Consider the following 57,671-nt stretch of genomic DNA (forward strand, 5'->3'; position numbering starts at 1 on the left):
TTACCGATATACATGTCATCACGAATACCGATTACATCAGCCATGAATGAAATCATGTTAGCTGTTTCTTTAACTGTTTCTCCGTGAGCTACTTGTGATTTACCTTCATCAAGATCTTGAATTTCAAGTCCTAATAAGTTAGCTGCAGATGAGAATGAGAATCTAGTTCTTGTAGAGTTGTCTCTGAAAAGTGAAATTGCTAATCCTGAATCGAAGATTCTAGTAGAAATATTTTCTTCTCTTAATCTTCTTAGAGCATCAGCTACTGCAAAAATAGCTTGTACCTCGTCTTGTGATTTGTCCCAAGTGTGGTGGAAGTCGTCATGGTATAAGTTTGAAAATTCATAACCTTTCAGTTCTTCCAATAATTCGTTAAAATTTTTCATTTGTAAAACCCCTCTCTTTTTTTGATCGTTTGTAATTACTTCTTGTTCCAGCTTAGTTCTTCTTCGTTGGGATACAAACCGTCCCAAACTAGTTCTCTATATCGAAGTGCATCAGTATTTCCTTCAGTACTGATACATAGAACTACAGAATCAGAATTCAAACCAATTCTTTCTTTTATATATTGTAAATCAGGTCTTTCCATAACCTGAGAAACAACCCCAATTGTTACAGCTCCACTTTCTCCGGAAATAATTCTTTCGTCTCCCTTAAGAGGGTTTCCTAAAATACGCATTCCATGTGCCGCTGTGGAATCTGGTACGGATAGAAAATGTCTTGCATAAGAATGTAATACATTCCAGCCGATTGTACATGGCTCGCCGCAGGCAAGTCCTGCCATAATCGTGTCCATTTCTCCAGTAACGAATACTAAATCTTCACCTTTTCCATATTTAGCAGTTTGGTAAAGACAGTTTGCTTTTGCAGGCTCAACTACAGTTACCACTGGCAAATTCTGCATGTAAACACTTGCAAAGAATCCAGTTACTGCTGATGCCATAGAACCAACACCTGCTTGCAAGAAGATATGAGTCGGCACTGACTGATGAAGACTTAATTGTAGATAAGCTTCATAGGCCATTGTAAGGTATCCCTGCATAATCCATGTAGGAATAGCTTCGTATCCTTCCCATGCTGTATCTTGAATCATAATCCAGCCGTTTTCTTCTGCCATTTTATTTGCATAACGAACGCATTCATCATAGTTCATAGGAAGAATGTCCGCTTTTGCGTTTTCCTTGCGGATGTTTTCTAATCTTTCTTGCGTACTGTTTTCTGGCATATATACTACAGAATTTTGACCAATTTGATTCGCTGCCCAAGCAACTCCTCTACCGTGGTTTCCATCTGTAGCTGTTACAAATGTGATCTCGCCTAGTTTTTCTTTAATTTCTTTTGAAACCAAAACTTCAAACGGCAGATCTTCTACTTCCATATCTAGTCTTTGTGCAATGATTTTCACAACTGCATAACTGCCGCCTAGTACTTTAAAAGCATTTAGTCCAAATCTAAAAGACTCGTCTTTTAGGTATAAATCTTTCACCCCTAAGTATTTTGCTAGTCCTTTTAATCTATGAAGCGGAGTCGGCTCATACGCAGGAAAACTTCCATGGTATTTTGCAGTCTTCTTCGCTACATGTTCGTCAAGAAATCTTAACGATGCTTTGTTCTCTGAATTCTCCAGAGAGGTAATTTCATATTTTTCTTTCATATTCTCATCCTTTCCAAATACTTTTAAAAATCACTTTCCAACTAAATACTATATTCAATTATCGCAACGATTTCAAGGGGTGCCAGATAAATTTCATTGACAAGAATATGAATAAGAAATTTATCAAACAGGATTGTTTTCCTGAGAAGCCGCAGCTGAAATCCGTACATCTCGTAATATATATAAGTTTAATTCATTTTATGCATTTATCTGAATAAGCTTTTCTAATTTTAAAAGTACAATTAGAAACAAAAACCCTTTCTAGGCAGAATGAAAAATCGAATCGGGAATGCTTTTATATTTGCAGTGTATAGCAGGCAAATATAAATACTAGACAGAAACACAAACTTAAAGAATCTTAGTGCACTGCAGCCCTATTTCTTAACAAAGTGTATCTTACTTATAATTATACACTGATTTTCGATTTGGTGAAAGGTTTTCATTGAAAATAATTACACGACCTCTGCCTTCGTTTAATTAAGGAAGACTTTTTTGTCTTTTTTCATCTATGCAATTGGTTCATCCTCTATAATTTAAGGATAGTTAACTTATTTGGATTTTTTAGAATAAGAAATTATGAATAGGATTTTATACTCCAATATTCATAATAATGGTCGGAAATGTTTTCCAGGATGGATATGAGAATTTATCCATATACAATAACATTATACCACACAAATCAAATAAGTACTGCCCTAAAAATTCAAGACAGCTTCTGCTCTCCGCAGCAGCCGCACCTGTCGAGAAAGTGAATGCTAAAGAGGCAGATCTACTATTTCTCTGCCTTAATTATTAAAACTTTTCTTGTTGAGTTCCTGTGTGATTTCTTCCATTTTTGCACTCGTTTCTTGACAAACTTTTTCATAAAGGTTTATAAATTCAACTCCGCCTTCTGTCAGTGTTGAGCCGCCGCCTTTGACACCGCCGATCTCCCTGTCCAAGAATTTTATTCCTAAATGTGTTTCACAGTTTTTAATCACTTGGAAGGCTTTGCTGTAGGACATCCCCAATTCCGATGCAGCCTTGTTTAAGGAACCGCACTCCTCTATCTTCTTCAGCAATTCATAAGGGCCTCTCCCGAAAACTTTCTCCCCTTTGTCATTTTCAATCCAAAGACGGTATACCGGCTTTATTTTCATATTTTTATTCTCCTTTTCATTTATTGCATAAGATTTTTTCTGCAGCTAAGATACCATTTTGGTTTTATTTCGCTAAAATCATCGTAATAAACTTTCAGCTCTTCCATCGTTTTCTTAAACGCTTCTTCCGGAAGGCTTTTTTTATCAGCTATAATCTCATAGAAGGCATCTGTTAGAGTATACATCACCAAGTATTTGAAAAACAGATTTGGTGTATCGCCTTTAAAATATCCGTCTATTAAGCCTGCTGCATAGGCACCGTTCTTTACTCCTGTTTTATTTATATTATGAAAAACATAAAACGGATCTGAATTGGAAAAGGATGCATGTTTAATCAAATTATATTGTCCGTTTTCTCCTACTTCAATATCATCCAAGTTCTCATAAATAAGATGTTTGATGTTGTCTCGATCTTTCAACAAGTTTTTTGTTTGAGTTAAAAGATCTAAAATAATGTAATCATTTGCTCCGTGATAATCCTGTATCCCGTATTCGTGAAAAATTTGATTGATTTTTGTTTCGTAGTCCTTCGTCCAGCTGCTCGTGTCCGCAAGAGACGTCGCATCATGATACTTTCTAAGATCGCTTCCGATAGTAAAACCTATTTCGTATTCTTCAAAATCTTCCGATACGGCTATTGGATCTCCTACCTTCCTGCAGAATAAATAATAATAGCTGCCGTCTTCTGTCAAGCCAGCTTTCTCAATATCGGCAGATTTTATATTTTTGATTGTTTCTTGAAACTCATCAAGCCTAAACCCTTCCGCCATCGATGAGATAAAAACGATATCATATTTTTTTTCTGCAATAGGGTCTATATCGTGAAAATACTTCTTTTTTAAATTGTAATCATAAATAAAATTCGAATAGTTGTTAGACATATTAAGAGTACTCTCCTCCAGGTTTTATCTATATATTTATGATAACATAAACCGAATCTAAGTGAAAAGCACTTTACTAATGTAATATGTTAATCATTTAATGATTGACACCAAAATTAAAAAACGGTAGAATTGAGACAGCTGTATGGTTATTCTTAAGCGAATCTGCTCCATTTAGGAAAATGTTTGCTAGATACGCTTTTTAAATAATATACATAGCTCAATTAAATTATTGAAAGGATGATACTATGAGTCAATTTTCATTTATCGAGCAGAAGAAAGATAAGAACTTTGATCAGACAGGTTCCATAGAATATTTTTCTGAAAGGGAAATCCAAAAAGCGTTGGATTTTCACAAAAGTATTCCTGATTATGCAGAAACAAATCTTTCTGAACTCAAGGACTACTCTAAAAGCGTTGGATTGAAAAACGTTTACGTAAAAGATGAATCCTCTCGTTTCGGCATTAATTCCTTCAAAGGTTTAGGAGCAAGTTATGCTATGGGAAATATCATAGCTGAAAAACTAGGTGTTCCTATTGAAGAATTATCTTTTGAAGAAATGATTTCCGATGAAGTTAGAGAAAAATTAGGGGAAGTAACTTTTATCAGCTGTACAGACGGAAACCACGGACGCGGTGTAGCCTGGGTCGGTGAAAAGCTAAAACAAAAAGTTTATATCTATATGAATAAAGGCGCTGCAGAAGATCGTGTTAAAAACATAGAAGCATTAGGTGCTGAAGTCACTGTAACAGACGTAAACTATGATGATACAATCCGACTTGTAAAAGAACTCGGCGAAGAAAAAGGCTGGGTTGTAGTCCAAGATACTTCATGGGAAGGTTACGAAGATATTCCTAAATGGATTATGCAAGGATATGCTTCTTTAGTCCTTGAAGCTTATCAACAAATGGAAAGAGAACAATTGGAGAAGCCGACACATGTATTCTTACAAGCAGGAGTTGGTGCAATGGCCGGCGGAGCTTGCGGTGTCATTACAAACCTTACTAAAGAAGATATGCCATATACGCTAATTGTTGAGCCTAATGAATCAGCTTGTTATTATAAATCAGCAGAAATCGCTGACGGCGAAAGACACTTTGTAACAGGTGATTTAGACACTATTATGGCAGGACTTGCCTGCGGAGAACCAGGGACTATCGCTTGGGATGTTATCGGCGAATATGCTGATGCTTATATCAAGGGACCAGACTGGGCTACTGCAAACGGCATGAGAATGTATGCAAATCCTGTTGAAAATGATCCATCTATCGTATCTGGAGAAAGCGGTGCTGTATCTCTTGGATATTTAAATGAACTTATGACAAACGATGATTTAAAAGATGCTCGAGAAAAAATGGGCTTAGATGAAAACTCAGTAGTTCTTTTAATCAGTACCGAAGGCGACACCGATAAAGCAAACTATAAAGATGTTGTTTGGTACGGAAAATATTCGAAATTCGAATAAAATTAGTTAATTATATTATTTAATTATAATTAAAAATAAATCTAGGAGGATTTTACCAATGGCAAATCATGATCTAATTAATCTTGAAGTAAATGAAGAGCAACGTAAAAAAGTTGCTAAAATTATGAAAGAAAAGGGAGTTAGAATCCCTACTCTAAAACAAATGAAGGACCCTTCTCTTATTCCTGACGAAATCAAAGAAGGACTTAAGAAAATCGGAAACTGGGATATCGATCCACTTAACTTATACAGAATTTCTTGGTATAACGAGCCAAAATTAGAAGGCGGTCTTTTCAACGACCTTCCAACTTATATCGAAATTCCATCTGAAGTATCTGGCGTTCCTGCTAAAATTGTAGCTATGAGCGGTAAGTACTTCCCAACTGGATGTCATAAAGTAGGAGCTTCTTATGCTTGTCTAGTACCAAGATTAGTAACTGGTCAATTCGACCCTGAATATCATTCAGCAGTTTGGCCATCAACTGGTAACTACTGCCGTGGTGGAGCTTTCAACTCAAAATTATTAGGATGTAAATCAATTGCGATCCTTCCTGAAAACATGAGTGCTGAAAGATTCAACTGGTTAAAAGAAGTAGCAAACGAAACAATCGCTACTTACGGATCTGAGTCAAACGTAAAAGAAATTTACGACGAAACTTGGAGATTAAGAAGAGAAAGACCAGATGCTGTTATCTTCAACCAATTCGCTGAATTAGGAAACCACTTATGGCATTACAATATTACTGCAGGTGCTATGGAGTCTATCATTGAGCATTATATCTCTGAAGATTCTAATGTAAACTTCGCAGGTGTTTGTGTTACTTCTGGTTCTGGCGGATCTACTGCTACAGGGGACTATTTAAAGAAAAAATACCCTCTTTCTAAATTAGCTGTTGGTGAAGCACTTCAATGTCCTACATTACTATATAACGGATACGGAGATCACAGAATCGAAGGAATCGGCGACAAGCATATTCCATGGGTACACAACTGTAAAAATACAGATATGGTTATGGCTATCGACGATAATGATGCTGTTGCACAATTCGAATTATTCAACGAAGAAGCTGGTCATGAATTCTATAAAGGCCTAGGCGTTTCTCAAGAAACAATCGATAAAATGAACTTAATCGGTATTTCTGGAGCTGCTAACATCTTAATGTGTGTTAAATTTGCTAAATACTTTGAATTAACAGAAAACGATCTATTAATCACAGTATTAACTGACTCTGCTGATATGTACGGATCTAGACTTGAAGAGTACGAAGAAGCAAGAGGACACAAATTCAACGAACAAGATGCTATGCTAAACTACAAACAAATCCAAGATCTTAAGATCGATCATATGGAAGAATTATCTTACTACGGTAAAAAGAGAATCCATAATCTTAAATACTATACTTGGGTTGAGCAGCAAGGTATGGAAGTTTCTGAGCTTAATGCACAATGGTATGATTACGACAACTATTGGGAAAGAGTGCATGAAATGGCTGACGAATTTGATGCAGCTATTGAAGAATTCAACGCTCTTATCGACGAAATGTAATTTAAACAAAAAAAGAAAGAGGCAATGCCTCTTTCTTTTTTTGTTCATAATTCAACATTACATCTCTTCTTTAATTCTTCCCTCTATCTCCCCTGTTGTCTCCATATTCATGATTTCTTCTGCAAATATTTTTGCTTCTTCAAGGGTAATATTTTTTATCGTTTCTTTTATTTTAGGAATACTGGAAGCCGGAGCGCTGAATTCATCTAAACCCATTCCTAATAAAAGTTTTGTAGCCTTTGTATCTCCGGCAAAACCACCGCACATACCCGTCCACTTTCCTGCTTTATGGGAGGCGTCTATAACCATTTTTATTGCTTTCAGCACTGCAGGATTGTATGTGTTGTAAAGATTAGAAACTTTTTCGTTTCCTCTGTCTGCCGCTAACACATATTGAGTTAAGTCGTTGGTTCCTATGCTGAAATAGTCAACATATTTTATTAAATCGCCAGCTATGAGTGCAGAGGCAGGAGTTTCGACCATGATTCCAACTTCAATATTTTCGTTATACTCTACCCCTTCTTTCTCGAGCTCGCTTTTAAGTTCTTCTAGATAACTATTTACTTTCTTAACTTCTTCAACCGATATTACCATAGGAAGGAGTATTTTTACGTTTCCATAGAAAGAAGCTCTTAAAATAGCTCTTAGCTGCGCTCTGAATATTTCCGGTTTGTCAAAACAGATTCTTAGCGCTCTCCACCCTAGAAATGGATTTTCCTCTTCTGGAAAATCAAAATAACTTAGGGATTTATCTCCGCCGATATCTAATGTTCGAATAATAAGCGGCTTGTCTTTTAAAGCTTCTGCAGCTTCTTTATAGACGTTGAATTGTTCTTCTTCTGTAGGAAAATGATCATTTTCCATATAGAGAAATTCTGTTCTGAAAAGTCCAACTCCCTCTGCCCCTTGAGAAAGACCTAGAGAAAGATCTTCCATATTTCCGATATTTGTAACAACTTCTACTGTATGTCCGTCTAATGTAACAGCTTCATCAAATTTGCCTTTATCTAGACGATCCTTTTCTTCTTGAATTCTTTTAGAACGCTCTAAATATTCATTTTTCTCACTTTCATCGGGATCTAATATCATTTTATCTTCAAATGCATCTATGATAGCATCTTGACCCGTTTGAACGTTTTTTGAAATATCCTTCATCCCTACAAGGGCAGGTATTCCTAGCGTTTGAGCAATAATAGAAACATGGGCTGTTTTACCCCCAAGATCCATCGCAAAACCTATTACTGAATCTTTGTCCATATTGGAAGTATCTGAAGGTGTCAGTTCCTTTGCTACAAGTATAGTGTTTTTTGGAAGATTAGAAAGATCGGCTTTTTCTTTTCCTGCCAGTTTATATAGAAGCCCCTCTCCAATATCTTTATAATCAGCTGCTCGTTCTTTCAAATAAGGGTCATCTAAGCTTTCCATCATCGCTGCCATTTCATCAACAGATGTTTTTAACGCATATTCTGCATTTTGATTCTCGCCGGTAATTTTGTTTTCTACCGACTCGGTGAGAAACGGATCTTCCAGCATACTTAGATGGGCTGTAATAACTTCCTTTTGAATTTCACTATCGACATTCGAATTCTCTAAGTCTCTCGTATAGCTTTCAAAAGCCTCGCTCACCCGTTTCAATTCCTTCTCTTTAGCTTCTTCCGTTATTTTTTCAGAAGTAACTTCTACCTCTTCTTTTTCCAGAAGATAGATTTTTCCAACAGCTATTCCATCAGAGGATCCGATTCCTTTTTTGCTTTTTGTCATTTTATCACTCCTAACCTGGTTAAAATACTTTAAAATGAAAAAAGGAAATTAATTACAATTTCCTTATCTAAAAGAAAATAAAGGATGACTGACATCCTTTATTTATATTAGTCATTTAAATTTTCAATGAATTCGATTAATTTATCTAAATTTTCTTGTTCATTATTTCCATCTACTCGAACGGTAATTTCTGTACCCTTTGAGATTCCTAATGCCATTACATTAAAGATGCTTTTTGCGTTTGCAGTTTTGCCATCTTTTACTAATTCGACATTTCCATCGAAGTTTTTAACAAATTGTACTAATGATGCAGCAGGTCTAGCGTGCAAACCTGTTTCATTTTGAACTACTACATTTTTCTCAACCATTTTTGAGAACCTCCTAAATTTGTATTCTTATTAATATTTTAACACTAATAATACAATAAATCAAATATCGTTTTCCTGTTTATCCATTCTTTCGTTTCTCCACTCTTGTATTTAATTTTTCGGAGAGCTGGAGATTGGAATCTTGAAGTTTTTGGATATATTCATTATAATCCCCGTCATAATCAAAGCTCTTATCGAAAAGGATTCTTTCAAAAACTCTTCGTACTTCTTTATTCAGGGAATTTTCATTTTTCCAAAAATCATAGCGGACATAATTATAGATAATCAAGGATAACGCGTCTAAAACCATATCCTCTCCATATCCTTTATTAATCAATGTCGCAAAATCTCTTTGATTAAAGTTTTCAAAGTTCATTTTTTCTTGTTCTTTCAGCAGCACCTTAATATATCCGATCATGCAAGCTTCTCCCTGGCAAACACCGCAGGAAGCTTTGCCCTTGCACATGGTTTCAGTCATATTTGAAAGCAGTTTGTTCTGCTGGTATAAAAGCTCCGCTGTATTTTGTATCGCTTCGTTGTCTTTCTGCATTTTCTGAAAACGAATCAATAATAAAATCTCTACCGCAAGTGCTGTCAGCAATGCTATCACAAAGACAGTACTCATTCCCGTTAAAGAATATAATTTTGTCAATCCGAAGAAAACAAATATAAAAGAAGATACCATTTTTATCATTTTTTCCGGCACTTTTTTACCAATCTTCATTCCTACAAAAATTCCTAAAATACTTGTCATCATCATAGCAGAAACAGTCCCGAATAAGATTATAAATGGATTTGCTGCCTCAGAAGCTAGTGTCATCGCTGTTATCTGAGTTTTATCTCCGAATTCTCCTAAGAAAAATGTTATGGCTATCGTAAGAATCGGCCCTCTGTTTTTGAGAGACTGATCTTCCCCGCTTTCCTCCTCTTCGATTCTTAAACTCATCCATCCAAATAGGATAAATACAAATGCAGCTAAGAAACTCAGATAATTTATCGGAATAAAACGGCTGATATAATTTCCTACCAGTACAGCTATACCATGATTCAAGAGTATCCCTAAGAACACTCCCGGTATTACTATTTTAAGCTTATACTTCGTTGCAAAGGTCATTGCCAATAGCTGAGATTTATCCCCCATCTCAGCTAAAAAAACTAGTATAAATGCTTCTATGATCTGTCCTATTTAGATCATCCCCCTATACTATATTAAATCTTTAACACCGATTCTCTTTCAATCAATTCGCTTGGAAGAATCGTATTATCAATGATTTTTTGATTTTCTTTTAATTCTTTTACAAGTTTTCGCATAGATACCGCACCTATATCATAATAAGGTTCTCGAACAGTTGTAAGAGAAGGTCTATAAATGGATGCAAGCGGTACATCGCCGAACCCTGCTATAGAAATATTTTCCGGAACTTTTACATTATGATCATAACAGTAATTTAATAAACCGATTGCCAGTTCGTCTTCGGCGCAGAAAACTGCGGATACGTCTTCTTTTACAGCTTTTTCTAAAATTTTCTCGCTGATATCGTAACCGTCTTTGATATTAATTCCTGCAGCATTCATAATGATAGCTTCCAGACCATTTTCTTCCATAACATCTATATACCCTTTTTGCTTTGCTTTACCTATTTTTGTACCTGTAGATTCTTCCAAGAATATAATTCTTTTATGATTTTGTTTTATAAGATAGTTCGTCATTTCTTTAGATGCATTCACATAATCTATACTTACCGTATGGGTGTCTTCATAATCATAGAACTTATCTAGGTGTATAAAAGGTGCTGATTGATTTTTCAGTTTATAAGTAACTTCAGGATTCGTATCTTCAGAAATCATAACAATTCCTTCTACTTGTTTTGTCAGCATAAAATCCATGATCTTCGATTCCTGCTCGATATCGCCGTAGGTACTGGACAAAAGGATATCATATTTATACATTCTGCCGATTTCTTCGATTCCTCTGACAATCTGCGCCATATAGGATATGCCGATATCTTTTACAACAACGCCTATTAAATTTGACCGTTTCATGACTAAAGATCTAGCCAGTTCGTTCGGTTTAAAATCGAGTTTATTTATAGCATCGATTACTTTTCTTCGCGCCTCAGGACTTACCGGCTTAGAATCGTTCATAACTCTTGAAACTGTAGAAATTGAGACTCCTGCTAATTTTGCTACATCTTTTATTGTCGGTGATGACATTTCTACTCACTCCTTTATGGACTTGTGATTATATTAATACCGCCTTTTTTAGCGGAAAATATTTTTGGCAGATAACCATTAAATTCGCCGTCTATATCTACCGGTGTTTTTCCCTCTGAATATACTTTTACTTCTGATGTCTGCAGATATAAGACAGACTCTTTGCTGATATGCTCTCCTGCTAATGTTTTAATAAACATTTGTGCCAGATCTTGCAAATTTGCTGTCTTTCTAAATAGAATCAGATCAAGCTTTCCATCATATAAAGAAGCATTGGGAGCAATTTTTTCAAACCCGCCTACTGTTGTGGTATTGGAAAGAATAATAAGATAGGCTTCTTCTTTCAATACTTGTCCATCCATTTCCAAAGTCAGTTTCATCGGTTCGGATAATGTACTCGGGATTTCTTTGAAACCTTCTACTAAATATGCAAAACGTCCAAATACCGCTTTTAAATGTTTATCTGTTTGATGGCCTACATTTGCAAAGTTGCCGCAAGCTGCTACGTTTACAAAGTGCTTATCATCGCTTTTCCCTAAATCAATCGTTTTTATAACAGGATTTTCTATCATATGGACGAAATCATCTACTTCTGTGGGGATGTTCATAAAGCTTGCGAAATCGTTTACTGTACCTCTAGAGTGGATCGCTACTGGGATCCTAGAGTCTACAGATGAAAGACCATTTATAACTTCGTTAACCGTTCCATCTCCGCCGCTTACAATAATCATATCCCAGTTTGATTTATGGCTGTGGATGGCTTCATAATAACCGTCTTCCTTTTGCCGAGTACGAAATTTTCCCAGTTCAAAGCCTGCATTTAACAGCTTTTCGCATATTAAGGAAAGGTTTTTTCCGCTCTGCTGAAGCCCGGAAGAAGGATTTTCAATAATTTTAATTCTCTTCATAGCATAAGTACTCCTATACTTAAATACTACCAAAGTTTTTCTATTTTATCAACATAAGAATTCAAATAATTAAATTTATTAGATAAATATTTAATTAAGTCATAGTAATAATTTTTGAAATCGTTTCTTGATAGTCTATCTTATACGAACAAAAAAAGAAGATAGAAAAATCTATCTTCTTAAAATCTATTAACCTACAATTGCAGTTGCTTCAATTTCAACGACTGCGCCTTTTGGCAATGCCGCTACTTCTACTAAAGCTCTTGCTGGTTTATGATCCCCAAAGAATTCAGTATAAACGTCGTTGATTGCTCCAAAATCATTGATATCATCAACAAATACTCCAACTCTTGCGATATCTTCTAACTTTCCGCCAGCTGCTTCTACTACTGCTAGCACGTTTTCTAAACTCGCTTGTGTTGCTTTTTTTACGTCTTCTTGCAATTCACCGTCTTTGATTGGTAATTGACCAGAAACGAATACTACGCTTCCGCCTTTTGTTCCTTGAGAATAAGGGCCTACTGCTGCAGGTGCCTTATCGCTGTGTAAAAATTCTAATGACATAATATCACTCCTTATTAAATTTTATTTATTAGACCAGAGTCTTTCCAGGTCGTAATAATCTCTTTCTTCTGGCGTAAATACATGTACTATTATATCATTTAGGTCCAACAATATCCAGTGTCCGTCTTGATATCCTTCTTTTCCTATAATTTCATAACCTTCTTTTGCACAGACATCTTCTACTTCGTCTATAATAGATTGGGTTTGGTTCGGAGTGTTTCCTGTAGCTATAACAAAATAATCGGCTAAGGCTCTTTGACTATCCAATTCCACAGCTACGACATCTTTTGCAATTTTTTCTTCGCAAGCTTCAATAATTTTCTGTAATTTTTCTTTCAAACTTTCACCTTCTTAATATATTATTTCTAGTTTTTACTGTTATTACCGCAATCAGTTCTTGATTCTCAATCAAATACGTCATCGTATTGTCAATAGTTAAAAGCATGGCTTTCTCTAAATCGATTTGCGCTGCTTCCCGGATTGTATCAACACCTGGATAATCTCTTTTCGGTTCCAGTTTATCCGCTAAAAAAACAATCTTCTCCAGCTTCGTCATATTTTCCCTTCCCGTAGTATGATAGATTACGGCGTTAAGAATATCTTTCTCTTCAATACCGAAAACATCTCTCGCGATAATACCTGCCAGAGGACCGTGGATCAAAGACTTCTCTTTTAGTTCTTCTTCTAAAGATACCCATTCATTGACTATGATGTTCTTATAATCTTTTAGAAGCGATTCTTCGTTTCCTTTTGCACAATCATGGAGAAGGGCTGCTGTATAAACTTTATCTACAGGAATATCATGTACTATTGCTAGTTTTTCAGCAGTATCGGCTACTCTTAGAATATGATGATATCTTTTTTCTTTGATATTCTTCTTTAAATACTCCAAAATTTCTTCATTCTTCATTATATATTTTCTCCTCAAGAATATCTTTATAAATGCTTTGCAGTAAATAATATCGAGGGTTTTGTCCTGCTTTAAACTTCCCTCGAATCTCGGTAGAAGATATCTCCAGAAATCTAAAAGGAATTTCTCTTACATCGAAACCTCTAGATATCAGTTCTTGTATCTTTTTATTTAAAGCATCTTCCCAAGAAGGCGATCTTCTCGCTGCAAGAAATACACATTTGGAAAGGAGTTCTTCATAACGGTACCAGGTTTCAATTTCCAAGAGAGAATCCTCCCCCAGAATATAATAAAACTTCACTTCCGGATAAATATTCTGAAGATATTCTATGGTCTCCAATGTATAACTCGGCGTTTTTTTTCTGCTTTCATAATCCGAATATTCAAATAAAGGGTTGTCTTTTACAACTGTTTTTACCCACTCCAACCGTTTTTCAGGCGACGTCATCTTGCGATCTTTATGAGGAGATTTTCCTGTAGGGATAAAGAGTATTTTGTCCAATCCAAAATATTCGCAGGCTTCTTGAGCCATAGCTAAATGTCCGATATGAATAGGATCAAAACTTCCTCCCATTATACCGATATTACGGCAATTTGATATGTCCATCTTTAGATGCTCTGTATATTGTAAATTTTGAACCGATAAACTGTACAAACTCTGCTTTTAACACTTCTAATATCCTTTCCTGCACATGTTTCGGATCTTCCATATTATTGTTGAGAATCTTGATTTTTATCAGCTCGTGTTTCTCTAGAGCATCGTTTAATTGTTTTATCGTATTATCCGTCACTCCCCCTTTTCCTATTATAAGAATCGGGTCTAGGTTGTGAGCTAAAGATTTTAGATAGGATCTTTGTTTTCCTGTTAGCATAATTTCTCCTGTTTATTCAAAATATTCAAATTCCATGTCGTCTATGTGAACAATGTCGCCTTCTTCGATACCAGCCTCTTTTAAAGCATCATAGACTCCTTTATCTCTTAGTACTCTTTCAAAATAGCGGACTTGTTCATTATCTTGAAAATTCGTTCTATAATACATATTTTCTATAAGAGGTCCTTCTACTACATAATCTTCGTTCTCTCTTCGTATCGTAAAATCTGGCACCTCTTCTTCTATATACTCTACATATTCTTCATCATAAGTAGAATAGTCCGTTTCTAATGTCGACAATAATTCCCAGATACGATACTTTAACTCCTGCATTCCTTCTGTGGTCGCCGCAGATACGGCAATGACATCTTCCACCTCTGAGATTTCTTTTTTTAGCAATTCCAAATTATCCATAGAATTCGGAAGATCCATCTTGTTTGCAACAAGTATCACTTTTTTGTCTTTTAACTTTTCATTGTATTTTTCCAGTTCTTCATGAATCAACTTATAGTCTTCTATCGGATCTCTTCCTTCGCTGCCGGAGACATCTACTACATGGACTAAAACACGAGTTCTTTCAACATGCTTTAAAAAGTCATGTCCCAGGCCCACTCCTTCGCTTGCTCCCTCGATAAGCCCTGGAATATCTGCTAAAACAAAGGATTCTTCCGGACCTACTTTCACCACACCTAAGTTCGGTTCCAGTGTCGTGAAATGATAATTTGCAATCTTAGGTTTCGCATCGCTTAATATTGACAGAATGGAAGATTTTCCCACATTTGGAAGGCCAACAAGACCTGCATCTGCTAAAAGCTTCAGCTCCAGTGAAACAACTCGCTCTTCCCCTTTTGTCCCTGGCTGTGCAAAACGAGGCGCCTGACGGATAGAGGATGCATACTTTGCATTTCCATTGCCGCCTTTTCCGCCCTTGCAGATTACAAATTCTTCTCCAGGTTCCTTCATATCGTGTATCACGCCGCCTGTTTCAAAATCTTTGATCAATGTGCCTACAGGTACTTTAACGCGAAGGTCTTCCCCTTTTTTTCCATACTGTTTTTTCTTTCTGCCGTCTTGCCCGTTTTCAGCTTTATAATGTCTCAAATAGCGGAAATCTGTTAATGTTCGTATGCCGTAATCGGCAACAAATATAATACTTCCGCCGTCTCCGCCATCTCCGCCTGCAGGACCGCCTGAGGGTTCGAATTTTTCTCTGCGAAAAGCAACAGCTCCATCTCCGCCTTTTCCAGCTTTTAATTCTATTTTCGCAATATCTATAAACATATTTTTACTTCCTTTTCTTTGATAATTCCATGATAACATATTCTACTTCTTCCATAAAGAAAGTATAAAAAAATGGCGACACTAGGTGTCGCCATTGATATTATGCAAGATCTTCGCTTGGATAAACTGAAACTTGGCTTTTTCTCTTGCCAACTCTTTCAAATTTTACATTTCCGTCTACTTTAGCAAAAAGAGTATCGTCTCCACCTTTTCCAACATTTTTTCCAGGATGGATTTTAGTACCTCTTTGACGAACTAGGATATTTCCAGCTAATACAAACTGTCCATCGCCTTTTTTCGTACCTAATCTTTTTGATTCAGAATCACGGCCGTTACGAGAACTACCTACCCCTTTTTTACTGGCAAATAATTGTAAGTCTAATTTTAACATCATTACACCTCCTTATAACAAATCTTTAAGTATTTATTATATTCGTTTTCTAAGCTCTTAAACGCTAACTCCATACTTCGCAATAATAATTCAGCTTGTTCTTTCTGAGGATCCGTCATCAATTCATAGCGGATTTTAAGATAAAGATCTCCTTTATCCGCTTTAATATCTAAAGCGTCCTCTACACCTACGATTTCCGTTAAAGAATTTATCGTATTAATACTGTAGATCGACACCGCAGCGCAAAGAATATCTTTCCCATCCTCTGCCAAATCTGCATGCCCCTTTATACTGAAATCTACTATAGATCCATCAAAAAGTGTGAATTCTACACGAATCATTCTTAGCCTTCGATCGCTTCAATTTTTACTTTAGTGAAAGGTTGTCTATGACCTTTTTTCTTACGGTAATTTTTCTTTGCTTTGAATTTGAAGATAATAACTTTTTTGCCTTTTCCTTGAGCTTCTACTGTAGCTTTTACTTTAGCATCTTTAACGATTGGATCTCCAACCTTAAGATCGTCATCACCTTTGATTAATAAAACTCTGTCAAATTCAACGGAATCGCCTACTTCGCCTTCTAATTTTTCTACAAAAATTGTTTGGCCTACTTCAACATTATATTGTTTTCCACCTGTTTCGATTACTGCGTACATTTAACGTGCACCTCCTTTATTTTTAAGACTCGCCAGGGGTAGGTGACTATGCTTTAAAAACCATTCCTGAGCGGTTACACAATTACATATTATATCTTAATTTATTCTAGCTGTCAATTAGTTTTACTCCTGTGCGAATAAACTGCGCGAGATTTAAAGATGTAATTCCATGGAAGCTGAGCTTAGGAAATTCTTTTATAATTTCGTTGGTCTTTCTTATAAATTGTTTTTTCATCTCTTGATTCATATTAATACAATCAACTACTGCAATACCTGTAAGAGATCTAAGCTCCATTTGGATTGCCATTTCATAAACCGCTTTGATATTTGTCTCGAGAATTTTATCTCCCAACTTTTCTGTACTCGAGCGGTAATTTACATCGACTGCTACGAGAGCTTCTGTTTTTTCAAAAACAATTTCGCTTTTATCGTCTATTTTAATTCTTTTGTTTTCGATATTATACAAATCTCTTTGCAATGCACTGTCATAATACGGATCGTAGTGCTCGTCAATAATAAGATCTTTGCCAGATTTTTCTTCTATAATGTTTTTAAATATTTTGTCATTTGTTTTTATATAGTCGATCTGCGTTGAATATTGATTGATAAACTGGACTATCTGTTTATTCTGTTTAAGAATCAATCTCGGTATCGGCAGAAAATGTTTCTCTTTTTCGATTCGTTTCTCGATATTGGAAAGATCATTATACTCTCGTTCTATTTCTTCTAAGGACTTCGTTATTCCTTCCCTTCGAAGTATCATGCCATACTCTTTCTCTTCGAAATCAAAGATTTTTTTATGTTTTGCTTTACGGCTTACTCTTATTTCTTTCGTCCAAGGAGTCAGGTGAATATTATCTCCCAGTATCATATATTTCTGCGTGAATCGGGGGAATTTATTGTCTTTTCCCTTTTTTATATACTGCACGAGAATTTCATCCCCCGGCTTTATAGAAGAATAGGTTTGATTATAAGGCAGGAACCCCTTTTCATGTTTTTCGTATTCAATAATATAGGCCCTTTGACCTTTCAATTCCTGTACAACCCGTGCTATATAGAGATTGTCTTCTTTGGATTCCAGACTAGCCGTCTCTTTTCGTATCCATCTGCCTTTCTTTACGAGACCCAGCAGATAGCTTTCCTTTTCTTTACTGATAAATATAAAGTTCAATCTTATCTCCCAAATAGCCGTTTAAAAAATGACTGCTTTGCTTTTTCTTTATTTTTAAATCTTTCAACTAAAAGCGCTAACTCTTCTTCTTTCTCTAAAGAAAGCTTCTTAATGTTCTTAAAGATTTTATCTTTGCCTTTCATCTCTCCTAAATAGAGACCTTTCCCCCTGTCTTTTTTCCCGATTTCAAACAGTTCACCGCTGTAAACTGAAGTTTCTTCTTCTGAATCTATAAGAATCCATTGATCTAAAGAATCTTTGATTCTGATTCCAGATTCTTCTATGAAAATTATAGTTTCGTATTCTTCTTCTAATTCTTCTTTAAAGGCTTGGATATCCTCTTTTGAAACTTCATATTTATCTGCTAAAAAAGAAGAAGGGATCAAGTCGATCCCCTCATCAATTTCTAAAGTTGATTGATATAAACTGCAATCTCCCTTTAAATAATCTAGAACATCGTACACAACTTCATTTTCAACTTCAAATGCGATTTCTAAATGACGGTTTTTATGATTAAAATCCACCAGACAAAGGGGTCTGTTTAGTGACTGAGCCAATGCTTTCGCAAAAATAATTCTTCCGTTTTCTTCTCCTGTTATTCCGATTAACATTTTTTTTCTCCTATTCTTGCGGTTCTTGAGATACCGGCTGAGCTTCTTGGTCTATATTGTTTTTCGGATAGAGCTGCAATGCCTGGGCGATAATATCACGAGTCATAGGACCTGCATTTGAGCTGGTCCCTCCTTGAGTGATCATAGTAGCGACTGCAATTTGAGGATCATCATAAGGTGCGAAGGCTACCATCCACGCATATTCATCATAATCTTCTCCAGTGGAAGGATTCTTCCCTTCCCGCTGGGCTGTTCCTGTTTTGATCCCAATATCTACAGGAAGATCTTCGAAAACCAGACGGTCTACACCATCTTTAGCTGCCATTCTCATCCCTTCCCGTATAACCTTTAGATTATCATAATTATCTAAAGGAACTCTTTCGCCTTGAGGCTGATTTTCGAAAAGAAGATTTCCATTTCCAGAATCTTTTATTTCGTTAATCAATGTAGTCTTATATTTGTATCCGTCATTTGCAAAGATGCTGACATAAGACGCCATCTGAATCGGAGTATATGCCTGCTGTCCTTGACCGATTACAACATTCATCATATCCGCCATAGTCCAGCCTACCTGATTGAGATAATCAAATTTGATAATATCCGCAAGTCCTTGGCGTTTTCCCTCTAAAGGCTCTTCCGGTTTAAATCCAAGCTCATCCAGTCTTGTAATAACTTCTGTACGGGATAATGGTGCATCTTCATCCATCCAGCTTACAATCGTATCAATATGCTTTTCTACATCTTCTTTTGTCATAGCACTGTCTTCTTTTAAATATTTAGTAAGATCCTTTTCTAAATATCTTTTGAAGAGCACTTTGGTGTTTTGCTCTTTGATTACAGGATCCGGCAGTATTCCGCTGCTTTCTCTCGGTATTTGTATTTCCACGCCTGTTGGTGAACCCAGTCCTAATTTTGAGGACACTTGATTTAGTTCTTCTATATTAAGCTGAGTGTCCAGCTTTTCGCCGTTACCCTGATTTTCTCCTAAAGCAAGAGAATAGTAATAATAGTTGCAGGAGTCTCTTAATGCTTCTCTTACCCCTTCATAGCCGTGTTTTCCTCTTACTCTATTCCAAATCCAGCATCCGAAATCCCGATTGCCCACTGTTACATAGCCGTCGCATTTTATCTTCTTGTCCGGATCCATTCCATTTTCTAAAGCTGTTAAAGAACTGGCCAATTTAAATATCGAGCCGGGCTGAATTGCAGACTGAATCGCCGTATTGTATAAAGGTCTTGGAGCTAGGGTGTCTTCTTCATTTTCCGGCATAAGGGACTGCCAGTCGCTTTGCGAAATCCCGGTGGAAAACAAATTCGGATCATAGTTCGGCGCATTGGCCATGGCGAGTACTTCTCCGCTTTTTACATCGAGAACTACAGCACTGGCAGATGTTGCGTCTTTATAGTTGCGCCCTTCCGAGTCTTTCGACATATATTTGCTTCCCCATATCGATTCATAAGGATTTCCAGTTTGGAGAGCATTTAACGTTTTTTGAAGAGATTCTTCCGCAGTTTTCTGCAGCTCCATGTCTATTGTCAGATAAATATTGTTTCCAGGAGTAGGTTCAGATTCTCCTAAGACTTCTGTTGTATTTCCTTTGTTGTCAACATAGACGCGTCTTACTCCGTCCTTTCCGCGTAGAATCCCTTCTTGGCTTTCTTCTATCCCTGTTTTTCCGATTAATGTTGTTGGATCGTAACTGCTTTTATTTACATATTTTTCTATTTCCGCTGCTGTAGATATTTTACCCATATACCCTAAAGCATGGGCTGCAAGATTGCCGTTGGGATAATATCTAACAGGTTTTGCTTTTACCGAGATCCCTTCCTCTTCAGAAAAATGTTCTTTAATCTGCGCTACTAAAGACTCGCTTAAGTCGTAAGCGATATGTAACGGTTCATATCCTCCTGAGGTATGATTGGAAATTCTATAATAAACCATTAAGGTATTAAAGGCATCATATTTATATTCATTTTCTATCTCGTAATAGTTTAACATCGCTTGATATAAATCTTCCGCACCAGCACCTTCCTGTACTTTGAATCGTTCAAAGTTCTCTCGGATTGCTTTCTGACTCATATATTCCCATTCTACAATTGAAATTCTAGGGTTAATATTGTTTTGTGTATTAATTTCCTGAGCAATGTTTTTAATTGAATCATGGGTTGCCAGATCCTTTACCAAACCATTTTCTCTTAATAGCAAAAGGAGATATTCTATCGCAGATGATGTTTCTTTTTTCTCTCCTTCTTCAAAATCAAGCTCTACCTTGGGATTATTTTCATCTTCTTCATTTATATTAATTTTAAGACCCGGATTAATTCCCTTTTCTTTCAGCAGATCGATCGCCTTTTGAGCCGGAACAATAATTCTGTTTTCCCGATCGAAAGATACATTTAAAAGCAGCTTGTCCAAAGTACTTTCATCTACAATTGCGGCAAAATCTGATTTCGCATCGGATTCTAGAGTTATTTGTGGGAAAGAACGATGAAGCCTTGCTTTATTTGTATAAAAATTTTCTTTTTCTTCGATTCCTACAGGCGTGATTAGTACATTATCCTGAAGATTTCTGCTTTTAAGCTGATCATAGACCAACGCTCTTCCAACAGGATGGCTTAGTATTTTCCGCAATATTCCCTCATCCTGCTTTACTAATTCATAAATGATCTTTGTTGGACTTGTCTCGCCGACTACATTATGATCTCTTAAAAAACTTTCTGCTGCTTCTCCTTCCTGCAAACGAAGTTCTCCCTGATCTGCTGCAATCGGAAGTTTTACTCCTTTCACTCTAAGAGAGGCGATAATTTGATTTAATACATTGTATTCATAGACTCCGTGACTTGTTTCTTCCTTGAAACTTTGAGCCATTAGTTCATCCATCAAATCATTTTTTAAAAAGATGTCGATAATTTTTTCTGTAGGACTCATATCTTCTTCGAAATATGTTTCAGGATTTCGATAATGAAACATATTCAATGAAAGAATATATTCTTCGTAATAATTTGCCCCTTCTTTATCAAACATACGAGCTAGTTGCCTAAAATCTGCGTTTTTCTCCGATGCTGTAATATTCTGCATTGTGTTCGTTGCAATAGCTGCTGTAAATACCGTTCTTGTTCCGGATAAAACATTTCCTTTTCTATCGTAAATCACCCCTCTTGCTGCAGGGATGTTAATCTCTTTGATTCTGTTATTTTGTGCCACATCGTTATAATAAGATCCTCGTATTAACGTCAGATATCCTAATCGTAAAGCCAAGGCGATAAGCATTAGGATTAAAACAACTGCAATGATACGAAACCGATCCATCTGATTGAGTATTTCCAACCGCTTTAAAATCTTGTCTTTTTTCTTTGTTTTCATCTACACTCCGTCCTTATAACCGAAAACGAGGATAATCAAAAATCCTATTGAATAATTTAAAACAAATAATATACAACATTAAATTAATCAATATTTCTATAAACAATGGCCCCATCAAATACTGGGTCATATTAAAGGCTTCGCCGATCGCTCTCATTAATAGGAAATGAACAAAATAATAGAAAGCTGTAGCCGCCATCGTAAAGATAATCCCGCTTCGTACATCTTCTTTATTGATTCCTGCTTCTGTATTCCCTATCAGAAAGCCTATAATAAAATAGATCAAAGCCCTTGTGCCGATAACAGGAGAAAAAAGAATATCTTCGATCAAACCGATAAAAAGTCCAGAATAACCCCCTGTATAAGAACCAAAACCAATCGACAATGCTACGATGACTGCTATGGAGAGATTTCCCCGAACTCCAAAAACAGGCAGTCTTGAAATTAGGGTTGATTGTATAATAATATTAGCTACTAATATTATTATGATCACTGCTTTATTCTTCATTTCGATTCACTCCATTGTCGATTATTAACACTCTATACAATTTATTGAAATCTATTGGACTTTCAATTTTGACATTTTTTAATAGATTATTTTCATCTTCGAGAACTTCTGCTACCTTGCCTATATAGATATCTCTAGGATAGATTCCTCCAAGACCTGAAGAATAGATACTGTCGCCAGTCCTGATATCTCCTTCTTTATTGTACATAAATCCATACAGTTTGCCATCGCGCATCCCTTGTATGACTCCTGTTTCTTGATTTCTATTTACGATAAAAGAAACATTATTATTCTCATCGAGTATGGATGCTACTTTAGACCAGTTTAATCCAACTTCGATTACCGTTCCTACCAGTCCTTCTGCCACAGCATTCTCTTCGTTCAACGTACCTTGTACTACAGTATCTCCTACATTGACGCTATCTTTGCTTCCTTTATCCAAGGTAAAATGCACAAATAAATTCCCCGGTTCTTTTGCTGAAATATTTGCAGCTGTATATTTTCTTTTTCGCTCCTGCATGAGCTTATATTCATCTTTTAAAAAGTCTTCTCTAGAAATAACATTTTCCATAATATTCACTCTTTCCTGCAGCTGTCTGTTTTCTGCTACAAGCTGAGCATGTTCTTCCCTTAATTGTCTTGTTCCAAAAACAGATTGAAAGACTTCGCCTACTTTTGATGTTGTAACATAGACCGCCCTTGTCACAGGACTTGTTATCGTCCCGATAGCATTGCCGCCGATATTCATAACATATCGGTTTTGATTCGTTACAAAAATCAGTACCAGCAGAAGAAGCACTGTAGTGGAAAATATAATCCATTTTCGAAGTCCATGATTATAATTAAACTTATTCATTTATTTAATCACCGGTTTCTTTTTCTTATACACGAAGGGTATGCTTCTGCCAATCCCAGCACCCGTACAACTCTCAGGATGATCCACTTTTAATAAATCAATATTAATTTCACTGGTGATATACTCGGCAAAACCATTTATCTGAGAGACTCCGCCTAAAAAATAAATCCCTTCTTTTACAATATCTGCGGAGATATCTGGCGGTATTTTTTCTAGAACATCCCTTGTACTCTTTACTGTTTCAAGTATGATCGGATTGATTCCTTCGATAATATCTGATGCAGTAATTTGAATCGTTTTTGGCATTCCTGTAACAAGATCCCTTCCCGTTACTTCCATTGTATTTTTTTGATCGTACTCTTCTATAGAACCTAGTTTTATTTTGATCTCTTCTGCAGTTTGAATTCCAATTAATAAATTAAAATTCTTTTTAAGAAGATACTGAATATTTGAATCAATATCTTCCCCTCCCATCATCTCCCAATGAGAAGCAACCACTCCTCCCAAGGATACAACGGAAGCTTCTATTGTACCGGCGCCTACATTGATCAGCAAATGCCCGTCCGGTCTTTCAACATCGATATCAAGACCGACTGCCGAGGCAATATTCTCTTCCACAAGCCGAACATCCCTGGCCCCGGCATGTAGACCTACATCTTCAACCGATCTTCTCTCCACATCTGTCAATCCCATAGGTATCGTGATCGCTAAACGAGGCTGAAATAAAGAATACCCTTTGACTGCTTTTCTCAAAAAATAAGTCAGCATTGCCTGGGCAGTCTCGAAATCTGCTATAACACCATGCTCTAAAGGTCTTACTGCAAGGATATTATCTGGAGTTTTTCCCAGCATTTCCTTCGCTTCGTTTCCTACAGCCCGCACTTCATAATTGCTCATATCTATAGCGACAACTGAGGGTTCATCTATAAGTATGGTACCGTCTTTTTTAGAAATAATCGTTCTAGATGTTCCTAGATCTACCCCTAAATCGGCGGGAAATATTTTCAATAAAATCGACATCTTTTCTCCTTAAAAATAACTCTGTTCTTTCATGCTAAGATAGTTCTTATCCCCCACGATAATATGATCTAATACGCTTATCCCTATAATTTCTCCCGCTTTTACAAGCCTCTTCGTAATTTCAATATCCTCCCGGCTGGGTTGTACATCACCGCTGGGGTGATTATGAATAAGTACGATGGAATTTGCGCTTTTTCTTATAGCCGGTTTAAACACTTCTCTCGGGTGAACGATCGAAGCGTTAAGGCTTCCTTCTGATACCATTTCCTCTGAAAGAATTCTATTTTTCGTGTCGAGAAGTAGAATACAGAAATGCTCTTTCATTTTATGACAGAGTTTTCGATAATAATAATCTGCTATACTAGAAGGATTTTTTATTTGAATACTGCGTCTTTTCTCTTCCATAAAAAGTCTTCGCCCAAGTTCAACCCCCGCCAGTATCGTTGCAGCCTTTGCTCTTCCGATTCCTTTTATATTTTCAAGTTCTTCTACCGTTATATCGTTAAAATTAGGCTCCTGCTTAATTCTTTCCAGGACATTGCCCGCAACCTTAATAACATTCTCGCCTCTTGTGCCGCTTCCGATTAAGATTGCCATAAGCTCATCTTCTCTTAAGGCTTCCAATCCCAACTGCACCAACCGTTCCCTTGGTTTTAAATGGGATGGAAGATTTTTAAATTGTCTATTTGAATTTTCGTCCATTTCGATAACTCCTATTGCTTTCATTCCAAACCCGCTTTAGCTGTTTCGTGGTGTATTTAGATGCGAGACCGACAAAATAACCTGTAACAACACTTAATAATAAAAGCAGGGGCAGATAGATAAAGATTCGCAAATTATTTAAAATAAAAGAGGCTACTAAAACTTGAGCCAGATTATGAAAAAATGCTCCAATGAAACTGACACCGATTAAGGATAAAGATCTTATATATTTATAGGCTAAAAACATCGCAATTGTGCTCGCTATCGCACCAAAAAAGCTATAAAAAAAGGACATCACCGATCCTGTCAGTAAAATCATCAACATCGATTTTAGAGTTCCTATGACAAGTCCTTCTTTAAATCCAAAAACTACAACAGCAGACAAGATTATTACATTCGACAATCCAAGTCGTGCCCCGGGAATGGCGATAGGGATCGGCAAAGATGTTTCTATAAGGGTCAGCACAAGGGCTGCCGATGTTAATAAAGATAAAAACAACCACTTTCTCATACTATTACCTTAATAATTAATCGCATCAAATTCATTTCCTTTATCATTCTTGATTTCAACAACAAAACGATTCGGCAGACATACGATCATCTCGCCGGAATTTTCAATATATCCTTGTCTTACGCAGATCTGATCGTCGCAGTCTGCTTCGTGCATATGGACTTTTTCATTATCCACTTCAATAATATTCAAACCATATTCTGTCTCATATGTATACTGTTTCTTGCTGCTTTGACCTAGTGTAATCTTTTCCACTTCTTTGCCATCTATTTGTATACTGGCATAATTTTTGCCGCTGTTTATTTGTGTTGCATTTATTCCAATAAAAAGGGTTAATGAAATAAGGATAATAATTACTGCTGTTATTTTATCGCCTTTTGTCATCGCTTCCCCCTTTTTAGTCCTTTTATAAGTTTAACACTTAAAGAGGACCCTTTCAAGAAAGTACTGTAGTCTTTGCACTAAAAAAAGGAAGTTTCCTTCCTTCTTTTAGCTGGCTTTTTCTTCAGTTGTGTTTTCTTTATTGACAAGTCCTGGGTGTATACATTTTGTAGGACATTTATCAATGGCAGCTTGTACCTGAACGGGGTCCAGGTCATCTGACGGGGTGAATACAGATAAATTATTCTCCAGTTTGAATCCATCTGGACATTGTTTTACACAAATTCCGCAGGCGATACAGCCTACAGAACAAGCTTGTCTCACAAATTTACCTTTATCCTTATTCATGCATTTTACAATAACTTCTTGATCATAGGGCTTCAATACAATTAACTCCCTTGGACATTCAGAAATACATTTTTTACAAGCTGTACATTTATCTTCGTCTACAATTGCAACTCCGTCTATAACATGTATCGCATCGAATGCGCATACATCAACACAAGACCCGCATCCTAAACAACCGTAGGAACAAACTTTGCTTCCGCCTTGCAGTGCATGATTCGCTCTGCAATCGCGAATCCCTGTATATTTAAATTTATCTTTTGAATAAGCTTCTTTCCCTTGGCATCTCACCACAGCCACTTCGCGAACAGAATCTCCTGCATCTGCTCCAAGCATTTGGGCAAGTTTTGCATGAAGAGGCGGTCCGCCAACGGGACAAGCTGTAATCGGTGCACCGTCGTTAATTATCGCGGCTGCTAAACCGTCGCAACCCGGGAATCCGCAGGCTCCGCAGTTTGCTCCTGGAAGGGCTTCTCTGACTTCACTGATTCTGCGGTCAACTTTTACATGAAACACTCTTGATGCAAATGATAATATCACCGCAAAGACAATTCCAAGTACCCCTAATAATATAACTGCTAATAATATTGGATTCATATTTCCTCCTTACACCAATCCGGCAAATCCGAAGAAAGCCATAGCCATAAGTCCTATTGCTACAAGGGCGATGGGAACTCCTTTAAAAGATTGGGGAACATCGGCTAATTCAAGTTTTTCTCTAATAGACGCAAGCAGTACTATAGCAATTACGAAACCAATAGAAGATCCGATTGCAGATGCTACTGTTTCAATAAGATTATAACCTTCTGAAATATTGGCAATCGCCACACCCAGTACCACGCAGTTTGTAGTAATCAAAGGAAGAAAGACTCCCAGCGCGCTATAGAGATTCGGGCTCATCTTTTTAAGAACCATTTCCACAAACTGAACTAAGGTTGCGATAACCAGTATAAATACAATTGTCTGAAGATATTGCAAGCCCAATGTGTTTAATAGATAGAGCTGAATAAAGTATGTAACAACAGAGGCAATTGTAATTACAAAGGTAACAGCAGCGCCCATCCCGACAGCTGTTTCAACTTTAGTCGAAACCCCGATCAAAGGACATATCCCTAAGAATTGAGCAAGGACATAGTTGTTTACAAATGTATACAGTACTAAGATCTGAAATAAACTAGTCAACATTATGCTCTTCCTCCTTTTCTTTCGGAACGCGCCTTCGCAAAATTAAACAATGCGTACAGCATTCCTAGTATAATAAATGCTCCCGGCGCCTGACCTACAAGCCCTATGGCAATTCCGTCTGGCAAAATAGGATTTCCTAATATTTCTCCTGCGCCTAGTAATTCTCTTATAAAAGATAATACGCAAATTACGACTGTGTAGCCTATTCCATTTGCTAGTCCGTCTACAAAAGATTTAACAACTCCATTTTTAGAAGCAAACCCTTCTGCTCTGGCAAGGATAATACAGTTTACTACGATCAGCGGAATAAATAGACCTAACGAGCTGTAAAGGGCTGGTATATAAGCTTGAAGCAGCATCTGCACTAGTGTTACGAATGTCGCTATAACAACAATATAAGATGGAATACGAACTTTATCCGGAATGAAATTTCTTAACAAGGAGATTACTATATTCGATAAAGTAAGTACCACGATAACAGCAATTCCCATTCCTATACCGTTCGCAAGAGATGTACTAACTCCCAGTATTGAACACAGTCCTACCATTTGGACGATAACAGGATTGTTGTTCACAACTCCATCTACAAATATTTTCCCGTAACCGCCGCGGGCTTTTTTCTTTTTCGGTAAATCTTTTGCATCTTCAGTAGGGATGGTTTGTTCTATCCTATCGATATTATTTTCCATAAAACCCTCCTTTATTCGCTAACTTTCGGTAATGCGTTTACTGCGGAGTTTAAACCGTCTAGTATTGCATTAACTGAAATAGTCGTTCCAGAAATTGCCTGGATATCATTATCAGCTGAAGGATCCTGAGCTGCAACTAAAGGCTCTTCCATCGTATTTCCTATAACGGTTCCTACGAAAGGCTCTTCTCCAACTTGTGACCCAAGTCCAGGTGTTTCTGCTGATTTCAGGATATCATACCCTACAATTTCTTTTGATTCTCCATTAACTCCAACTACAAATTGAATATCTCCGCCATAACCGCCGCGGCCAAGTACATCAAAAACATAGCCTTCTGTATTGCCGCCTATTACAGCTTGGTATACTTGCTGAATATTTGGATTTTCTCCTTGTATTTCAGTAAGCTTATCTTTTTCTACCGGATTAAATTCTTCTGCTCCCGGATATGTTTTTCCTAAGGCAGCTTGAAGTTTTTCCTGCTCCTGCTTTGCGATGACCGGTGCTGTTGTACTGTTTACAAAAGCAAGCAATAAACCGGCTACCGCTGTAATAATAAACAGTCTTAAGGCTAGATTAATGGTTTCTTTCATTTTTTTGCACCTCCACGCCAAACACTTTAGGTTTTGTAAGTTTTTCTATAAATGGTGTAGCTACGTTCATTAACAGTATAGAATAAGAAACTCCTTCCGGCATTGGACCAAATACACGTATTAAAACGGTTAAGATTCCGCATCCGACCCCAAAAACAATTTCACCAAGAGGAGAAACCGGTGTAGAAGAATAGTCTGTCGCCATAAAGAAAGCTCCAAGCATAATTCCTCCTATAAGAAGCTGTATTGTTACTTGATCTATTGCAGTGCCAGTAACTACAAACAACACTGCTGCTGTTAACAAATACGCTAAAGGAATTCTTAAGTTAATCACGCCTTTAAATACAAGATAAGCTGCTCCAATAAGTATAGCCAAAGCTGAAACTTCGCCGATAGATCCGCCTAAATTTCCTAAAAATGCATTGGTAAGTGTCGGCATCGTTCCGCCTTGCAAAGGTGTAGCGGAGGCAACCATATCTGCCGAAAAAGGTGCTGGAAAACTTCCCATTGCTTGAGGCCATGAAGCCATAATAAAAGCTCGTGCCGCAAGGGCAGGGTTCATAAAGTTATAGCCAATTCCTCCAAATAATTGTTTTACTACAATAATAGCAAATACACTTCCTATAATTACCATTGGAAACGATAAGGAAACAGGTACATTATATGCCACAAGAATCCCTGTGACAACAGCCGATAAATCGCTGATGGTAACAGGTTTTTTTACAACTTTTTGAAATGCCAGTTCTGCTAGTACAGCTGCTATTACAGATATAATTACCAGCCATAATGCTCTTAATCCGAAAAAATATACTGCGGCTACTAGTGCCGGCATTAATGCAATGATAACATCCAGCATAATTTTTTGAGTTGTTTTATCTGTTTTAACATGAGGAGCGGCAGACACCGTTAACATTTCATTTAGTTTTTGCTGATCAATATTCGAAATTTTATTTTCCATTGTCGCCCTCCCTATCTAGCTTTCTGAGTTGCTCTTATTAATCTTTTGCCGTTTTTAATCGATTCCACTAAAGGACGATTTGCAGGACAAACATAAGAACAAGTTCCGCATTCGATACATTCCATAATATGGTTTTTCTCTGCTTCTTCCAATAAACCATTCAAGGAATAAGACTGCAGAAACAAAGGCTCTAGACCAACAGGGCATATATGTACGCATTTGCCGCATTTAATACAAGGACTAACCGGCTTTTCTTGCGCCTGCTCTTTATTTAATACAATAACCCCGCCCATCGTCTTCACACTTGGACTGACAACGCTAAATTGAGATTCTCCCATCATCGGTCCGCCGACAATGATCTTACCAGGTTCTTCTTTAAAACCATTGCAGAATTCAAGCATTTCTATTAAAGGTGTTCCTAATTTTACTCTGATATTTTTAGGAAGAGTAATAGCTGAACCTGTCATTGTTACTACCTTCTCATATAGAGGTTTTCCATATACTACTGCATCTGTAATAGCTATTGCTGTACTTGCATTAAATACCTGCACTCCAATTGCTGTACCATGGGCTCCACATGGAATAACCTTATTTGTTATCGCTTGAACGATTCTCTTTTGGTCTCCTTGAGGATATTTTGTTTTTAAAACAGCAACTTCTACATTAGGAACATTCGCACATGCATTTTTTACTGCATCGATAGCATTGGGCTTATTATCCTCAATACCAATATAGCCTTTCGCTGCTTCCATAGCTTGCATTGCAATCAGACAGCCTGTGACAACTTTTTCAGGATATGTCTCCATAGAGACTTGATCGCTTGTTAAAAAGGGTTCGCATTCTGCTCCATTGATAATAATCTCTTCGATTTTCTCTCCCGGATGTGTTTGAAGTTTAACACTTGTCGGGAAACCAGCCCCGCCAAGCCCTACAACACCTGCTTCTCTTACTCTGGAAATGATCTCTTCTGCTGACAAAAGCGTATAGTCGTCATTTTTCTCTTCATAGCCTAATTCATTTCGGCCATCATTTTCTATTACAACAGCCTTTGTTTTAAAACCTGCTACTGTTGTAATTTCCTTAATCTCCAATACGGTTCCGCTTACAGAAGCATGTACTGGTGCAGATATAGTCGCTTTCGCTTCTCCTATTTTCTGTCCAACTTTTACCACATCGCCTTTTTCTACCAAAGGAAGACATGGTGCTCCAATATGCTGATGCAGTGCTATTTCAACTATAGCGGGTACTGGACCTTCTTCAATGGGACAGTTATTAGCGATCTCTTTGAAATCGTGCATATGATAACCGCCTTTAAAGCTAAGGTTCTCTAAACTCATCAACAACCACCTCTCTTTTTCTCTAATCGTTATTTTGTTTTTATGTATACTGGTGCAGAGAAAGGGATTTGAACCCTCACGGACTTTCGTCCACTGCCCCCTCAAGACAGCGTGTCTACCATTCCACCACCTCTGCAAAACATTAGATAACGTGTAAACTATGCCACGTTATCTATTTAATTATATACTACCGCAAAGAAAATTCAATACTCAACCGTTACATAAACTAAAAATCATTTTTAATTCTTTTAAGAACAGATAAGTAATTTTTGAAAAGGGTTGAGGGTTTTAAATGCTCTTTATCTTCAAGATTTTTTTCATCTCCATAAAATAAATCGTATATCCTATAATTGTCATTGACTCGAACAACATAATTTCTAGTTTCTACAAATGGAATTTCATCTAAAGATTCGCCGTCTTTGGACAAATTTTCATCTGCAAGCCATTTTTCAACATTTCCTAACCCGCCATTATAAGCAGCTATAGCCAAATCCCGGTCTTTAAAATGATGTACTAAATAGGAAAGATAATAAGTTCCCATTTGAATACTTGTTTCAGGGTCTTTCAGCATCTCTTCACTGTAATCAATCTTCAGCCGCTCTGCTATCCAGCTTCCTGTTTCAGGAAGTATCTGCATTAATCCATGGGCATTCATAGGCGAATGGGCATCTGGGTTGTAATTGCTCTCTACTTTGATTACCGAGTACACCAGCATAGGGTCTACATCATATTCTTCGCTGTATTTATTAATATATTCTGTGTATTCTACAGGTCTTGTAATCGTTCCATAGGAAACTATTCCAAAACTAATAATAAATATAATAATCAGAATAGCTAACAATCCTAATATTAGATTTTTTAAGAACTTCATTGTATCCCCTCTTCTCTTAATTGATTATCAACTTGTTTATATAGAAAGTCTACATTCTTATTATTATATAAAATCACATCAGATAATTCAATTTTTTTTCGCATATCCATCTGTGTTTGCATCTTTATCCGCGCCTCTTCTTTCGAAATACCATCTCTTTCCGAGAGTCTTTCCATCTGCAATTCTAAAGGGGCAAACACCAGCCATATTTTGTTCAGCTTTAAGCTTTTTCGATAATTTTCATCTACCTCGAACAGCAATGGAATATCGATGAAAATCAATTTTTCATTCTGCAGCCTTTCTATCTCTTTCATAATCTCAGCGAATATAAGAGGATGGGCAATGTTTTCCAAAACGTTCATTCGCTCTTGATCCCTAAATACTATAGCCCCTAGTTTCTTGCGGTCGATTTCTCCATTTCTAAGAATTTCCTCGCCAAATTCTTGAATGATACTCTTATGAAACCCGCTGGAATGATCATATAAATTATGTGTAATTTTATCTGCATCTATTACAGCCAGACCTTTCTCCCTTAAATATCTGCTCACAGTAGATTTACCAGTTGCAATTCCGCCTGTCAGTCCGATTCTTTTATTTTGCATCATACCAGGTTTTACCGCTATTTATATCCACTTTTAATGGGAGATCTAATTCTACTGCATGACTCATTACATTCGATAGAAGCTCTTTTACTTCATCAATATCTCCGTCTTCAACTTGTATTATCAATTCATCGTGGACTTGAAGAATGAGTTTCCCTCTAAGCTGTTTTTCTTGAAGTTCTTGATAGATTTCTACCATCGCTATTTTTATAATATCCGCTGCCGACCCCTGAATCGGAGTATTGAGTGCAACCCGTTCGCCAAAGCCGCGGATGTTTCGATTTTTTGATTCCAGCTCTGGGATATATCTTCTTCTATGCATGATGGTTTCTACATATCCTTGTTTTTTACCTATTTCTACAATATCTGCCATATAGGTTTTGATTTCTTTATAGGTATCTAAATAATTGTCGATATATTCTTTTGCTTCTTTTCGTGATATATCCAAATCTTGAGACAAACCATAATCGCTTATACCGTAAACAATACCGAAATTAACAGCTTTTGCGTTGGATCTTTGAAGGGGAGTAACATCCTCGAAATCTACATGGAAAACTTCGGATGCGGTTTTCGTATGAATATCCGCATCTTCTTTAAAAGCTTCAATCATAACTTCATCCCCAGAAAGATGAGCAAGCACCCTTAGTTCAACCTGAGAATAATCTCCTCCCACAAAACTGTAATTTTCAGGGGGGATAAAAGCTTTTCTGATTTTTCGGCCTTCCTCTGTCTTGATCGGTATATTTTGAAGGTTCGGGTCTTGGGAACTGATTCTTCCGGTAGCGGTAATATTCTGATTGAATAAAGAGTGAATTTTACCCTCCTCGCTGATCAGCGTAATAAACCCGTCTATATACGTTGTAGTCAGCTTCTTCAAGGTTCGATAGCGGAGAATAGCTTCTATAATTTCATGGCTTCCTTTTAGTTTGTGTAGTACTTCCGCATTTGTCGAATAACCGGTTTTTGTTTTCTTTATCACAGGAAGATTCAATTTTTCAAAAAGAACTTCACCCAGCTGTTTTGTCGAATTGATATTAAATTCATATCCAGCATAGGAATATATCTCTTTTTCTAATTCATCCAGCTCTTTTTGAAATTCTTCTCCTAACTCAATAAGATAATCTTTATTGACATAGATCCCTTCCCGCTCCATAGAGGCCAAAACCTTTACTAAAGGAAGTTCTATATCGTAGTAAAGTTCTTTCATATCTCTTTCATCGATATAGGATAGTAGTTTTTCTCGTAGATCCTCTGTTAAGGATAAGTACATCGATATATATGAACCCAGCTTTTCTTTATCTACATCAGATAAGCTTAAAGTTTTCTTGCCTTTTCCCACTAAATCTTCTAATGAATGTAGATTGCGGTTTAAATATATTTTTGCCGACTTATCGATCTCATATTTGCTTCTTGATGGATCAATCAAATATTCGGCTATCGTTAAATCTTCATAGTTCTTGAAATTTACATCTTCAAAAAGATAGTATAAATCAGATTTTATATCATAGCTTATTTTTAAGATCTCTTCGCTTTCCAGCACATTTCGATATTCTTCTACAAACTGCTCTTTTTTGTCGAAAGGCAGAATGTTCACCACAGCTTCTTCTTCCTTTTTAAAAGCGATGTATTTCGGATCCCCGTAGATATAATTTTCTCCATCATAGAATATATGAAAGACCATATTTTCTTTATCCCAATGAGGAAATTCTTCCCCTTCTAAAAATACATAAGAAAAACTTTCTTCCCGCTTTACTTCCTGAGTTGGAAGTTTCGCTAGGAATGATGAAAATTCTAGTTTTTCGTATTTTTCTTCAAGCTCCTCATAATTGGGTTCCTGCAATAAAAAATCATTCACAGTATATTCTAAGGGTACTTTTGTAAAGATTGTTCCTAAACTTCTGCTTAAATAAGCTAAATCTTTATTATCCACAATTTTTTGTTTTGTTGCTTTTCCTGTAATTTCATCAATGTTTTCGTAAAGACCGTCTATAGAACCATAATTTCTAATATATTTTAGAGCTGTCTTTTCTCCTACTCCAGGAACTCCAGGTATATTATCCGAGGCATCCCCCATCAGCCCTTTCACTTCTATGAGCTGTATTGGTGTAATCCCATAATCTTCAAGAATTCTTTTTTCATCATATTCTTCTAATTGGGAAATTCCTTTTTTCGTTAATAAAACTTTTATATTATCATCTATAAGCTGAAGATAATCGCGGTCTCCTGTTACCAAGAAAACTTCCATGCCTTCTTTGGCCCCTTCTTTCGCAAGAGTTCCAATGATATCATCTGCTTCATAATCATCAAGGGCGATATGTTTTATATTTAGAGAATCTAGCACATCTTTCAATATACCAAACTGGCTGCTTAATTCCGATGGCGTTTCCTGGCGATGTCCTTTATACTGTTCGTAATCTTTATGTCTAAACGTAGGCCCGGATTTGTCAAAAGCAACCCCTATATAATCCGGATTATAATTCTCCATTAAGCCATAATACATATTTAAGAAGCCATAAACTCCATTTGTAAAAATACCGTCTGTTGTTGTTAAATGTCTAATCGCATAAAAAGCTCTGAAGATTAAAGAAGAGCCGTCTATTAAAACCAATCTTTTTTTCATAATTCCCTCCGTTTATAAAAGTATAGTATAAACAAATGAAAGGAACAAGCGACATCACAAACTCCTCTTCTAATACCCGATTTACAGAAAAAGAAGGAGGCTAGGCTCCTTCTTAAAATCTTATTCTATTCTTTTTCAAAACTCATTATTTTGTCTACTCGAGTGCTGTGGCGTCCCTCTGCAAACTCCGCCTCTAAAAATGCATCTACCAGAGTTTTTGCAACTTCGTCGCCTACTACCCTTCCGCCGAAACAAAGAATATTTGCATTATTATGCTCTCTTGCCATTTTTGCAGAAAAAGAATCGCTTACACACGCTGCACGGATTCCTGAAATTTTATTCGCTGCAATGCTCATTCCTAAGCCTGTTCCGCAGATTAGGATTCCCAGTTCTTCTTTTCCTTTACTAATCCCATCTGCAACTAATGCAGCATAATCAGGATAATCCACTCTTTTATTTTCACTAATACCGTAATCTGTTACTTCATAACCTTTTTCTTTTAAATACTCCACAATAATATCTTTTAAATCAAATCCGCCATGATCGGATGCTATAGCTATTTTCATTGATATCCCTCTTTCTTATTCTAGAATTTTCTTCTGTATTTATTCTACCCTTATAAAGTAAAAAGCTCAACCTTGCGATTTAGCGTTAACTCTGCTATAATAGTTATAGAACAATCTGTACGGGGATGACATTGGTTTCGACGGGGATAGTGAATTTGGAATAGCGAGCCGTTTTCGTCTACAAACGTTAAAAAAGGACAACTAAATTTAAACGCAGAAGATAATTTTGCATTAGCTGCCTAGTCGCAGCTTTTAATCTCACTTTGCTCCCCGCAGCAATTTCGAGATTTCATAATTAGCGGGAAACCCAATAAGAAGGGCTTCGAGCTTATTGGAGTATAAGAAGCTACCTGAGAATAAGATTTGTTTGTTGAACTTATTCAAAGGGAAACTTGATCAATAAACTGCGCTCGGAGAAATTCCCTTGGATCTGTTTTCGGACATGGGTTCGACTCCCATCATCTCCACCATACATATTAATGGTGGAACACCAATATTCACAGATAAGAATTTATGAATGTCCTTGGAGGGCTCTCAATATTCTTCTTAAAACAAAGACTAGCCGATTGGCTGGTCTTTGTTTTATAACAAAGACTAGCCGATTGGCTGGTCTTTGTTTTATAACAAAGACTCTAGAACTTCTATTTCAAAGGGAAATGTAACTAGATTGTAACCTCTTTGTCATTCTAATGTAACAACTAACAAAGTTTATTGTGCTATTATATACCTAGTCAATAATTATATTTATATAGATCTTTTGTTTTGTTCATCCTCCCAAATATGAACCCTTTGATCTATATAAATAAAAAAGGCCAATCTCGATGATTGACCTTTTTTATTGACTATTTATTTTTTAAATACTCTTGTATAATCACTCTTTCGTCGAAAGGAATTTTCTTATCCCCTATTTTCATAAACCGTTCATGACCTTTTCCAGCAAAAAAGAGCAGATCACCGGGTTCGCACATATCAATTGCTCTTTTAACTGCCTCTGTCCGATCTTCTATACATTCGTATCTTCCAGACACCGACACCAGACCTTTGGCTATATCCCGGTTGATGTTTTCTACAGTATCTTTTTTAGGATCGTCCATTGTTATTATAGAGTAGTCGGCATACTTTCCTGCAACCCTGCCCATTTCTTCTCTTATATCTTGTCTCCGATCGCCGCTGACTCCAAAAACAATCACTGTTTTCCCGCTATGGGACTTTGAAGTCTCAAGTAGATTTTTCAATGCATCCGGCGTATGGGCAAAGTCTATAACAATATCAAAACCTAGACTATTTTCTACATACTCGAATCTTCCCTCTGCCCCCTTAAATTTTTTAGCAGAGGCAATTAAGAAGTCCACAGGTACGCCCGCTTCACAACAGATGGCAATAGCTCCCGCTGTATTATAGACATGAAAAAGTGCTGTAGTATCGATTTCGATATCATGGATGCTTTTATCTGGAAGTCTCAGCTTGAAAGAATAGAATTGATCCTTGAATTCTAGTTCTGTAATAGCATAATCTCCCTCTTTTCCAAAAGAATGGACCTTTACCCCTTCTTTTTTTAATTCCTCGTATAATCTCCTGCCGTAAGAATCATCGGTATTTATCACTGAACTTTTGCGAACCATATAGAAAAGTTGTTTTTTAGCTTGATAGTAAGATTCCATATCCCCATGAAAATCTAAATGCTCCATAGTGAGATTTGTAAACACTCCATAATCAAAATCAGCTTTTCTCACCCGAAAAAGTTCTAAGGCATGAGAGGATACTTCCATCACAGCCGTTTCTACTCCGGCTTCAGCAAAACGACGAAAGATTTTCTGCAATTCCGGCGATTCTGGTGTTGTGTTTTCTATCTTTTCGTTTTTTCCAAAAATATTAACACCGTTTGTTCCTATAGTTGCTGCTTTTTTTCCATAAGACGTTAAAAGATGATCTATTAAATAGGTAGTGGAAGTTTTTCCGTTTGTTCCAGTTACACCAAACAACTCAAATTTCTCGCTGGGATTTCCATTTAAGACAGCCGCAATATCAGCCATATACTTTCTGCTGTCTGCAAGCTTAATAAATGTTGCTGTATCAGGATAGGCTTTCAACTCCTCCTGATGAAAAATAATATCTATCCCCTTTTCTACGAGCCCTTTTATAAAATCATGGCCATCCCTGTTTTCTCCCTTTATGGCAGCAAAAGCTGTTCCCTTTTCTGCCTTTCTGGAATCATGGGTAATATCTGAAATGTCTCGATCTAGTATTCCTTTAACCTCTATATAGTTGATTTTATCTAACAATTCCCTTAAATTCATTCTATCTCCTAATATGTCATCTTCACTTGATAGCCTTTTTCATAAAAATAATCGATAATTTTATGAATATGATCATGACCATTGGCTTCAGCATGTACTTCCAAAACGACATCTTGAAGACGGTCTAATGTTCTAAACTGATTATGCTGAACTTCGATAACGTTCGCCCCCATCTCTGCAAGTATTTTCGCAACATTGACGAGCTCTCCCGGGCGGTCTGGAAGAAGAATTGAAAAGCCGAATACCCTTCCCTTTGCGACTAATCCTTTTTGAACCATAGAAGAAATCGACACCATATCTATATTGCCGCCGCTTACTATACAGCATACTTTCTTCCCTTTTTCTTTTATTTTACGGGCTGCAGCAAGAGGAAGCGCTCCTGAACTTTCTGCGATCAGCTTATGGCTTTCCATAATTTCGATAAAAGCTTCCATCGTTTCATAATCAGACACGGTAATAATTTCATCAACATAGTCTTTCACGATTTCGTAAGTCATCTTTCCAGGTTCCTTAACAGCAACTCCGTCTGCAATGGTAGAAACTGTATTTAAACAAACAACTTCTCCGCTTTCAAGAGACTGCTTCATGCAGCTTGCTCCTTCCGGCTCTGCTCCTATAATCTTTATATTCGGATTCATTCTTTTTGCAGCTACTGCAACACCTGAAATCAGTCCTCCGCCCCCTATAGGAACAATAATAATATCGCAGCTGGGAAGCTGCTGAAGAATTTCCAATCCGATAGTTCCTTGTCCTTCAATAACATCAATATCTTCAAAAGGATGGACAAAAACAAGTCCCCTTTCCTCCGAAAGTTTTAAAGCATGGCCATAGGCTTCGTCGTAAACATCGCCATAAAGCACCACTTCAACACCGTACTTTTTCGTTCCTTCTACTTTGATAAGAGGAGTTGTTGTCGGCATAACAATAGTCGCCTTTACGCCTAGTTTGTTAGCAGAATAAGCAACTCCTTGAGCATGATTGCCTGCGGATGCAGAGATAATACCTTTCTCCTTATCTTCCTCACTCATTTTTGATATCTTGTTGTAGGCCCCTCTTATTTTAAAAGCCCCGGTCTTCTGGAGGTTTTCGGGTTTTAAATAAACCTCATTGTTATATAGTTTCGAAAATTTTTCGCTGTATATAATATTCGTTTTCTTCGCAACACTCTCTAGCCTCTCTGAAGCCTTTAAAAAATCTAATTTATCTGTGAATTTTGAACTTTCTCGAACCATTTTTTCACCATTCTTTCATAAAGTTATTACACAATTGTATCATATCCTAAGATCCCTCTTCAATTTTACGCTTTTAATAAACTTAAGTTATATCTTTCTAATTTTGGGTATCTTTATACTGTAAGAAAAATTAGACGAAATTTTAGGAGGCTATCATGGCAGATTTAAGATTATTTTATAAAGAAACATGTCCATATTGTAAAAAAGTAATTCGATTTATCGAAAAACACGAATTGGACGATAAAATCGAGTACGTAAACATTCAAGAAGATCCAAAAAATGAAGAAGAGTTAGTAGAAAAAGGCGGTCAAGGTATGGTTCCATGCTTATTTATCGATGGAAAACCTATGTACGAATCTAGCGATATAATCGACTATTTAGATGAAAATTATGTTAAATAACATCTCTTTTTAATAAAGTCCTATAGGGCTTTATTTTTTTTGTTCCTGCTGTGATATAATAAGTTAAAGAGCTAAAGGAGGCATCTATGAAAAAAGCATGGTCATTAAGCAACGACAAAGCAATGATAAATTTTTCAATAAATTACTGCGATACAGAGGAAAAGGTGTTGGAATCGGAAGCTTTTCTATCCGTTTTGAGACATTTTTTCAAAAAGGCAAGCCAAAGCAAAGATAAACATTATAATCTGCTTAAGAATTATGTGAAGGACTTTGATGATGCAGAAGAATATTTAATACTTTTAGCAAAACTTTTGACGATACTCTCTTCGAAAGAAATTTCCGAACATTTCCGAGCTTATATGGATGTCTATGAAAAAAGAAATGAATTTAATAGTCTGGTAGAAGATGTCTATACATATTGGAGAAATTTAGAACGATACGGCATGATCTATGAAACAAAAGGACCTAAGGGAATCGGACAAAGCAGTTTTTTGGATTCCAAAATGAATTTTGACAATTTGATTCTTTCTATGTATCGAAAAATCACAGCTAATCTTATTATGGAAACACCTTCTGTTTACAGACAAGTTCCTGCCGGAACGAATGTAGGATTAGTCTTAAAAGATACCGTCTGGCCTATTCCTGAAGGCTATGAAAGTTTAACGGATATTCCTTTTATAAAAGATCTATACATTGAAACACCTTTTATCACCTATCCTAAAAGAAATAAAAGAGACGGTTTCTTTGAAGAAGTTAAAACAAACCCTATGCCCTCTTTAGGGATTAATCCAAATCACTTTTTCTGCTATCCTATGTGGGTAGGAGATCTTTTGACCTTTGTCTTCGGCCATAGAGACTTTATGACTCATATCATATCCTTGTCAAATCTTTTTCAAATGGCAAAAGAAACTGAAATTGCCGGCAGAAAGCCTGATCTTATGCTTATCTTCGGTGCAAATGAGCCGGATATGAAGGCAGCAAACGGTTACTATATAGACAGCGAAAATGAAATTGTTTTAGGTTTTGTGTCCCATCATGAAGACCATGACTATTTCGGTTATATGAAAAAAATGACATTAACCCTTCATAATATTCTTCAAATGAGAAGGGGATACCTTCCGATTCACGGTGCTATGGTTCATATAAAAACTCAAGACGGTTCCTGTGCGAATGTCGTTATCATGGGAGATTCAGGAGCTGGCAAATCGGAAAGTATTGAAGCTTTCAGAAGCCTTGCGGAAGACTACATTTCCGATATGACTGTAGTATTCGATGATATGGGTACCTTCCGCTATCTAAACGATGAAAACAGATTGGTCGGTGTGGGTACAGAAATAGGAGCTTTTGTCCGTTTAGATGATCTGGATGCAGGATATGCATTTAAGCAGCTTGACCGCTCTATTTTTATGAATCCTGATAAAATCAATGCACGGCTGATCACTCCTATTGCAACCTACGAAGAGATTATAAAAGGCTATAATATCGATATGTTCTTATACGCGAACAATTATGATCGAATTGATGAAAACGAGTCCTCTATACATCTCTTTGATTCAAAGAAAGAAGCAAAGGAAGTTTTTACTGCCGGAAAAAGAATGGCAAAAGGAACCACTACAGAAGAAGGGTTGACAACATCATACTTTGCAAATCCTTTCGGCCCTTACCAATGCAAAGAACGCTGCAGCGAATTAATCGACCAATACTTCGATATTCTCTACGATAAAAAAATATATGTAGGGGAAATTCGTACACAGCTTGGTATAAAAGGATTCGAACGAAAAGGGGCAGAAAAAGCCGCCTTGGACTTATTTGAAATGATGAAAAAATTAAATTTAAAATAATATTTCACAAAAAAACGGTCCTCATAAATGGAGGAGCCGTTTTTTTATACTTCAGCTAATAAACTCTTTTATTTTCTTTTCCTTATTACCAGATACATTCCGCCGATTACTGCCATTAATATATATGGATAAGGAGTTGTTTGGACTTCTGCTGCTGTTTTAGGGATCTCTTTATAGCCGCTTAGTCTAGATGTATTATTGAAATTTCTCTGTGCTTTCGGTGCAATGCTTAGATCTTTATAAAGTCCTTTCAACTCATTTTGTTCTTTTGTTGTTAATGTTTTTTTGTTTTCTAGTTCTTTCCTGCGGGCTTGTTTTTCTTTTTGTATCTCTTCTTTTGTTTTGATCCCTAGATCTTTATAGAGTTGTTTTAGTTCGCCTTTTTCTTTATCTGTTAATGTTTTTTTGTTTTCTAGTACTTTTATCCGAGCTTCTTTTTCTTTTCGTTTCTCTTCTTTTGTTTTGATTCCTAGATCTTTATAGAGTTGTTTTAGTTCGCCTTTTTCTTTATTTGTTAATGTTTTTTTGTTTTCTAGTACTTTTATGCGTTCTTCTTTTTCTTTTCGTTTCTCTTCTTTTGTTTTGATTCCTAGATCTTTATAGAGCTGTTTTAGTTCATCTTTTTCTTTATCTGTTAGTGTCTTTTTGTTTTCTAGTACTTTTATGCGTTCTTCTTTTTCTTTTCGTCTCTCTTCTGGAGTTTTTAGATTTAGATCTTGATAAAGCTGCTTTAATTCTTCTGCTTCATCCTCTGTTAATACTTTTTTGTTTTCTAATTCTTTTATTCGCGCTAGTTTTTCTGTTTTAATTTCTTCGACTGTTTTGATTCCTAAATCGTTATAGAGTTTGTCAAGTTCTTTTTGCTGTTCTTTTGTTCTAGTCTTTATTAATTCCAGCTCTTTTACTCGTGCTAGTTTTTCTGTTTTAGTTTCTTCGGCTGTTTTGATTCCTAAATCGTTATAGAGCTTATTTAATTCTTCCTGCTGCTCTTTTGTTCTGTTCTTTATTAATTCTAATTCTTTCGTACGAGCAAGCTTTTCTTTTCGAACCTCTTCTGGAGACTTCATTCCCAAGTCATTGTAAAGATTCTTTAATTCTTCTTTTTCTGCATTCGTCAAAGTCTTTATGTTTTCTAGTACTGCGATACGATCCTTTTTCTCTTTCTTAATTTCTTCAGGAGTCTTTATTCCTAAGTCATTATATAGATTCTTTAATTCTTCTTTTTCTGCAGTAGTTAGAGTCGTTTTATTCTCCAGTACTGCTATACGATCCTGTTTCTCTTTTTTAATTTCTTCAGCTGTCTTTATTCCTAAGTCAGTATATAGATTTTTTAGTTCATCTTTTTCTTTAGCTGTTAAAATTTTTTTATTTTCCAGTTCTTTGATTCGTTTAAGTTTTTCTGCTTTGATCTCTTCTGCTGTTTTTTCTTCATCTTTTGGAACTTCAACTGCTGCAGTACTTCTTTTTGTTTTTGTTTTTTCGATTTTTGGAGTTTCTTTTATTTCTGCAGCGGGTGGAGTTTCTTTTTTGATTGCTTTTTCTTCTGTTGTTTTTTTAGTTACTGTAGTTTCTTCTGCTTTTGCAGGTGTTTCTTTTATATATATTTTTTCTTCTGTCTTTGTTTTTTCTTTTATTTCCGCTGTTGGTTCTGCATTTCTTTTTGTTCTTGCAGCAGCTTTTTTAGGAGCTTCTTTTTCTTCTTTCTTTGTAGTTGTCTTTTCTTCAATTTTTTTCTCTGTTTCTTCTATCTTTTTTACTTCTGTTTTTTCTTCTGCATTATCTTTTTCTTTTGTGTTCTTTTTATCTTCTTTTGTATCTTTCTTGTTTTCTTTAGCTTCTATTGCTTTAATTTCTTTTATAATTTCTTCCAATTCTAGTTTTTGCGCTTTTGTAAGTGTTTTTTTAGCTTCCAACTCTTTTTTTCTAGAGAGAAGCTTGTCGTATTTTCCTGCTTTTGTTTCTTTTTTCTTTTCTTTTTCAATGTGTAAAACCTTTTCCTGAATCTTAACCTCTTTTGCTGCATTGTTTTCTGCTGCCAAACTTAAATTTCCAAGGGGCGCAGTTATAATGGATAGAATAAGTACCGCGGTTAATAATTTTTTCATGACTTCCCTCCTTAATCATAGAAATTGTTTTTACAATACTTTTTTTAATTAGTATTGTTATCTTATATTTATTATACCCCGTAATTGTTTAATTGTAGATACTAAACATTAAGAAATTTCAACAATATGTTACCATTCTATCATCTTAATTTATTACAAAAAAAAGACACTTTTTTATTTTATATCTTAAACCTCAGAATACAGTCCTTTCTCTCAACTCCTATTTGAAATCTTCATTTCGCTCTTATAACAACTATTCTTCTTCTATTGCACATAAACCTCTTAGAATTACGCAATGTATAAATCACAGCACTTTAAAGCAAAAAAATAACACCTCTATATAGAGGCGTTATTTTTTATTATTCTGTTTGACCATAAGCTTTCAATAAGACTTCAACGGGCTTGCGTCCTTCTTCTCCAGAGATCAATGGATCTCTGTCTTCTACGATCGCTTCAATATAGTCTTTATATAGAGGCGTATGACCATTTCCATACACATTATCAATTTCGTCTTTCACAGGATCATCGATCTTTTCTTCAGGGTCTTCGAAATTCCATGTCTCAATTTCGTTTACTGCAAGACCGCCGATTACCGCTGTACCTGTTTCACCAAATATGCTTAATGTTTCTTCCAAGTTTTTAGGGTATACAACTGCGGATCCTTCTAGTGTTCCTATCGTTCCATTCTCGAATCTCATAAGAACAACACCATAATCTTCCATTTCGATATTTCTCATAAATGTTCCCCGCTCTGCTTTCACAGAAACGACTGGGCTATTCATCATCCATAATAATAAATCCAGATTATGAATACACTGATTCATCAACGTTCCGCCGTCCAAAGCTTTTGTACCTCTCCAAGGTGCAAGGTCATAATAATGCTGATCTCTTGTCCATAGAACACGAGCTGTTCCATTGATAAGATTTCCAAATTTACCCTCTTCTACTGCTTTGTGAAGCTTTTGTATCGGAGGGTTGAAACGATTCTGATGACAAACAGCTACTTTCAAATTTTTCTTTCTGCCTAAATCGTTTATAGCGTCGATTTCTTCCAATGTCATTGCCATCGGTTTTTCGATCATAACATGCAAGTCTTTTTCCAAACAATGAATCGCTATATCTCCATGATATCCGCTTTCTGTGGCAATCGCTGCAATATCGAGATCTTCCTTTTCGATCATCTCTTGATAATCTGTATAAACGGCAACCTCGCGATCTGGATATTTTTCTAAATATTGATTTTTTTTCTCCACAGCTCTTTCTTCGATCACGTCGCATACAGCTGTCAATTCCAAATAATCGTCATTGTTGGCAATTGCTTCTACATGTTTATAAGAAATCCTGCCGCAGCCGATAATAGCACATTTTAATTTCGCCATTTATCTTCCCCCGCTTTATAATAATTCGATTTTTTCTTTATTTTCTGTAATGCCTTTCGTTGCATTTTTAGTATCAAATACAAACGCTGCATTGTCCACAACCATTTGATAATCTACTGGTGTATGATCTGTCGTAATTACAACTAAATCATAAGATGCAACTACTTCCGGTGTTAATTCTTTAATAGATTCTGTAGTAGATCCGTCTTCGTTCTTAAATGAAGGGTTGAATGGATCATAGTAGTCTACTTCTGCTCCATTTTCTAAGAAATGCTCTAATACGATAAATGCAGGACTGTCTCTCATATCATCGATATCTTTTTTATATGCAATTCCTAGAAGAAGTACTTTTGCACCATTTAAAGCTTTCTTAAATTTCTTAGAAAGAATTTTCATAGAACGGTCTACTACCCACTCAGGCATAGAGTCGTTGATTGTACCAGAAGCTTCGATAATTTCCATATGAGTATCAAATTCTTTTGCTTTCCAAGTTAAATAGAATGGATCTAGAGGAATACAGTGTCCTCCAACTCCAGGACCTGGATAGAAAGCTTGGAATCCGTAAGGTTTTGTCTTAGCTGCGTCTACAACTTCCCACATATTGATGCCCATTTTATGAGCAATTTTAGTAAATTCATTTACTAAACCGATATTTACATTTCGGTAAGTGTTTTCTAAGATTTTTTCCATCTCGGCAATCTTTGGAGAAGAAACTGTGAAGATTTCGCTTTCTAATACATTTCTGTATAACGCTGCCGCAACTTCTGTTGCATCTTCGCCAACTCCCCCTACAACTTTAGGAGTATTTTTTGTTTTATATTCTTTATTGCCTGGATCTACTCTTTCTGGAGAGAAAGCTACAAAGAAGTCTTCCCCGCATTTTAATCCTGAACCTTTTTCCAATAAGGGAGCGATCAATTCTTCAGTCGTTCCTGGATATGTTGTAGATTCTAATACAACGATAGAACCTTTTTTCAAATGTTTTGAAATATCTTCAGTGGATTTCTGTACGTAAGAGATATCCGGAATTTGATATTCATCTAAAGGAGTAGGAACAGCTACTGCAATAAAGTTGCAGCTTGCTACTTCTGCAAAATCAGAAGTGGCTCTCAATAATCCTTTTTCTACTAATTCTGAAAGTTCGTCATCAACAACGTCTCCGATATAGTTATGGCCTTCGTTCACCATTTTAACTTTTTCCGGCAATACATCAAAACCAATAACTTGGTAACCTGCATTTGCTTTTTCAACAGCTAATGGAAGTCCTACATACCCTAAACCAACTACTCCAACTACTAATTCTTTCGATTCGATTTTACCTAATAATTCTTCTTTAATATTTGACATTAACTTACTCCTTTTCCCTAAGGATATTATTTTCTGTTACATATATTTTACCACAACTACGGCATTTATACTCATTCTGCTCTTTTTTTAAAGTTTCGCCGCATTCGCAGGCATAACCTATTTTTCGAGCAGGATTGCCTACAACAATCTCATAATCCCCTACATCTTTTGTAATTACAGCTCCTGCACCGATTAACGAAAATCTTCCGATGGTATTTCCACATATAATCGTTGCATTTGCCCCTACAGAGGCACCTTTTTTTAATAAGGTCTTTTTATATTCGTCCTTTTTTTCAATGAGACTTCTAGGGTTGATTACATTTGTAAACACACAAGAAGGACCTAAAAATACGCCTTCTTCGCAGATAACTCCTGTGTATACGGAGACATTGTTTTGTACTTTGCATCGGTCTCCCAACACAACTCCGGGAGATATTACAACATTTTGACCGAGATTACAAGATTTTCCAATTTTTGAATCTTTCATAATATGGCTGAAATGCCATATTTTGGTTCCCTCTCCAATTTCTGCACCTTCATCAACATAGGAAGATTCATGAACAAAATAATCTGACATTATTTAAACTCCTTAATCGCAGCGATAATTTCATCCTGCTCTTCTTGCGTTAATTCTGCAAATAGAGGTATGGCAAATGTTCTCTTAGACAGATATTCGGCATTTGGAAGATCACCTTCTTTATAGCCCAGGTCTTTAAATACCTTTTGCAGATGCATTGGAACTGGATAATAGGTTCCTGTTGCAATCCCTTTTTCTCTTAAAAAGGCAGTCAGTTCTTCTCTTTTTTCAGACTGCAGAATATAGAGATGATAGACATGTTTTCCCTGCTCTTGAACAGCTGGGATAACCAAGTCCATATCTTTGAAGGCCTCATCGTATCTTTTAGCCATTTCGATTCTTCTATTTGTCCAGTCTTCGATTTTTCGAAGTTTTATACGAAGAATCGAAGCTTGGATTTCATCGAGTCTTGAATTATGACCAATTAAATAATTATAATATTTCAGCGGATTATAGACAGTTTGATCTGCTGCATCTTCCTGTACTTCTTCATCGATGTCGTTTAAAAGATTATAAGCCTTCTGGCCATTCTCTCCCGAACCGTGAACTCTTAAAGCACGAAGGATAACTGCTAGATCTTCGTTGTTTGTAACTACCATTCCACCGTCTCCGGCACAACCCAGGTTCTTTGTTGGGAAGAAAGAAAAACAAGCAATATCGGATAGTGTGCCGATTTTTTTGCCCTTATAGCTTGCATTCACTGCTTGTGCTGCATCTTCCACAACATATACATTATGTTTCTTTGCAATTTCATTAACTTTATCCATAGGACAGGGCTGTCCAAAGATATGTACAGCTATAATTGCTTTTGTTTTCTCATTAATTTTTTCTTCGATTTTTTCAGGAATCATATTATAGGTAGCAAGATCCACATCCACAAAGACGGGTTTCGCACCTACAAATCCTATCGCCTCTGCCGTGGCAAAAAAGGTGTAGGATGTTGTTATAACTTCATCTCCTTCTTTTATGCCTAAGGCTTTTAAAGCTAAAATTAAAGCATCTGTTCCATTTGCTACACTTACCGCTTCTTTTACGTCGATAAATTTCGCAAATTCTTTTTCGAATTCTTTTACATTTTGGCCCATGATGTACTGAGCGCTGTGTAAAACATCCAGTACTGCTTTGTCGGCTTCTTCTGCCACAGAAGCATATTGTTTTTTTAGATTCATTAATGGGATCATTTTACCCTCCTTGACACGTTAATACTTTAACACTTCTATTATCTTTCGTCAATCCGTTCAAAGGATACGATTCGAAGCAGCGTTTTCATAATTAAATAAAAGTCATAAAAGACAGACATTTTCTTAATATACTTCATATTCAATTCTAATTTTGTCGGTAGAACCTCTTCTATATAGGCTTTTTCAGGATCTTCGCTTTGCCCAAGAACAGTCGATTCGTCTCTATATTCTATCGATGCCAGATCCGTAATCCCAGGTTTGACTTTTAAAACATTTTTCTGATAATCATCATAAAGCTCGACATATTTAGGAACTTCAGGTCTTGGTCCAACAAAACTCATTTCTCCAAAAAGAACATTGAATAATTGAGGAAATTCGTCCAACTTTGATTTTCTTAAAAAATTTCCTACTGAAGTAATCCGGCTGTCTTTTCCCACTGTAATCTGCATTCCTTTTTTCTCTGCATCCGTAACCATAGTTCTGAATTTATTGATTTTAAAATGCTTAAAATCTTTTCCTACTCTTTCCTGCCGAAAGAGAACAGGACCCTTTGAATTCAGTTTAATCGCAATTGAAATAATAATCATTGGGATAGCCATAACAACTATCCCAATGATGGATAACACTATATCGATGATTCTCTTTACAATAAGCTGTCCGCGTTTTTTTTCTAAATACCTGTCGAATTCTCTGTTAAACTCTTTTATATTTGTTTGAGATTCCATTTATACTACCGCTTTCTTGAATTCTTCAATAATATATTCAATCTCCTTATCTTTCAATAAAGTGTGGAGTGGTAAAGTAATTTCATTTTTATAAAAGGCGTAAGCATTCGGATAATCTTTGATATCAAAACCTAATTCTTTATAAGCTGTATGCATAGGGAGAGGTTTGTAATGGACATTTGTCGCAATTCCTGCTTCTGCCATTTTCTCAATAATTCTATTTCTTTCCTCTTCTTCGATCCCTTCGACTCGAGTGATAAAAAGATGACCTGAACCTCTAAAATCTTCACCTGCATGCTTTATGTTCTTAATTTTCGTATTCTCGAAACCATCTTCATAAGTCTTTATAATTTCCCGTCTTCTTCTTAAAAGCTCTGGATATCTTTTAAACTGTGCAAGACCTATCGCAGCCATAATATCTGGCATATTATATTTATAACCTAATAATTTTATATCGTATTCCCAAGAACCTAATTTTGTTTTTGCCAAAGCATCTTTATTTTGTCCATGCAAGGTGATCAATTGGATCGTTTTATATATTTCTTCCGAATCCATCCCGCCTAAATCCGTCCATAGAAGAGCTCCCCCTTCTCCTGTTGTAAAATTCTTAACTGCGTGGAAAGAAAATACAGAAATATCTGCAATAGAACCAACTTTTCGGTCTTTATACTTGGCGCCTAGTGAATGAGCCGCATCTGCAATGACAGCAGGACGTCCTAATTTCTCCTGAATCTCCCCTTTTGGCTTAAATAAAAATCTTTTACGCTCGACTGCACGAAATATTGCATCGTAATCACAAGGGATTCCGGCTAAATCTACAGGGATAACGGCTTTTGTTTTATCGGTTATCGCTTCTTCTATCTTTTGAGGGTCGATAAGACCAGTATTTTCATCAATATCAGCTAAGACGATTTTTGCTCCTACATGATGAATAATTGAAGCTGAGGCGCTGTAAGTATAAGCTGATGTAATCACTTCATCGCCAGGTCCGATATCTAATAAACGAAGGGCAGTTTCCATTCCTGCCGTAGCTGAATTTAAACAAACACATTTTTTGGCACCGGCATAATCGGCTAATTGTTTCTCAAGAAGTTTCGTTTTTGGACCTGTTGTGATCCAACCGGATTCTAAAGTATCCACTACTTCATCTATCTCACGCTGCGTAATATCGGGGGGTGAAAATAATATTTTCATGTTTTCTGTTCTCCTTAAAATACATTTCAAGACTATTTAATGTCTTTATTTTAGCATATTTCATACCTTTATAAAACTACTATAAAGAAACAGAAAAAAGGCATAGATGAAATCTATGCCTTTCCCTTTGCTTATTCTACTATTCCGCTTTCTACAACAATACTGTCGGGACTTACTGTATCACCATATACAGGAGCTAAGTTTTCTTCGTAATTTTTATGGAAGAACTGTTCTTCTCCTATTTTTTTGATTTCTTTATTAATCCAGTCTAATAATTCCTGATTTCCTTTTGCAACAGCTGGTGCGATGGTATCAATTTCGCCTAATGAATCGACCCCTACTGAGAACCCGTCGTTTTGAAGAGCCCATGCCAATACTTCTGTATTATCTGTAGATAGGGCATCTCCTCTGCCGTCTATAAGAGCATTGAATGTCTCTGTATATTGATCGAATTTTACAAGCTCTACTTCAGGATAATTTTGTGTAAAATAGGTTTCCGCTGTTGTACCTTTTGCTACAATAAGCTTTTTCCCGTTAAGCTGTTCCGGAGAAGTAATTAAAGCATTATCCGGAGAGACGATTCCAAGAGAGACCTTCATATATGGAAGTGCAAAATCAACAGCCTCTTTTCTTTCCTCTGTGACTGTAAAGTTCGCTAATATCAAGTCGACCTTCCCAGATTTAAGATACTCTACTCTGTTTGCCGGCTCAGTGGATACATATTCTGCTTCTACGCCCAAATCTTTGGCTAGACGGTCTGCAAATGTTACATCATAACCTTTGTAAGCGCCTGTCTCATCGATATATCCAAATGGATTCTTATCGCTGAAGACTCCTATTTTGATAGAACCGCTTTTTTTAATATCCTCTAAGGAACGATAAATATTGCTCCCGCCCTCGTTGTTTTGTTCATTGCTGCCTCCGTTAGATCCGCATCCTGCTGCAAGTATTGCTACTGCTAAAGATGCCAGAACAATCTTAAATATTTTCTTCATTGTTTAATTCCTCCTTTTGGAATGTAAATGTATTTAAAAATTTCTTTGCACGGTCTGTTTTCGTATGGTGAAAGAAATCTTCAGGTTTAGCCATTTCTACAATTTCTCCCTGATCTAAAAATACAATTCGGTCTGCTACTGCTTCTGCAAACTGCATTTCATGAGTTACAATGATCATCGTCGATCCAGCTTCTGCCAGTTCCAGCATAACATCTAGAACTTCACGAACCATTTCCGGGTCAAGAGCCGCTGTAACTTCATCAAAGAGCATAATTTCCGGATCCATAATCAAAGCTCTTACAATAGCAACACGCTGTTTTTGTCCTCCTGATAATTGTCTTGGATAATCCTCCTTCCGATCTAAGAGCCCTACACGATCTAGAAGTTTTTCAGCCTTTTCCAACACCTCTTTCTTCTTTCTTTTCTGAGCTTTCATCGGTCCTAATAAAATATTATCCATAATAGTCATATGGGGAAATAATTCATAAGATTGAAAAACCATTCCAATTTTTTGCCGAACTTCAGTCCACTTTGTTTTAGGATCGGTTAAAAGCTGATCTCTCAAGTAGATTTCACCAGATTGTATTTCTTCCAATCCGTTAATACAGCGTAAAAGCGTACTTTTGCCGCAGCCGGAAGGGCCAATCACCACTACAACCTCTCCTTTGTGAATGTCTAGGGAAAGATCTTTTAAAATCGGACCATTTCCATAATCTTTCACGATATTCTCTATTCTTAATAATGTCTCTGTCATACTACTCTCCTAATTCCAGCGTCGTTCTAAATATTTCGCAAATCTTGATATCGGCCAGCAGACCAGAAAATAGATAAAAAAGATCGCTCCGTATATCCATAAAGCTGCATCCGGTGCTGTATATCGATTTGCTTCGATAATCTGCTGTGCGACCTTCATGACCTCAACTACGCCGATTAAAACGATGATAGACGTTGTCTTAATCATTCTTGTAGCCAGATTAATCGCTAAAGGTATCAGCCTTTGAAGAGTCTGGGGTACAATGATATATCGATATATGGAAGACTTGCTTAATCCTAACGCTTCCGCAGACTCTCTTTGATGGTTTGGTATGGAAATTACAGCACCTCTTACAAGATCTCCCATTTCTGCCGTACCCCATACCGTAAAAACGATAATCGCAGATACTTCGCCAGATAAATTGATTCCAAACGACCTTGTAAAACCAAAATATACGATAAATAATAAAACCAGCTGGGGCATAATTCGAACAAACTCCAAATAGAATTTGGTTATAAACCTTATGATTTTATTTTTTCTTGTCATTATAATACCCAGTATAATCCCGAAAAAGATAGAAAGCAGTATCGATATAAGCGATATCTTAAGAGTTACGCCTAACCCTTCCATCAGACGGGCGAAGTTATTGCCTAAAAAGAGAACTCTAAGACCCAAATCCTGCATAACGAAGCCTCCTTTCAAGCCATGAAGCAAATAAAGAGATTGGCAGAAGTATAATTAAATAGGTGATTACAAGCATTAACAGCGCCTCGTCTGTTTTATAATACAGCCCGATTAAATCTTTCGCCACATACATTAAATCCGGCAAAGCAATCACGCTGAATACCGACGTCTCTTTAATTAAAAATATTATATTTGCAATAATTCCCGGTATCGATACAGATAAAGCCTGGGGAAAAATAATATATCTCATAATCTGATTTTGTGTGAGACCCACACTCATTCCTGCAGAAATCTGAACTTTATCGATAGATTCCAACCCGCTTCGAAAACTCTCCGCCATATAGCTGCCCCCTAGAAAACTAAGTCCTATTATCCCGCAGGCCGTTGAACTTAAACTGATACCGATTTTCGGCAGCCCGAAATACAATAAGAACAGCTGCACTAAAAGAGGAGTATTGCGTGATAATTCGATATAAACCGCTGCTATATTTCTTAACACAGGAACTTTATAATAACCAGCATAAGCACAAATTAAACCGATCAGAACAGATAATAGAATACCGATACCTGCTATAGCCAGTGTCAATTTCGCAGCTTCTATATATAAAGGGATATATTGCTGAATAAAAGCAAAATCCATTCGACCACATCCTTTCTTACTATTATTATACTAATATAAAAATAAAAGCAAAATATTTCACCTCTTTAAACTAGTATATCCTATCAGCTTTATTGGTTTTAGGATTCTATTATATGGATATTTCTAAGAATTGTCAACAATTTCATTATAAGAAAAGACCCGTAAAAAACGGGCCAAAGTTATTTTTTATTCTGTTCTGAGCGCCTTTACAGGATCTTTCTTAGCTGCAGCTTTCGCAGGAAATAGACCACCTACAAGAGTCAGCAGAATACTTAAAAGGATTAAAAGCACTGCCGCCGGTATCGGCAGATATGCATTTATCTCAGGATTATCTGTCAGCTGATGAATTACGTTATTAATTGGAATTGTCAGCAGGAGAGAAATCCCCACACCTAATAATCCGGAAAATAATCCGATAATAAAAGTCTCAGCATTGAAAACTTGAGAAATATTTTTCTTTGAAGCACCGATCGCCCTTAATATCCCGATCTCTTTTCTTCTTTCCATAACGGAGATATACGTTATGATGCCTATCATAATAGATGAAACGATTAAGGACACAGCTACAAAAGCTATTAGCACATAGGATATTACGTTTATAATATTGGTTATCGAGGAAGTCATCAAACCTACAAAATCTGTATATACAATTCTATTTTCTTCTGTCTCGTTTTCATTGTATGTTTGTATCCCCTCTGTAATCCCTTCTTTATCTTCAAAACTATCTGTATAGATGCTTATGGAAGAAGGAATATTTTCATCTACATAACCAAATTCTTCCATATTGTCTTGATAACTGCCTCCTGCAATATTATCTTCATAGATTTTCAAAAGAACTTCTTCATCTGGATTATCCATATATTCATCCAGCATTCCTGCAAGAACGGTTTCCTCCGCCCCCATCATCCCAGATATATTTTCTTGGTTTCCGCTTTGCAAAGCAATATTTCCCCATAGGGCAGCTTTTTCTGTAATACCCAGACCGTCAATATATCTTTGAACTTCTTGGAGCTTTTCTTCATCGCTGTCCGGTTCGAATAAAATACCGTTTTTTATATTTCGTTCAGGACTTTCTAATTGTGCTTGGACAACAGCCTTTTCATTGGATTTTTGTATAATATGGCGGGTTAAAGCATTTGTATATCCGCAGGCCCCGTTTATATTTGCATTTGCTGCATCCGGGACAGGTCGGATAACTCCAGATATTTTTAATTTCTCGCCGTTATCTATAACCTCATCTATTTCGCTGTCTTCTAGTTTAGTATAATGTCCCTTTTCATTTTCTCTATAATAATCACCAGCTAAAACTAAAGAATACTCTTTCCCCAAAGCTTCTTCATAATTCAAAACGATTTCTTTCGGTTCGTAATTCTCTTTATTCATAGAAGATTTTATTTCTTCATAATTTTCCTCAGAAATCATTCCTAAAGCATAAAGAGCTTCTGTAGAAACTTCGTTTGAACCGTTAAGAACCAGCACAATCTCATGATACTCTTTCGGCCAATGCCCGGCTAGCAAATCATAACTCTCTGTAACTACAGGACTTATGAGAGCTTCTTTGCTTCCTGGAAGCATCTCCGCAAAAATTTTCGGTGTAGAATTCGGATTTCCGCTGCTTCCTCCTGCAGATTCGAAAGCAGAGGTCATCTGCTCTTCCATTCTGCTTCGCATGTCTGTAGCTTCTTCTTCCTTTTCATCTATAAAGTGATTCTTTCTTGTATCAATATAATTTTCACTGTCGTTTTTAGAGAAGATATTAAAATTAGTATTATAGGAATAATGAACTCCATTTTCCCCTATAAACTCTTTTAATTGGTTATCCGATCTTTCTAAATATTCTTTAAAGGAAGATAGATTATTTTCTGTAAAACTTGTACTCAGCTGGCTTATTCTTTTTAAATCCCCGCTGTCGGAATGAATTATTGTTAAGTCTTGATTCCCACCCGGTTCGGATTCTATCCTATTATTTGGATCCATAAAACCCGTTAAATCTATTGTTTCTTCTTCGATTGTGATAGGATAGGACGTCATGGTTTCTTTTTGGATGTCGGAAATATAGGTATTGACGCCGCTTGATAAAGAAAGAATTAAAGCAATGCCTATGATCCCTATAGATCCAGCAAATGCAGTCAAAAAAGTTCTTCCTTTTTTTGTCCTTAAATTATTAAAACTAAGCAGTAATGAGGTTAAAAACGACATAGAGGCTTTTCCCATATTGTCATAATTCTTCTGTGAAAATTCCTCTTCTATACTATAAGGATTGCTGTCGCTGATAACTTCTCCATCTCGAAGTCTAATGATTCGATTGGCATAATTCTCTGCCAGTTCCGGATTATGGGTAACCATAATTACAAGCCGATCTTCTGCTACTTCTTTGAGCAGATCCATTATCACAACACTTGTTTCTGTATCCAACGCCCCTGTAGGTTCATCTGCCAAAAGGATATCCGGATTGTTTACTAAAGCTCTCGCTATAGCAACCCTCTGCATTTGACCTCCGGACATTTGATTCGGCTTTTTGTGGGACTGTTCTTCTAGCCCCACCTTAGCCAGCGCTTCCTTTGCTCTCTTTTTTCTTTCCTTTCTGGAAATTCCCGATATGGTCAAAGCCAGCTCCACATTTTTCAATACAGATTGATGGGGGATGAGATTATAGCTTTGGAATACAAAACCGATAGAATGATTTCTGTAGGAATCCCAATCTCTATCTTTATAATTTTTTGTGGAGATTCCGTTTATGGTCATCTCGCCGCTGTCGTACTGGTCCAAGCCCCCTATAATATTCAGTAATGTTGTTTTCCCGGAACCGCTTGGCCCGAGTATTGCTACAAATTCATTTTTGCGAAAGTTCAACCGAATGTCTTTCAATGCAGTTTGTACTAGTGCACCAGTTTTATATCGCTTAGAAATATTGTTTAATTGAAGCATCCTTTTCTCCTATTTAATTTCATTTTTTCTGTGCAGATTATATTGTCCCTTATTCTGCATCGAATGTTTGATTTCTTTTATATTTTGCGTAGAACTGTTTAAAACCACATTGCCTTTAAGCTGAAGATGGTTCTTGTTTTTTTCTAAAAAACCTCTCAGCTGCCCTTTGTGATGACATAATTTTTCTTCGCAGCATCCGCAGGATAGTGCAGCATTGGTATTTTCTGCAAATCTTTCTGGATAGCGCCTTATAGATACTTCCCATCTTAAAAAAAGAATAAAACCAATTGCAAAAAGACTCCAAGTATAAAAACTCTTGATAAAAATAAGGGGAGTAAACATCATCGCAAAGTCCCAATTATATATCCGGCAGCTTGTGCAGCATTTATTTTTCATAAACCAAGTCTGAAACGGGCAGAAAAACAAGATACAAATCATATCGCTTACGCTATAGAATAGACTGATAAGAATCAGTATCCCTGCATCGATGATCTCGTTATAGTAAAGAATAGCTATAATAGAATTTAAAAGAATCCAGAACACAGCTACAGAAAACGTTCTTTTTCTAGACTGAATCTTAGGCTTTGCTGATTTTTTCCGTTGTTTAAAGAAGGTGTCAAACTGTTTTTGACATCCAAGACTTTCAACCTTCGAAGGAAAAAAACGAATGAGCATTTCTATAACGAAAACAAGCCATATAATGAAGGTAAACAGCGGATATCGGCTGATAAAAGGAATAAATCCTTCAGAATTTTGTCCTCGATTCATAATATATAAGACGAAGACCAATAAAAATAAGCTTGATCTGAACAACAGCTTTAGGAAATGCATCTTTGAAATTTTTGATATCTTTGTTCTCTTTTTATTCACTTCTTCTTATCCTTCCTATTTTAATAGAGGATCCGCATTCAATACCCTGTAAAGTTATACAGATCCCTTTTGTATTAAGATTAATAATATCCTATCAATAAAAAATACTCAATTCTATTTTTTGATAAGTTTTCTTTATAGTTTCTTTACACACAAAAAAAAGATATCCTTTGGATATCTTTTTTTCATTCTACTCTTCAATTTCTTCTTGTCGATCTCTTCCCAAAGGCTTCATAGTAGGGAAAATCCCCTTTGTTTTAGATAATTGTCTAAATCTCTATAAAAGTCTATTTTTTGGTACTTCTCTATTTACGACAATTTGCTAACTCTCTATAAGTGCCCATAGATTTCTAGCAAATTGTCGTAAATTTGTCGTAAGCTGTCGTAAATTCTAAAATATAAATTTCATCGCTTTTTCAAATTCTCCCATCTGTTCTATCTTAAAATCTTCTGTTGCATCTACATATATATCCATTGTTGTAGCAATATCAGAATGACCTAGAATAGACTGCATTGCTTTTGTATTTATATTTTGTTCATTAAGACTTGTAGTAAAGGTGTGTCTGAAAATGTGATTGCTTAAATGTGGAACTAATAGAATATCATTAGAGTTCGATTTATTTTTATCCATTATACTTAAATTGCAATCTCTAACAATTCTTCTTAAAGCTTTATTAAGTGTTCCATTATTGTGAACCTTTCCGAATCTATTTAAAAATACAAAGTCTTTAAATCCATCGATTGAATCACAACATTCGATTCCAAAAGTCTTTTGTATCTCTCTTTCCATAAGAAAAGCATCTTTTACTTTTTGAACCATAGGAATACTTCGCTTACCTGATGCTGTCTTCGGTGTATTAATAGCATATCTATTGTTCAATCCTTTACCTTTACTATAATATACCAAAGTCCTATTTACATTTATAAGACCATTATCAAAATCTAGATCGTCCCATTGCAATCCTGTAACTTCTCCAACTCTCATACCTGTCCAAAGCATAACAATGAATATTGGATACCATTT

56 protein-coding genes, 1 tRNA gene, 1 other RNA gene, 1 pseudogene and 1 other annotated feature (2 of these 60 cut by a window edge) are annotated in these 57,671 nt (G+C 36.3%); of the genes and pseudogenes, 5 read left to right on the forward strand and 54 right to left on the reverse strand.

Going from position 1 to position 57,671, the window contains the following annotated elements; genetic code table 11:
• The 4 genes from ygeW to ACTQ46_RS05200 all read right to left on the reverse strand — a co-directional run.
• Positions 1-386, reverse strand: the start of a protein-coding gene (ygeW, locus tag ACTQ46_RS05185) for a knotted carbamoyltransferase YgeW (RefSeq protein WP_441747858.1). The gene continues 811 nt to the left of window position 1, outside the view; the window shows 386 of its 1,197 coding nt (coding positions 1-386); the start codon lies at positions 384-386; its stop codon lies off the left edge, out of view.
• A 35-nt stretch (positions 387-421) separates the two neighbouring features.
• Positions 422-1,654, reverse strand: a complete 1,233-nt coding sequence (gene dpaL, locus ACTQ46_RS05190; RefSeq protein ID WP_441747859.1) for a diaminopropionate ammonia-lyase — start codon at positions 1,652-1,654, stop codon at positions 422-424.
• Between the two features lie 785 nt (positions 1,655-2,439).
• Positions 2,440-2,793, reverse strand: coding sequence for a winged helix-turn-helix domain-containing protein (locus ACTQ46_RS05195; protein ID WP_441747860.1), 354 nt, complete (start codon positions 2,791-2,793; stop codon positions 2,440-2,442).
• A gap of 20 nt (positions 2,794-2,813) precedes the next feature.
• Positions 2,814-3,674 carry a hypothetical protein gene (locus ACTQ46_RS05200; protein WP_441747861.1) on the reverse strand — a complete coding sequence of 287 codons (861 nt, stop codon included), beginning with the start codon at positions 3,672-3,674 and terminating at the stop codon, positions 2,814-2,816.
• Positions 3,675-3,922: 248 nt separating this feature from the next.
• On the opposite strand from ACTQ46_RS05200, the gene dpaL (ACTQ46_RS05205) reads away from it, so the two are divergent.
• Both dpaL (ACTQ46_RS05205) and ACTQ46_RS05210 read left to right on the forward strand, forming a co-directional pair.
• Positions 3,923-5,140, forward strand: a complete 1,218-nt coding sequence (dpaL, locus tag ACTQ46_RS05205) for a diaminopropionate ammonia-lyase (RefSeq protein WP_441747862.1) — start codon at positions 3,923-3,925, stop codon at positions 5,138-5,140.
• 58 nt (positions 5,141-5,198) lie between these two features.
• Positions 5,199-6,686, forward strand: coding sequence for a pyridoxal-phosphate dependent enzyme (locus ACTQ46_RS05210; protein ID WP_441747863.1), 1,488 nt, complete (start codon positions 5,199-5,201; stop codon positions 6,684-6,686).
• Positions 6,687-6,743: 57 nt separating this feature from the next.
• Here the strand turns inward: ACTQ46_RS05210 and ptsP are convergent, their stop codons facing one another.
• The 34 genes from ptsP to rpiB all read right to left on the reverse strand — a co-directional run bounded on the left by ptsP (position 6,744) and on the right by rpiB (position 35,497).
• The gene (gene ptsP / locus ACTQ46_RS05215) at positions 6,744-8,447 is read right to left on the reverse strand and encodes a phosphoenolpyruvate--protein phosphotransferase (RefSeq protein WP_441747864.1); all 1,704 of its coding nucleotides are present in this window, start codon (positions 8,445-8,447) and stop codon (positions 6,744-6,746) included.
• A gap of 107 nt (positions 8,448-8,554) precedes the next feature.
• Positions 8,555-8,815 carry an HPr family phosphocarrier protein gene (locus ACTQ46_RS05220; protein ID WP_441747865.1) on the reverse strand — a complete coding sequence of 87 codons (261 nt, stop codon included), beginning with the start codon at positions 8,813-8,815 and terminating at the stop codon, positions 8,555-8,557.
• 79 nt (positions 8,816-8,894) lie between these two features.
• Entirely contained in the window at positions 8,895-10,001 is a 1,107-nt protein-coding gene (locus ACTQ46_RS05225) for a TMEM165/GDT1 family protein (protein ID WP_441747913.1), read from the reverse strand.
• 23 nt (positions 10,002-10,024) lie between these two features.
• Positions 10,025-11,029, reverse strand: coding sequence for a LacI family DNA-binding transcriptional regulator (locus ACTQ46_RS05230; RefSeq protein ID WP_441747866.1), 1,005 nt, complete (start codon positions 11,027-11,029; stop codon positions 10,025-10,027).
• Between the two features lie 14 nt (positions 11,030-11,043).
• The gene (locus ACTQ46_RS05235; RefSeq protein ID WP_441747867.1) at positions 11,044-11,937 is read right to left on the reverse strand and encodes a diacylglycerol/lipid kinase family protein; all 894 of its coding nucleotides are present in this window, start codon (positions 11,935-11,937) and stop codon (positions 11,044-11,046) included.
• Between the two features lie 189 nt (positions 11,938-12,126).
• Positions 12,127-12,501, reverse strand: coding sequence for a RidA family protein (locus tag ACTQ46_RS05240; RefSeq protein ID WP_441747868.1), 375 nt, complete (start codon positions 12,499-12,501; stop codon positions 12,127-12,129).
• A 21-nt stretch (positions 12,502-12,522) separates the two neighbouring features.
• Positions 12,523-12,840: a ribosome silencing factor gene (gene rsfS, locus ACTQ46_RS05245; RefSeq protein WP_441747869.1), complete on the reverse strand. Its 318-nt coding sequence runs from the start codon at positions 12,838-12,840 to the stop codon at positions 12,523-12,525.
• A gap of 4 nt (positions 12,841-12,844) precedes the next feature.
• Positions 12,845-13,411, reverse strand: coding sequence for a bis(5'-nucleosyl)-tetraphosphatase (symmetrical) YqeK (gene yqeK, locus ACTQ46_RS05250; protein ID WP_441747870.1), 567 nt, complete (start codon positions 13,409-13,411; stop codon positions 12,845-12,847).
• Positions 13,401-14,018 carry a nicotinate-nucleotide adenylyltransferase gene (gene nadD / locus ACTQ46_RS05255; protein ID WP_441747871.1) on the reverse strand — a complete coding sequence of 206 codons (618 nt, stop codon included), beginning with the start codon at positions 14,016-14,018 and terminating at the stop codon, positions 13,401-13,403. Before nadD ends, yqeK begins: the two co-directional genes overlap by 11 nt.
• The gene (gene yhbY / locus ACTQ46_RS05260; protein WP_441747872.1) at positions 13,996-14,283 is read right to left on the reverse strand and encodes a ribosome assembly RNA-binding protein YhbY; all 288 of its coding nucleotides are present in this window, start codon (positions 14,281-14,283) and stop codon (positions 13,996-13,998) included. Before yhbY ends, nadD begins: the two co-directional genes overlap by 23 nt.
• A gap of 12 nt (positions 14,284-14,295) precedes the next feature.
• Positions 14,296-15,564, reverse strand: coding sequence for a GTPase ObgE (gene obgE / locus ACTQ46_RS05265; protein ID WP_441747873.1), 1,269 nt, complete (start codon positions 15,562-15,564; stop codon positions 14,296-14,298).
• A gap of 100 nt (positions 15,565-15,664) precedes the next feature.
• On the reverse strand, positions 15,665-15,958 hold the full coding sequence (rpmA, locus tag ACTQ46_RS05270) for a 50S ribosomal protein L27 (protein WP_441747874.1): 294 nt from the start codon (positions 15,956-15,958) through the stop codon (positions 15,665-15,667).
• Positions 15,958-16,296: a ribosomal-processing cysteine protease Prp gene (locus ACTQ46_RS05275; protein ID WP_441747875.1), complete on the reverse strand. Its 339-nt coding sequence runs from the start codon at positions 16,294-16,296 to the stop codon at positions 15,958-15,960. The genes rpmA and ACTQ46_RS05275 overlap by 1 nt, the downstream gene beginning before the upstream one ends.
• A gap of 2 nt (positions 16,297-16,298) precedes the next feature.
• Positions 16,299-16,610 (reverse strand): 50S ribosomal protein L21, encoded by a 312-nt coding sequence (gene rplU / locus ACTQ46_RS05280; RefSeq protein WP_441747876.1) that lies wholly within the window; start codon positions 16,608-16,610, stop codon positions 16,299-16,301.
• Positions 16,611-16,625: 15 nt separating this feature from the next.
• Positions 16,626-16,696, reverse strand: a sequence feature (ribosomal protein L21 leader region).
• Between the two features lie 20 nt (positions 16,697-16,716).
• Positions 16,717-17,781, reverse strand: a complete 1,065-nt coding sequence (locus ACTQ46_RS05285) for a ribonuclease E/G (protein WP_441747877.1) — start codon at positions 17,779-17,781, stop codon at positions 16,717-16,719.
• 2 nt (positions 17,782-17,783) lie between these two features.
• On the reverse strand, positions 17,784-18,392 hold the full coding sequence (locus tag ACTQ46_RS05290; RefSeq protein ID WP_441747878.1) for a hypothetical protein: 609 nt from the start codon (positions 18,390-18,392) through the stop codon (positions 17,784-17,786).
• A 10-nt stretch (positions 18,393-18,402) separates the two neighbouring features.
• On the reverse strand, positions 18,403-21,756 hold the full coding sequence (locus tag ACTQ46_RS05295) for a penicillin-binding transpeptidase domain-containing protein (protein ID WP_441747879.1): 3,354 nt from the start codon (positions 21,754-21,756) through the stop codon (positions 18,403-18,405).
• 13 nt (positions 21,757-21,769) lie between these two features.
• Complete coding sequence (gene mreD, locus ACTQ46_RS05300) at positions 21,770-22,264, reverse strand: rod shape-determining protein MreD (RefSeq protein ID WP_441747880.1); 495 nt, start codon at positions 22,262-22,264, stop codon at positions 21,770-21,772.
• Positions 22,254-23,120, reverse strand: coding sequence for a rod shape-determining protein MreC (gene mreC, locus ACTQ46_RS05305; RefSeq protein WP_441747881.1), 867 nt, complete (start codon positions 23,118-23,120; stop codon positions 22,254-22,256). The genes mreD and mreC overlap by 11 nt, the downstream gene beginning before the upstream one ends.
• A complete protein-coding gene (locus ACTQ46_RS05310; protein ID WP_441747882.1) occupies positions 23,121-24,140 on the reverse strand; it encodes a rod shape-determining protein in 1,020 nt (339 codons plus the stop codon). It abuts the gene before it with no gap.
• Positions 24,141-24,149: 9 nt separating this feature from the next.
• Complete coding sequence (gene radC, locus ACTQ46_RS05315) at positions 24,150-24,866, reverse strand: RadC family protein (RefSeq protein ID WP_441747883.1); 717 nt, start codon at positions 24,864-24,866, stop codon at positions 24,150-24,152.
• On the reverse strand, positions 24,823-25,353 hold the full coding sequence (locus ACTQ46_RS05320; protein ID WP_441747884.1) for a Gx transporter family protein: 531 nt from the start codon (positions 25,351-25,353) through the stop codon (positions 24,823-24,825). The genes radC and ACTQ46_RS05320 overlap by 44 nt, the downstream gene beginning before the upstream one ends.
• 9 nt (positions 25,354-25,362) lie before the next feature.
• Positions 25,363-25,737 carry a NusG domain II-containing protein gene (locus tag ACTQ46_RS05325; RefSeq protein WP_441747885.1) on the reverse strand — a complete coding sequence of 125 codons (375 nt, stop codon included), beginning with the start codon at positions 25,735-25,737 and terminating at the stop codon, positions 25,363-25,365.
• Between the two features lie 105 nt (positions 25,738-25,842).
• Positions 25,843-26,676 (reverse strand): RnfABCDGE type electron transport complex subunit B, encoded by an 834-nt coding sequence (locus tag ACTQ46_RS05330; RefSeq protein ID WP_441747886.1) that lies wholly within the window; start codon positions 26,674-26,676, stop codon positions 25,843-25,845.
• A 9-nt stretch (positions 26,677-26,685) separates the two neighbouring features.
• A complete protein-coding gene (locus tag ACTQ46_RS05335) occupies positions 26,686-27,264 on the reverse strand; it encodes an electron transport complex protein RnfA (protein WP_441747887.1) in 579 nt (192 codons plus the stop codon).
• Positions 27,264-27,953: an electron transport complex subunit RsxE gene (gene rsxE, locus ACTQ46_RS05340; protein ID WP_441747888.1), complete on the reverse strand. Its 690-nt coding sequence runs from the start codon at positions 27,951-27,953 to the stop codon at positions 27,264-27,266. The genes ACTQ46_RS05335 and rsxE overlap by 1 nt, the downstream gene beginning before the upstream one ends.
• Before the next feature lie 11 nt (positions 27,954-27,964).
• A complete protein-coding gene (locus tag ACTQ46_RS05345; RefSeq protein WP_441747889.1) occupies positions 27,965-28,543 on the reverse strand; it encodes an FMN-binding protein in 579 nt (192 codons plus the stop codon).
• Complete coding sequence (locus ACTQ46_RS05350) at positions 28,527-29,501, reverse strand: RnfABCDGE type electron transport complex subunit D (protein WP_441747890.1); 975 nt, start codon at positions 29,499-29,501, stop codon at positions 28,527-28,529. Before ACTQ46_RS05350 ends, ACTQ46_RS05345 begins: the two co-directional genes overlap by 17 nt.
• 11 nt (positions 29,502-29,512) lie before the next feature.
• Positions 29,513-30,838, reverse strand: coding sequence for an electron transport complex subunit RsxC (gene rsxC, locus ACTQ46_RS05355; protein ID WP_441747891.1), 1,326 nt, complete (start codon positions 30,836-30,838; stop codon positions 29,513-29,515).
• Between the two features lie 50 nt (positions 30,839-30,888).
• Positions 30,889-30,974, reverse strand: a tRNA-Leu gene (locus tag ACTQ46_RS05360).
• Between the two features lie 90 nt (positions 30,975-31,064).
• Complete coding sequence (locus ACTQ46_RS05365) at positions 31,065-31,709, reverse strand: lytic transglycosylase domain-containing protein (protein WP_441747892.1); 645 nt, start codon at positions 31,707-31,709, stop codon at positions 31,065-31,067.
• Entirely contained in the window at positions 31,706-32,314 is a 609-nt protein-coding gene (gene coaE / locus ACTQ46_RS05370) for a dephospho-CoA kinase (RefSeq protein WP_441747893.1), read from the reverse strand. Before coaE ends, ACTQ46_RS05365 begins: the two co-directional genes overlap by 4 nt.
• Positions 32,301-34,931: a DNA polymerase I gene (polA, locus tag ACTQ46_RS05375; protein ID WP_441747894.1), complete on the reverse strand. Its 2,631-nt coding sequence runs from the start codon at positions 34,929-34,931 to the stop codon at positions 32,301-32,303. The genes coaE and polA overlap by 14 nt, the downstream gene beginning before the upstream one ends.
• A 125-nt stretch (positions 34,932-35,056) precedes the next feature.
• A complete protein-coding gene (rpiB, locus tag ACTQ46_RS05380) occupies positions 35,057-35,497 on the reverse strand; it encodes a ribose 5-phosphate isomerase B (RefSeq protein ID WP_441747895.1) in 441 nt (146 codons plus the stop codon).
• 121 nt (positions 35,498-35,618) lie between these two features.
• Between rpiB and ssrA the strand changes: the two genes are divergently transcribed.
• Positions 35,619-35,967: a transfer-messenger RNA gene (ssrA, locus tag ACTQ46_RS05385) on the forward strand.
• A gap of 372 nt (positions 35,968-36,339) precedes the next feature.
• Here ssrA and ACTQ46_RS05390 read toward each other — a convergent pair.
• Entirely contained in the window at positions 36,340-37,794 is a 1,455-nt protein-coding gene (locus ACTQ46_RS05390) for a UDP-N-acetylmuramoyl-L-alanyl-D-glutamate--2,6-diaminopimelate ligase (RefSeq protein WP_441747896.1), read from the reverse strand.
• Positions 37,795-37,802: 8 nt separating this feature from the next.
• On the reverse strand, positions 37,803-39,026 hold the full coding sequence (gene ilvA / locus ACTQ46_RS05395) for a threonine ammonia-lyase (protein WP_441747897.1): 1,224 nt from the start codon (positions 39,024-39,026) through the stop codon (positions 37,803-37,805).
• 155 nt (positions 39,027-39,181) lie between these two features.
• Here ilvA and ACTQ46_RS05400 point away from each other — a divergent pair, with 155 nt between their 5' ends.
• A complete protein-coding gene (locus ACTQ46_RS05400) occupies positions 39,182-39,427 on the forward strand; it encodes a glutaredoxin family protein (protein WP_441747898.1) in 246 nt (81 codons plus the stop codon).
• An 86-nt stretch (positions 39,428-39,513) separates the two neighbouring features.
• Positions 39,514-41,268: a phosphoenolpyruvate carboxykinase gene (locus ACTQ46_RS05405; protein WP_441747899.1), complete on the forward strand. Its 1,755-nt coding sequence runs from the start codon at positions 39,514-39,516 to the stop codon at positions 41,266-41,268.
• Positions 41,269-41,336: 68 nt separating this feature from the next.
• Here ACTQ46_RS05405 and ACTQ46_RS05410 read toward each other — a convergent pair whose 3' ends face one another.
• The 14 genes and pseudogenes from ACTQ46_RS05410 to ACTQ46_RS05475 form a co-directional block, all read right to left on the reverse strand.
• Positions 41,337-43,373, reverse strand: coding sequence for a hypothetical protein (locus tag ACTQ46_RS05410; RefSeq protein WP_441747900.1), 2,037 nt, complete (start codon positions 43,371-43,373; stop codon positions 41,337-41,339).
• Positions 43,374-43,732: 359 nt separating this feature from the next.
• On the reverse strand, positions 43,733-44,752 hold the full coding sequence (locus ACTQ46_RS05415) for a Gfo/Idh/MocA family protein (RefSeq protein WP_441747901.1): 1,020 nt from the start codon (positions 44,750-44,752) through the stop codon (positions 43,733-43,735).
• Positions 44,753-44,767: 15 nt separating this feature from the next.
• The gene (locus tag ACTQ46_RS05420) at positions 44,768-46,099 is read right to left on the reverse strand and encodes a nucleotide sugar dehydrogenase (RefSeq protein ID WP_441747902.1); all 1,332 of its coding nucleotides are present in this window, start codon (positions 46,097-46,099) and stop codon (positions 44,768-44,770) included.
• A gap of 4 nt (positions 46,100-46,103) precedes the next feature.
• Positions 46,104-46,676, reverse strand: coding sequence for a DapH/DapD/GlmU-related protein (locus ACTQ46_RS05425; protein WP_441747903.1), 573 nt, complete (start codon positions 46,674-46,676; stop codon positions 46,104-46,106).
• Positions 46,676-47,857: a DegT/DnrJ/EryC1/StrS family aminotransferase gene (locus ACTQ46_RS05430; protein WP_441747904.1), complete on the reverse strand. Its 1,182-nt coding sequence runs from the start codon at positions 47,855-47,857 to the stop codon at positions 46,676-46,678. Before ACTQ46_RS05430 ends, ACTQ46_RS05425 begins: the two co-directional genes overlap by 1 nt.
• Positions 47,858-47,895: 38 nt before the next feature.
• Complete coding sequence (locus tag ACTQ46_RS05435; protein WP_441747905.1) at positions 47,896-48,582, reverse strand: sugar transferase; 687 nt, start codon at positions 48,580-48,582, stop codon at positions 47,896-47,898.
• Positions 48,583-49,776, reverse strand: a complete 1,194-nt coding sequence (locus ACTQ46_RS05440; protein WP_441747906.1) for a DegT/DnrJ/EryC1/StrS family aminotransferase — start codon at positions 49,774-49,776, stop codon at positions 48,583-48,585. It lies immediately after the preceding gene.
• 131 nt (positions 49,777-49,907) lie between these two features.
• Positions 49,908-50,771 (reverse strand): cysteine ABC transporter substrate-binding protein, encoded by an 864-nt coding sequence (locus ACTQ46_RS05445; RefSeq protein WP_441747907.1) that lies wholly within the window; start codon positions 50,769-50,771, stop codon positions 49,908-49,910.
• On the reverse strand, positions 50,755-51,525 hold the full coding sequence (locus ACTQ46_RS05450) for an amino acid ABC transporter ATP-binding protein (RefSeq protein ID WP_441747908.1): 771 nt from the start codon (positions 51,523-51,525) through the stop codon (positions 50,755-50,757). Before ACTQ46_RS05450 ends, ACTQ46_RS05445 begins: the two co-directional genes overlap by 17 nt.
• Positions 51,526-51,534: 9 nt before the next feature.
• Complete coding sequence (locus ACTQ46_RS05455; protein ID WP_441747909.1) at positions 51,535-52,209, reverse strand: amino acid ABC transporter permease; 675 nt, start codon at positions 52,207-52,209, stop codon at positions 51,535-51,537.
• Complete coding sequence (locus ACTQ46_RS05460; RefSeq protein ID WP_441747910.1) at positions 52,190-52,849, reverse strand: amino acid ABC transporter permease; 660 nt, start codon at positions 52,847-52,849, stop codon at positions 52,190-52,192. Before ACTQ46_RS05460 ends, ACTQ46_RS05455 begins: the two co-directional genes overlap by 20 nt.
• Before the next feature lie 186 nt (positions 52,850-53,035).
• Positions 53,036-55,777, reverse strand: coding sequence for an ABC transporter ATP-binding protein/permease (locus tag ACTQ46_RS05465; protein WP_441747911.1), 2,742 nt, complete (start codon positions 55,775-55,777; stop codon positions 53,036-53,038).
• Between the two features lie 9 nt (positions 55,778-55,786).
• A complete protein-coding gene (locus ACTQ46_RS05470; RefSeq protein WP_441747912.1) occupies positions 55,787-56,647 on the reverse strand; it encodes a hypothetical protein in 861 nt (286 codons plus the stop codon).
• Between the two features lie 391 nt (positions 56,648-57,038).
• A pseudogene (locus ACTQ46_RS05475) lies at positions 57,039-57,671 on the reverse strand (tyrosine-type recombinase/integrase); its annotated part runs 240 nt beyond the window's last position; the annotation flags it as partial.

The sequence above is a fragment of the Gallicola sp. Sow4_E12 genome, from assembly GCF_052116305.1.
Classification (GTDB): domain Bacteria; phylum Bacillota; class Clostridia; order Tissierellales; family Peptoniphilaceae; genus JBQKLI01.

Excerpts from the sequence above, each read along its gene's own strand:
- ACTQ46_RS05430 (WP_441747904.1), bottom strand. The coding sequence starts at position 47,857 with ATGATCCCATTAATGAATCTAAAAAAACAATATGCTTCTGTGGCAGAA.
- ACTQ46_RS05335 (WP_441747887.1), bottom strand. The coding sequence starts at position 27,264 with ATGTTGACTAGTTTATTTCAGATCTTAGTACTGTATACATTTGTAAAC.
- ACTQ46_RS05450 (WP_441747908.1), bottom strand. The coding sequence starts at position 51,525 with ATGACAGAGACATTATTAAGAATAGAGAATATCGTGAAAGATTATGGA.
- ilvA (WP_441747897.1), bottom strand. The coding sequence starts at position 39,026 with ATGGTTCGAGAAAGTTCAAAATTCACAGATAAATTAGATTTTTTAAAG.
- obgE (WP_441747873.1), bottom strand. The coding sequence starts at position 15,564 with ATGTTTATAGATATTGCGAAAATAGAATTAAAAGCTGGAAAAGGCGGA.
- ACTQ46_RS05195 (WP_441747860.1), bottom strand. The coding sequence starts at position 2,793 with ATGAAAATAAAGCCGGTATACCGTCTTTGGATTGAAAATGACAAAGGG.
- yqeK (WP_441747870.1), bottom strand. The coding sequence starts at position 13,411 with ATGAAGAATGAAGAAATTTTGGAGTATTTAAAGAAGAATATCAAAGAA.
- yhbY (WP_441747872.1), bottom strand. The coding sequence starts at position 14,283 with ATGCTAACAGGAAAACAAAGATCCTATCTAAAATCTTTAGCTCACAAC.
- ACTQ46_RS05400 (WP_441747898.1), top strand. The coding sequence starts at position 39,182 with ATGGCAGATTTAAGATTATTTTATAAAGAAACATGTCCATATTGTAAA.
- ACTQ46_RS05440 (WP_441747906.1), bottom strand. The coding sequence starts at position 49,776 with ATGAAAATATTATTTTCACCCCCCGATATTACGCAGCGTGAGATAGAT.
- ACTQ46_RS05325 (WP_441747885.1), bottom strand. The coding sequence starts at position 25,737 with ATGACAAAAGGCGATAAAATAACAGCAGTAATTATTATCCTTATTTCA.
- ACTQ46_RS05425 (WP_441747903.1), bottom strand. The coding sequence starts at position 46,676 with ATGTCAGATTATTTTGTTCATGAATCTTCCTATGTTGATGAAGGTGCA.
- rpmA (WP_441747874.1), bottom strand. The coding sequence starts at position 15,958 with ATGATGTTAAAATTAGACTTACAATTATTTGCCAGTAAAAAAGGGGTA.
- ACTQ46_RS05240 (WP_441747868.1), bottom strand. The coding sequence starts at position 12,501 with ATGTCATTAGAATTTTTACACAGCGATAAGGCACCTGCAGCAGTAGGC.
- ACTQ46_RS05445 (WP_441747907.1), bottom strand. The coding sequence starts at position 50,771 with ATGAAGAAAATATTTAAGATTGTTCTGGCATCTTTAGCAGTAGCAATA.
- coaE (WP_441747893.1), bottom strand. The coding sequence starts at position 32,314 with ATGATGCAAAATAAAAGAATCGGACTGACAGGCGGAATTGCAACTGGT.
- ACTQ46_RS05310 (WP_441747882.1), bottom strand. The coding sequence starts at position 24,140 with ATGTCGATTTTATTGAAAATATTTCCCGCCGATTTAGGGGTAGATCTA.
- ACTQ46_RS05210 (WP_441747863.1), top strand. The coding sequence starts at position 5,199 with ATGGCAAATCATGATCTAATTAATCTTGAAGTAAATGAAGAGCAACGT.
- ACTQ46_RS05405 (WP_441747899.1), top strand. The coding sequence starts at position 39,514 with ATGAAAAAAGCATGGTCATTAAGCAACGACAAAGCAATGATAAATTTT.
- ACTQ46_RS05235 (WP_441747867.1), bottom strand. The coding sequence starts at position 11,937 with ATGAAGAGAATTAAAATTATTGAAAATCCTTCTTCCGGGCTTCAGCAG.
- ptsP (WP_441747864.1), bottom strand. The coding sequence starts at position 8,447 with ATGACAAAAAGCAAAAAAGGAATCGGATCCTCTGATGGAATAGCTGTT.
- rplU (WP_441747876.1), bottom strand. The coding sequence starts at position 16,610 with ATGTACGCAGTAATCGAAACAGGTGGAAAACAATATAATGTTGAAGTA.
- dpaL (WP_441747859.1), bottom strand. The coding sequence starts at position 1,654 with ATGAAAGAAAAATATGAAATTACCTCTCTGGAGAATTCAGAGAACAAA.
- polA (WP_441747894.1), bottom strand. The coding sequence starts at position 34,931 with ATGAAAAAAAGATTGGTTTTAATAGACGGCTCTTCTTTAATCTTCAGA.
- ACTQ46_RS05275 (WP_441747875.1), bottom strand. The coding sequence starts at position 16,296 with ATGATTCGTGTAGAATTCACACTTTTTGATGGATCTATAGTAGATTTC.
- ACTQ46_RS05320 (WP_441747884.1), bottom strand. The coding sequence starts at position 25,353 with ATGAGAAAGTGGTTGTTTTTATCTTTATTAACATCGGCAGCCCTTGTG.
- rpiB (WP_441747895.1), bottom strand. The coding sequence starts at position 35,497 with ATGAAAATAGCTATAGCATCCGATCATGGCGGATTTGATTTAAAAGAT.
- ACTQ46_RS05230 (WP_441747866.1), bottom strand. The coding sequence starts at position 11,029 with ATGTCATCACCGACAATAAAAGATGTAGCAAAATTAGCAGGAGTCTCA.
- ACTQ46_RS05350 (WP_441747890.1), bottom strand. The coding sequence starts at position 29,501 with ATGGAAAATAAAATTTCGAATATTGATCAGCAAAAACTAAATGAAATG.
- mreC (WP_441747881.1), bottom strand. The coding sequence starts at position 23,120 with ATGAATAAGTTTAATTATAATCATGGACTTCGAAAATGGATTATATTT.
- ACTQ46_RS05420 (WP_441747902.1), bottom strand. The coding sequence starts at position 46,099 with ATGTCAAATATTAAAGAAGAATTATTAGGTAAAATCGAATCGAAAGAA.
- nadD (WP_441747871.1), bottom strand. The coding sequence starts at position 14,018 with ATGGACATATCAAATTGCCGTAATATCGGTATAATGGGAGGAAGTTTT.
- ACTQ46_RS05365 (WP_441747892.1), bottom strand. The coding sequence starts at position 31,709 with ATGAAGTTCTTAAAAAATCTAATATTAGGATTGTTAGCTATTCTGATT.
- ACTQ46_RS05390 (WP_441747896.1), bottom strand. The coding sequence starts at position 37,794 with ATGAATTTAAGGGAATTGTTAGATAAAATCAACTATATAGAGGTTAAA.
- rsxC (WP_441747891.1), bottom strand. The coding sequence starts at position 30,838 with ATGAGTTTAGAGAACCTTAGCTTTAAAGGCGGTTATCATATGCACGAT.
- ACTQ46_RS05410 (WP_441747900.1), bottom strand. The coding sequence starts at position 43,373 with ATGAAAAAATTATTAACCGCGGTACTTATTCTATCCATTATAACTGCG.
- ACTQ46_RS05460 (WP_441747910.1), bottom strand. The coding sequence starts at position 52,849 with ATGGATTTTGCTTTTATTCAGCAATATATCCCTTTATATATAGAAGCT.
- ACTQ46_RS05415 (WP_441747901.1), bottom strand. The coding sequence starts at position 44,752 with ATGGCGAAATTAAAATGTGCTATTATCGGCTGCGGCAGGATTTCTTAT.
- ACTQ46_RS05220 (WP_441747865.1), bottom strand. The coding sequence starts at position 8,815 with ATGGTTGAGAAAAATGTAGTAGTTCAAAATGAAACAGGTTTGCACGCT.
- radC (WP_441747883.1), bottom strand. The coding sequence starts at position 24,866 with ATGAAAGCAATAGGAGTTATCGAAATGGACGAAAATTCAAATAGACAA.
- ACTQ46_RS05345 (WP_441747889.1), bottom strand. The coding sequence starts at position 28,543 with ATGAAAGAAACCATTAATCTAGCCTTAAGACTGTTTATTATTACAGCG.
- ACTQ46_RS05295 (WP_441747879.1), bottom strand. The coding sequence starts at position 21,756 with ATGAAAACAAAGAAAAAAGACAAGATTTTAAAGCGGTTGGAAATACTC.
- ACTQ46_RS05290 (WP_441747878.1), bottom strand. The coding sequence starts at position 18,392 with ATGTTAATCGGAATAACAGGAGAAGAAAACGGAAGAATTATTTTTGCG.
- ACTQ46_RS05200 (WP_441747861.1), bottom strand. The coding sequence starts at position 3,674 with ATGTCTAACAACTATTCGAATTTTATTTATGATTACAATTTAAAAAAG.
- ACTQ46_RS05435 (WP_441747905.1), bottom strand. The coding sequence starts at position 48,582 with ATGGAATCTCAAACAAATATAAAAGAGTTTAACAGAGAATTCGACAGG.
- rsxE (WP_441747888.1), bottom strand. The coding sequence starts at position 27,953 with ATGGAAAATAATATCGATAGGATAGAACAAACCATCCCTACTGAAGAT.
- ACTQ46_RS05465 (WP_441747911.1), bottom strand. The coding sequence starts at position 55,777 with ATGCTTCAATTAAACAATATTTCTAAGCGATATAAAACTGGTGCACTA.
- ACTQ46_RS05330 (WP_441747886.1), bottom strand. The coding sequence starts at position 26,676 with ATGAATCCAATATTATTAGCAGTTATATTATTAGGGGTACTTGGAATT.
- dpaL (WP_441747862.1), top strand. The coding sequence starts at position 3,923 with ATGAGTCAATTTTCATTTATCGAGCAGAAGAAAGATAAGAACTTTGAT.
- mreD (WP_441747880.1), bottom strand. The coding sequence starts at position 22,264 with ATGAAGAATAAAGCAGTGATCATAATAATATTAGTAGCTAATATTATT.
- ACTQ46_RS05455 (WP_441747909.1), bottom strand. The coding sequence starts at position 52,209 with ATGCAGGATTTGGGTCTTAGAGTTCTCTTTTTAGGCAATAACTTCGCC.